This is a genomic window from Collinsella aerofaciens, assembly GCF_001405375.1.
Classification (GTDB): Bacteria; Actinomycetota; Coriobacteriia; order Coriobacteriales; family Coriobacteriaceae; genus Collinsella; species Collinsella aerofaciens_F.
On record NZ_CYYP01000009.1, the window covers coordinates 1 to 57671 of the forward strand.

The window sequence follows — 57671 nt, forward strand, 5'->3', positions numbered from 1 at the left end:
CGAGGCGGCATAGGATATCAACCGTATTCCAGATTCCAGGACGCCGGGCCGACTCACTTCGGATCGGGCGCTACACCAACTTTCTCGACATTACCACAACATGGAGGGCGAGGTGCCCATCGAGGTCGAGGATAAGTACGTTTCGGTAGCGCGCATCTTTGATACCGCCGATGAGATCCCCGAGAGCTATAAGGGCAACAAATACGTGCGCACTAAGCGCGATGAGATCACCTCGCTCATAAGCTATGCCGTGGGCTGCATGTTTGGCCGCTATTCGCTGGATGTGGACGGGCTGGTCCTGGCCGATCAGGGCGCCACAGTCGATGACTATCTGGCCAAGATGCCCAACTCTGATCATGTGACCTTTATGCCCGATAGCGATAACGTGCTGCCCATTACCGATGACGAGTACTTTGACGACGACATCGTGCGCTACTTTATCGACTTTGTGCGCACCGTGTATGGCGAGGAGGCGCTTGAGCAGAACCTGGCCTTTATTGCCGAGGCACTCGGCAGCAAGGGTACCTCGCGCGAGGTAATCCGCACCTACTTTTTGAAGGACTTCTTTAAGGACCACTGCCAGACCTACAAGAAGCGTCCCATCTACTGGCTGTTCGACAGTGGCAAAAAGAACGGCTTTAAGTGCCTTGTTTACATGCATCGCTATCAGCCCGACCTGCTGGCTCGCATTCGCACCGACTATGTGCATGGGCAGCAAGAACGCTACCGCGCCCAGATCGGCTATGCCAACGATGCCCTTGCCGATGCCGAGCGCGGCGAGCGCGTGCGTCTGGACAAGCGCGTCAAAAAGCTCAACGACCAGCTCAAAGAGACTATTGCCTTCGAGGAGAAGCTGCACCACTTGGCAGACCAGATGATTAAGATCGACCTGGATGACGGCGTCAAGGTCAACTACGCCAAGTTTCAGGATGTGCTGGCAAAGATTAAGTAACTGCAGATACGGTAAGGATATTCATGCCCAAGATCGATGTAGAAGAACAGCTCAAGCTGCGGTTTTTGCAGCCGTTGCCCTCATGCGTGCCGCGTCGTGTGGTGGTTTGGCACGATGCGGACGGCGAGTTTGCCCCTGAGTTTGAGCGATTGGCTGCCGTGGGTTTCGACGGTGCGGGGGCCGATGGCGGCGTTATGCCCGCTCACGGTGACTTTGAGCGCCCGGTTCGGTTTGTTGAGGCCTGCGAGGGCCGCATGTTTGCCGTCAAGAAACTCGTCAACCGCGATGACCTTGTGAGCGATATCTTGCTGTATCGCCGTTGCCCGCGCGGCAGGCTTGAGGGCGATTGGCTTGCCGATGTTGAGCTGTATGCTGACCGGTTTCAAGCTGATTATCTTTCGCTTTTGGCCGATCAACTGGGTATCGAGAATATCGATGCCGTGCGCGAGAGCCTGCGAGCGCACAAGGCGTTCTTTGTCGCCAAGTCCCGCTGCGCTAAGTTTGCCGCGTGTGTTCCGCATGCCTCGGGCGCATCCGATATCGAACTCGGCATCCTTACGGTGATTTTTGGCGGTAAAGAGCTTGGTGACGCGCGTCCCGCGTTTGTGCTGCGTGGCTGTATGACCATGCTGCTGCACGAGGGTCCCGAGGCGCTGGCCGAGTTGATGGACAAGTACTGCGTGCGCGATGTGCTCTCTGCCTTTATGCTTCGCTGCTATGGGTTTGAGGGGCCGCTGTATGAGCGCGACTCATTGCTTATGCTTTCATCCCATGCGCTCCTTACAGCGGCGTCTACCGCGCTTCCCGAGGGAGCGCTCAAGGGGCTCGAAAACTATATGGCTCCCGCCTACGGCCCCTATTGCCTTGAGGCGGTGCGTACGTGGGACCAGGCCGCCGATGCCCGGGCATCGAGCGAGGACCTATTTGAGATTTGTCGTTTAGTTGAGGATGCCCGCGGGCTCTTTGCACGGTTCGAGACCCTGCCGATCGATGCGCTGGCTTCGCTTGATGTGTTCCCGTGCGTCAACGAGGTTGTGCTCTCGCAGCTGTTCTGCTCGTTTGCGCAAGGTGCAGACCGTGTTGAGGATGCGCGTGCCTTTGCTGCGCGCCGTTGCGACCTAAGCTGGTACCGTCGTGTCGAGAGCTACTTTGACCTGCTTGTCACTGTGGCCGATATGTGCGCGTTTAGGCAGACGCACGCGGGTGGGTTCCATCTGGCGCAGTCCCAGCAGGTGTGGGATGCCTATACGTCCGAATGGTATGCCATGGACGCTGCCTATCGCCATATGTGCACCGCGTATCTGCGGGCACGCTCCGTCGAGTGCGATGCGCTCGAGGAACCTGCCCGCGCCGTGGCGGACTGGGCGGAGAATCTCTACAGCAACTGGTTCTTGGCGGATGCCAATGCCTGCTGGGCGGCTGCTGCGCAAGGGGAGTGGGCCGATTGCGGCTGCATCGATGGTCCCGCACGGCAGGATGAGTTTTACTGGCATGTGCTACCCGCCTTTGTGGGCTCTGCCAAAACAACGGTCGTTATCGTGAGCGATGCGCTGCGCTATGAGGTTGCCCGCGACGTTGCGGCGCTGCTCGAGCGCGAACGCGGCGGCAACGTCAAGGTATCTAGCATGCAGGCGGTCTTTCCCTCCATTACCGAGGTGGGCATGCCTGCGCTGCTGCCGCACCAGGTGCTTGAGCTTGCAGAGGATGGCGCGTTTGTGTTGGCTGACGACATGCCCACTGCGACGACTCCGCAGCGCGAGGCCGTGCTTGCCCACGTTGAGCCTACAGCCCGCGCTTTGCGCTCGAGTACATACCTCAACATGGCGGGAACCGAGCGCAAGGCGATGCTCAAGGGCTCAAGACTTGTCTACCTCTATCACAACAAGATTGATGCCACGGGCGAGAAGGCCGCTACGCAGGATGACGTCTTCGATGCCTGTACGGACACCGTAGAGGAGCTTGCCGCGTTGGCGCGCCGCGTGTGCACCGACGCCCCGGGCGCGCGTGTTGTTATAACGGCGGATCACGGCTTTATCTACGCGCGCCGGGAGCTCAGCGAGTGTCAGATGCTCGGCAAGCCAGATCTTCCCTTCCTTGACGCTCCCGTCATGCACGGCAAGCGTCATCTGGTGGTGCCCAACGAGGCCGTGGCCAAGCTTTCGGACGAGGTACGCGAGGTGTTTGTTAATGTTGACATGGGACGTTTGGGTGCCGGCTTTGAGGGGTTTGCCCCGCGCGAGAACGTGCACTTCAAGCGTCCCGGTGGTACTAACAACTACGTCCACGGCGGCATGAGCCTGCAGGAGCTTTGCGTTCCCGTTATTGGATTTTGGCGTGCGCGCTCGGGTTCCAAGGACTTTGTCGACACGCGCGCGGCGACGTTGCGCGTGCTAAGTGAGGGGCGCCGGGTGACCAACTCGCTCTTCTCGCTCAACTTGATCCAGGAAGAACCAGCCCAAGGCAAGGTCTTGCCGTGCGAATACGAGCTGGTGTTTACCGATGCAAGCGGCAACGAGGTGAGCGATACGGTCAAGGCGCATGCTAACAAGACTTCTGTTAATTCGCAGGAGCGCGTAGTGCATGCCAAGTTTGCGCTGCGCGCGGCGGATGGATTCTCGGCAAAGGGTCCGTACTATCTGGTCTGCCGCGAGCGCGAGACGGGCAAGATCGTTTGGCGCGAGACGTATACCATTGCCGTTTCGTTTGCCCCTGTTGCTGACTTTGGTTTTTAGGAGTGTGCCCTATGTTTGATAGCCATGACGACGGTCTGTGGGAAGTTCCCTCGATTGATGTGGATGTGCCTGCGGAGGGTGTGGTGCCTGCGGCGGCTGCGGCGCCTGTGGAGGCCCCGGCGGCTGAGGCTGTTGCGCCTGCCCCGGAGCCGGTTGCTGCCGCGCCCGTTGAGGCTGCGGTGCCCGCCGAGGACGAATCCTCGACCGATGGCTATGACCGGGCTACGGCCGAGGCCCCCGAGGACGACGGCTACGACATGGATGGCCTGGACGGCAAGCTGCTCGAGCACTTTGCTGGCAAGATCGTGCGCAAGGACCTGACGGCCCTTATGAAGCGCGGCGCCAACGTGCCCACCTTTGTGCTGGAGTACCTGCTGGGCATGTACTGCTCAACCGACGACGAGGATGCCGTGGCAGAGGGTTTGGACCGCATTCGCAGGATCCTCACCGATAACTACGTGCGTCCCGACGAGTCCGAGCGCATTAAGTCCAAGATTCGCGAGTTGGGCCGCTTTACCATCATCGATAAGGTGACGGCCAAGCTCGACGAGTACAAAGACATCTACGTGGCGTCGTTTGCCAACCTGACCATCGAGCCGTTTGTGATGCCTGCCGAGTACGTGCGCGACTATTCCAAGATTCTGCAGGGTGGCATTTGGTGCATCATGAGCATCGAGTATCGTCACCCCTTGGATGAGGAAGACGAGTTTGGCATGGAGGTCTTTGGCGACGATGCACCGCGCCGCTCCAAGGCCAAGCGCAAAAAGCGCGGACCCGAGGACTCTCCGTTTAGCGTGGCGTCGCTCACGCCCATCCAGATGCCCAATCTGGACCTGGATGCCATGATTGACGAGCGCCAGTATTTCTCGCGCGACGAGTGGCTCAACATGCTGCTGCGCTCCGCTGGCTATGAGCCCAGCGAACTTTCCGAGAAAGAGCGCCTGCACTTTATCGAGCGCATGGTGCCGCTCATCGAGCGCAACTACAACCTGTGCGAGCTGGGTCCCCGCGGCACCGGCAAGAGCCATATCTACAAAGAGGTCTCGCCATACGCCATCTTGCTCTCTGGCGGCCAGACCACCACGGCCAACCTGTTCGGCCGCATGAACTCCATGCGCGCCGACCGCGTGGGCTTGGTGGGCCACTGGGACTGCGTGACGTTTGACGAGGTTGCCGGCATGCGTTTTAAGGACACCAATGCCGTGCAGATCATGAAGGACTACATGGCGAGTGGCAGCTACGCGCGCGGCCGCGACCAGATCAACGCCGATGCCTCCATGGTCTTTGAGGGCAACATCAACGATACCGTGCAAAACGTCCTTAAGACCACGCACCTGTTTGATCCGTTCCCTCCGGAGTTTAACAACGATTCGGCCTTCTTTGACCGTATTCACTATTACCTGCCGGGCTGGGAGATTCCCAAGATGCGCTCGAGCCTGCTGACTGGGCATTACGGCCTGATCACCGACTGCCTGTCGGAATTTTGCAAAGAGATGCGCCGCAAGGACTTTACGCACCATATCGACAGGTATTTCCGCTTTAACAGCGACTTTAACAAGCGTGACGAGATCGCCGTGCGCAAGACCTTTAGCGGTCTGGCCAAGCTGCTGTTCCCCGACGAGGCCATGGATAAGGACGACGTGCGCTGGCTGCTGGACTACGCCATCGAGGGCCGTCGCCGCGTAAAGGAACAGCTCAAGATTATGGCGGGCGTCGAGTTTATCGACGTTAACCTGGGCTATATGGATGCCGACAACCCGCAGGACGTGCACGTGGTGCGCGTGCCCGAGCAGAGCGAGGACACGCTGATTCCCGACGGGCCGCTGCTGTCCGGCCACGTGTTTGGCGTGGGCAGGTCGCAGGGCGGCGAGGTTGCCGTGTACAAGCTGGAGAATAAGGCGGTTGCCGGCGAGTGCAAGTTTAAGCACGAGGGCGTGGCCTTTAACAAGCCGGTGCGCGATACGCTGGAGGCCGCGTTCGACAACTTTGTGAACCTGGCGAACCGCGTGGCGCCGGGCATGCACATTGGCTCCAAGGATTACCTGCTGTTCTACAACGACCTGCAGAGCAAGGGCCTGTCCGAGGAAGTTTCGCTCGCCGAGTTTGTGGGACTTTGCTCTGCGGCGTGCAACCGCCCGGTGATGCCTGCGCTGGCGATTCCGGGAATCTTGCGCATGTCGGGCTCTATGGACGAGATCCGCGGGCTCGAGGACATTATGCGCGTGGCCAAAAACGCCGGTGCCAAGCGCGTGATTTTGCCGCTGAGCGCTATCGCGGGCCTGCAGAGTGTTTCTTCTGAGATTATTTCGGGGTTGAGCCCGGTGTTCTACATGGATGGCGACCCGGTCGACGCCGCGAAGAAGGCGCTGGATTTGTAGTGGTGCGGGCGAGCGGGCTTGCGTGCGCGGGCCCGCGGGAGCGTTGGTCCGTAGTGCGTGAGGAGGCCTGCCGTGGCAGATGAGCGTTCTGTTGGTGAGTTGCTCGACGAGCTGTTTGGCTTTGAGTCGGTAGGCAAGCGTCAGACGGCGCTTGAGCAGTACGATCGCGGGGAGCTGGTACGCAAGGCGCGCTCCCGCGAGCTGTTGGGTGTGCTTAGGGGCGTCGAGGCTGCTGAGCACGCTGCGCGCGAGTCTGCCGTGCGGGCTGTTGACGGGTATGTTCGCCGTGCTGAGGGCGCCGCGCTTGCACGCGCTCGCAAGCAGGCGGGCATTGTTGGACCGCTACGGATGGAGCGCCGCTATGCTGCCTTTTTGCGCATGGAGGACAAGGCCGAACTGCAGACGCGTCTGGAGCAGACACTTGCGTTTATCGAGGTAAAGCTGCGAGCCAATACGGCGGACAGGGTTCGTGTGGCGTACGATGCCGCGGGGGCTATGGTGCTGCAGGACGTGGCGCGCCTGAGTGACGTGCGTGTTGTGGACGCCGTGCCCCTAGATGCCGATCTGTTGTGTACGCAGCTGGAGCAGTTGCGTTGTGCCGCCGATGCGACGGACCTTGCGGGCATGATCACAGCGACGTTTGAGTCCGAGTTGAGTGCGACGGGGTCGCAGCGCGCTGACGGGTTTACGGGCGATTTGGCTGGCGATGTTGCTAGTGACGTGGCGTTGGGGCGTGAACTTACCAACGTACGCGGCGCTGCGCAGCGAGCGCGCTTGGCGGCGCAGGCGTATCGGGCCGAGCGCGCCGCCCGCGTTGCGGGGAGCACGGTGGAGCCTTCGGGGCTGCCGGAGCCTGCTTGCGTTGCGTGCGAGACGGCGTGCGATGCCGGTTTGCTTTCCGAGCTGCTCGTTCAGGTTAAGAAGTCGTTTGAGACCTACCGTTGTGTTGTTGCCGACGGCGGGTTGTTCTGTGCGTTTGGCTCCGGCTCACCGCATGGGATTTGCCGGGGCTCGAGCTATTTAGACTATGATTCTCGGCTTGACGAAGACGTGCTGGTGGGCGAGTACGACGGCGCTACCAGGCATGATGTTCGGCGTGAGGTCGCGATTCCCGAGCTTGTGGATGAGGCTTCGACTGATGGCGGCGACTCGCTCGAGGTTGCCGTGGCACGCATGCGCGAGTTCAATGAGCGTCGCTACGATGGTGTGCTGGATGAGGACCCTGCGCGCCATGTGAATGCGTTTTGGTATGGACTCAAAAAGCTCAGTCAGTATTGCGAGGCCGCCGTGCGTGTGGACGAGCGTGCTTGGGATTGCTTTATCGATAAGGTGCAGTTCGCCTACGATGAGCCCGTGGGGCGTTTGGCTGCGCAGATGGACGACAAGCAGGTTGCGGCTTTTGTTGCTGCCGTGGAAGTGCTTGGCGCTGACGAGTAAGGGCCTGGTTTGGCGGGAGGTTTCACCATGAAAATCGAAGTCGATGTAGATCAGTTGCGCGAGAGCCTGCTCGACCGTGCGGGGAGTGCAGCCGGCGTGGGCTTTCCGGCCGCCATGCTCGACGTGATGGATATCGAGGACGAGTCGCCCCAAGAGCTCCTAGCCCGAGCCGAACGCGAAGGCCTCGACCTCCGCGACTTTGTCGACGATGACTAAGGTAACTAATATGGGATGGGGCGTCTGCACCCGCAGCTGCGCGAAAATGCACGATAAGCCGTCCCAATGGAGCCTAATGAGCTCGCGACCGTTCTATTTTGACTGCACGCTGGCTAAGTGAGTAGACTTTTTTGGAAATCCTGAGCACCCGACAAATTTGCTTCAACAAACCCGCAGGTTACAGACTTGTGCTTTGGTGACGTGGTCGGCGATTCGACAAAAGTCTACTCACTTAGTTTTGAGAGACGCCAATTGTCCGCAACGAGACCCCAGCCGAGGCGATTGATGCTCAAGAGTGGCCAATTCGGGACGGCTGCCCCGCCCCTCTTAGGGACAAGGCAGGGGTTGCGGTGACTTTGCTCACAAAAAATGCCGGGGGTAAGACCCCGGCTCTTGGAGGCCCCTCTTTTTGGAGGGTACCGATTTCTTTATAGCATGAGATCGGACGGCTTTCAAATGGCGCCATGTGGATGGGATGGCGCGCCTGATAAAGCCCTCAATGAATGGCATCCAACTAGCGTTCGTGATACAAAGAAGTCGGTCATCTCAAAAGAGAAGGCTTCCAAGTGCCGGGGACGTTTTCCCCGGCTTTTTTCATTTCGGTGTCAATTCAAATGTTTTTAACCTATCCCCTTAATAAGTTGCGGTGAAATAGGGACTGAAATGGCTGTTCAGAGGCTTATTCAATCCCTATTTCACCGCAACTTATGGGTGGGGATGGCTACGACGCTAGCGTGGCGATGACGGCTTCGTCGCCGGCGTTTATGAGGGTGTTGCCGTCGGGGATGATCGTTTGGCCGTCGCGCTTGAGCATCACGACGATAAAGGGGTGCTTGCCTTGCGGCACGTCGCGCAGACGCTGTCCAGCTAAGCGGCCGTGGGGTGTCACGGTGACCTCGCGCAGCGTAACCTCGGCACGCTCTTCAAATGTCGGGGCAGCCATCACCAACAGGTCGCCTTCCTCGATCACGGTATCGCCGTTGGGCAGCATCGGATGAGCGCCGTCGCGCAGCACCAGGACGACGAGCATGTTCGTAGCGCTGCCAATATCGGCAAGCGAGCGTCCGGCAAACGGATGTCCAGCTCCCACCTTGAGCTTGACGAACGACATGCCGTCCTCGTCGCGGTAGTCGTTAAAGGTGCGGCGCACGTCGCCTTCCGCGTCGATCATGTCGAGTTTCTTCGCCACTGCCGGCAGCAGCGAGCCCTGCACCACAATGCTCGACACGGCAATCACAAACACCAGGTCAAATAGGTCGTGGCCACCGGGAACGCCGGACACCACGGCAAAGAGGCTAAAGACGACCGAAGCCGCGCCACGCAGGCCCGCCCAGCTTACGAGCGCGACCTGGCGGGGGTTCGTCTTAAAGGGCGCCAGTAGCATGCCGACGGCGATGGGGCGGCTCACGAAGAGCATGAACGCCATGAGTGCCAGGCCCGGCAGCAGCATTTGCGGCAGGCGGGCGGGCGTCACGAGCAGGCCGAGCAAAAAGAAGATGGTCATCTCGGCCATCTCGGTGAGGGTGTCAAAGAAGTGCGCTAGCTCGACCTTGCCGGTGATGTCGCTCGCGCCTAGCACGATGCCGGCAAGGTACACGGCCAAAAAGCCGTTGCCGCCTAGGTAGCTCGGCAGCGCGTAGGCGACGATGGCCGCGGCGAACAAGAAGATGGTCTGCGCGCCCTCGGCTGTTGCATGCGCGCGCTCGATCAGACGGCCCGATGCCCAGCCGATGACAATGCCCAGGCCCACGCCTAGAATGATTTGCTTGGCTAGCAGCACGGGGATGTTAACGTCGCCGCCGGTCGCGAGTGTGGCGAGCACGGCGGTGAGCATGTAGGCGACGGGATCGTTGGAGCCCGATTCGACCTCGAGCAGCGAGTCGGTGCCGCCCCTCAGCGACAGGTTGTGCTCGCGCAGCACGCTAAAGACGCTGGCCGCGTCGGTGGATGCCACGACCGATCCCAGCAGCAGGCCACCGATCCAGTCGAAGCCTAGTACAAAGTGCGCGAACACGCCGGTGATGCCAGCGGTGATGACGACGCCGAGCGTGCTCAGCAGCACCGCGGGCACGGCGACAGGTTTGGCACGGTCGATGTTGGTGTTAAAGCCGCCGTAGAACATGATGAACAGCAGTGCCGTGCTGCAGACGGTTTCGGTGAGCGCGTAGTCGCTAAAGTCGATGTGCGCCGGACCGTTGACGCCCAGCAGCATGCCCAGCGCGATAAAGATGAGCAGGGTGGGGAAGGGGAGCTTTTTTCCGACGGGTTTGATGGTCAGGCACAGAATAATGACGAGGCCGATAAAGAGAAGAATCTGGTTCATGGATAGTGTCCGCTCCTGGGTGGTTGGCGTGGCACGGTCAGATGTCTGCAGTTATTTGTACCCAAAGGTGGTGGGCTTATGGGGGCGGATTGCGGGCGTGCGCGATATCGTCATAGACGGCTGCCGTCTTTGCCTCTGCTCGGAAACCCTTTCCAGCTTTATTGCAACGGAGTACAATGGGTAACGTTTAAGTTCAACTTGAAGTTTTAGTTGCGGCACCGGGCTTCGGCCGCAATGTAAAGAGAGGCGTTCCATGGCGATCTATGTGACATCCGATGCTCACGGGCACGTGCGTGCGCTTGACGAGGCCCTTTCCAAGATTTCGCTGACGTCCGAAGACACGCTGTATGTGCTGGGCGACATGATCGATCGCGGGCCCGATCCGGTTGGCGTTATTAAGCTCGTGCGCTCGCTGCCCAACGCTCGCGTGCTTAAGGGCAATCACGAGCAGATTATGCTCGATGCCATCATTGGCCAAGATCCGCTCGATGCCGAGACCTGGGATATCAACGGCGGTTGGACTACCCGTCAGCAGCTCAACGATATGGAATTTGAGGCGTACGAGGAACTCGTGCGTTGGATGGCGACGCTGCCGCTCTATGCGGTGGCCGAGACTGATGAGCGTCCGTATCTGCTGGTGCATGCCGGCATCCAGACCGAGGCGGCGCGGGCGTTTTTGCTTGAACATGGGGTTGATTGTGCTGATGGTGCGGGGGCGGTGGATGCCGATCGCGAACTGCTGAAGCAGATGCTTGCCGTGCAGTCGTCCGATGACTTGCTGTGGATTCGTCACGGCTACTGGGATGCGCCGACGGGGCTTCTCTCTGCCGAGGGCAAGGGCCCGGTCGTGGTGAGCGGCCACACGCCCACGGTGTCGCTCGGGCGTTATTGCGAGGTCGGCGGCCTGGCGGGGCTCGATGAGGAGTCGGGCCGTGGGCAGATTGTGCACCTGGGCGGCGAGGATACCGCCGGCGTTCCCGATCGCATCGACATCGACTGCGCCGCCGCCACGGGCTCCGAGTTTGGCCGTGTAGGGATCCTGCGCCTGGACGACGGAGCCGAGTTCTACGCGAACATTCTTCCTGGCGAATGATTACACAAGGGGTAGCTAATTTGGGACGGGGCTTTTTTGACTACTTTTGCCCTTCTGCCCATCAAATGATTTTTCTGGGACGGGGATTAAATAATCATTTGGCTGCCCGCTGGCTAAGTGAGTAGACTTTTTTGGAAATGCCGAGCACCCAACATATTTGCCTCAATAAAACCGCAGGTCACAGGCTTGTGCATTATTGGCGTGGTCAAGGATTCGGTAAAAGTCTACTCACTTAGTTTTGTGTGGTGCATATTGTCACAACGAGACCCTAGTCGAGGAGATTCCATCGCAAATTCCGGTACCGGGGGGCAGCTAATTAGGCGCCGTACGGGTTGCGGTCGCGCTCGATGCGCTGGCGGATGTGGGCGTACTCGATAATCAGTAGCACCAGGAGTAGGGCCATGATTGCTAGGTAGCTCACCACGGCGCCCATCAGACCCAGCAGCTTAATCAGAATCACCGGCAGCACCACGCTTACGGCGAAGCAGATTAGGTAGATCCTGGTGACGTCGCCGGCGTGGCGCAACACCGTGATGATGGCGTAGATAAAGTCGATTGCCGCGGTGACGCCGCCGGCGACAACCATTAGCAGCGCCAGCGTGCGGTAGCGCTCAAAGTTAAGGCCGTACATAAAGCTCATGATGGGGATGCCGGGGCCTGCCATAAATGCGGCGCACGCTCCGGTAATGACCACGATTAGTGCCATAACGGCAACAATAATCAGGTCAAAGCGACGACGCTTGCGCGGATTCGCCCAAATGCTCGATAGACGCAGGAGCTGCGGTTTATAGATAAATCCAATGCTCAACAAAATGGCCTGCGCCGGAAAGAACAGTGCATTAAAGTACAGCTGATACTTGTAGGCCAGCGCGCCCTCCATCACGAACTTGGGCATGCTCTCGATAAGGTTAAACAGGAACAGCGCACCAAAAAGCGGAGCGCACTGGATAAACAGGTGGCCAGCCTCGCGCAGGCTCATGCGGCGTGATTTTTCGGTCTCGAGCAGGGCGAGCGGGGCGGTGACCAGCACGAGCGAGGCAATGGCGGCGATGCCCATGGCCATGGCCGCGATGGGCATGCTGCGCGTAAGGAACAGTGCCACGCTAAAGACCGCGATGACGCCGGCGGAACGCAGCGTTTGGCTCATGCCGGCCAAATAAAGCTTGTCGGCCTGCTGCAGGCGGCCCTCGTACACGTCGGCGATGCCGTCGATCACCTTATAGAGGTAGACGCCCAGGCCGATCGTGGCCATCTGCGCATCGTAGCCGCGGGCGCTGCTGTATACCAGGCCGCATGCCAGCGCGAGCGCTCCGCAGAGCCAGCGGTTGAGCTGGTAGGAGCCGAAGGAGGTTTTTTCGTCGATGTCCGAGACCTGAAAGTTGCGCACGCCGTAGTTACACGCGATCATGATGAGCGTGCCGGTGACAAAGGCGATGGAGAACTTACCGGCTTCCTCGGCGCCCACAAGCTGCGTGGACACAATGGTGAGCAGCGGAAACGCCATACCCCATACGGCGGTGCCCAGGGTATTCCAAAGGTAGTCGCGACGGGTGGCGTGATCTTCGTACTCGGCTTCTTGCGTGGAGAAGCCGCCGCCGTAGACGGCTCCGAGCAGGCGGTTCCACCAGGCATTGACCATGCGGTGGATGGGGCCGGGCTGGCAATCGCGCTCGCGGCGACGGCGTGTGGCCTGGCTGCTGCCGGGGCCGCCGGCGTTACGCTGGCTCAGCTCTTGGATGCGCGCGAGCTCCTCGGCGGTGTGCGATGCGGGGAACAGGCCGTTCTCGATGCGTCCGCCCTGTCCGTGCGCCTCGCCCGATACGGCGGGGTCGGCGACGCCATTGCGGCGGGCGATGGCGCGGCGGATGCTATCGAGGGGCGAGATGCTCAAGGCGATTCCTTTCTCTTGCTGCGTTCTAGTATAGTCGCGGTGGTGTCCATTAATGTTTTTGAACAGGTTGTTCAATAATTTCGGCGGGTGGCTGTAATTTGTCGGTAAACGTGCGGTATCCTGTTGAAGTTTTGTGACCCCCCCCGATGCCGCTTGCGCGGTACCAAGGAGCTTCTACCTATGGACGTCGCCGCATTCTTACTGGCTCTTGTGCCGATTATTTGGCTGGTCGTGATGCTGCTGTGCTTTAAATGGCCAGCTTGGAAGGCCGCTATCGGATCGTTTGTCCTTTCGTGCTTGCTTGCCTTCGCATGGTGGCACCTGTCGGCAGCGCAGATCGCGACCGCCTCGCTCGAAGGTTTTTTTCTGGCTCTGTGGCCCATCGTCCTGGTGATCATCGCCGCGGTGTTCACGTATAACCTGTGCGTTCGTACGGGCGCCATGGACGTGATCGGCAGCATGATCACCTCCATCAGCAGCGACCGCCGTCTGCTGGCGCTGCTCGTGGCTTGGTGCTTCGGTGGCTTTATGGAGGGCATGGCCGGCTTCGGTACCGCTGTCGCCATTCCCGCCGGCATGCTCGCGGGCCTGGGCTTTGAGGCCGTGCCTGCCGTGCTCATCTGCCTGCTGGCCAACGGCGTGCCCACGCCCTACGGCTCCATCGGCATCCCCACGGTGTCCGTTGCCGACCTGGTGGGTTTGGATTCCCTTCACCTAGCGACCGTTCAGCTGGTGCAGCTCGCACCGTTCTTTGTGGTGATGCCGCTATTTATTGTGCTGGTTGCGGGCCGTGTTGCCGATGACCAGGGCAATGCCGCGAGTGTGGGCGAGCGTCTGCACGGTGTTGCCGGCGTGGCGTTGCTCTCCGGCGTGTCGTTTGTCGGCGCGGCTCTGGTCGTTGCCATGTTTGTGGGCCCCGAGCTGGCCGTGGTCGTAGGACCCATCGTTTCGCTCGCGCTGACAGCTGCGCTTGCCATGCGTGCCGAGAAGTCGGGGCATCTGGACGCACGCTTCCATATGAATATCGAGGCCGGCGAACAGCTCACCGTTAAATCGGCGCTTTCGGCCTGGTCGTGCTTCATTCTGATTTTTGTACTGCTGCTGGGTACGTCCAACCTGGTGCCCGCCGTGCATGCCGCGCTTGCGCCCTTTGCAAGCCACGTGCAGGTGTATTGCGGCGAGAACCCCGGTACGCTTACGTTTTCGTGGATTAACACGCCGGGTGTTTGGATCTTCCTGGCCGCGTTTGTCGGCGGTGCCATTCAGGGTGCTTCGCCACGCATGATGGGCGAGGTGCTGGCCGCGACTGTGAAGCAGATGATGCCGACGGTGATCACGATGCTTTCGGTGCTGGGCTGTGCCAAGGTGATGGGCTATGCGGGCATGATCTCTTCGATCAGCGCGTTCTGCATCGCCGTCGCCGGTGGGCTGTACCCGATTCTGGCTCCGTGGATCGGCGCAGTCGGTGCGTTTGTGACCGGCTCGGGCACGTCCTCGGGCATGCTGTTTGGCCCCATTCAGAGCCAGGCTGCCACTGCGCTGGGTGTGAGCGACTACTGGATGGTCGCGTTGAACGCCCTGGGCGTCGCCGCCGGTAAGATGATCTCGCCGCAGACCCTCGCCATTGGTCTTGCCGCCGTGCTCGTGCGCGGTAAGGATGCCGAACTCCTGGGCGCCGTCCTGCCCTACGCCGCCGGCATGCTGGTCCTGATGAGCGCCATAGCCATGCTCGGCCAAGGCCTGCCGCTGTAGTCGGCACTTAGGGACGTTCCTTATGTGCCGGCACTTTGGGAACGTCCCTAAGTGCCGGCATCCGGGGACATTCCTTGAATGTTGCCTGTTCAAGAGTGTCTCCAATGACTAGGCGTTTAAAAACGTCCCCAATGACTAGGCCGCTTGCCTGCGATTTTTGACCGTTGGGCGGGCTTGCCACCCTTGCCGCAAAAACGTTTTTGCATATCGGGTACAACGGGCTTTACGTGAGTAAAGTGCGCGCCGCGTCCATGTGTCGCGTTTTTAAAGGAGGCCCCATGCCTGGTGTTACCCCTGCAGAAGTTTTGTCCAACTTTGGTATTACGCTGGTCGAAGATCCCGCCGAGAATCAGCCCCGCCTGCTGGTCGATCTACCCGCCGCGGAGCTCGTCGAGCACGCCATCCGCCGCGAAGAAGGCCGCATGGCATCCAACGGCGCGCTGGTGATTGAGACGGGGGAGCGCACCGGCCGTTCACCCAACGATCGCTTTATCGTTGACACCCCCGATGTTCACGACAAGATTGCCTGGGGCGCGGTCAACCGCCCGCTGTCCGTCGAGAGCTATGAGGCCATCAAGGCCGGCATCGTCGACTATCTCAACGAGCGCGACGTGTTCGTCACCCGCGGCATGGCAGGCGCCGACCGCAACCACACGCGTCGACTGCTCGTTGCCTGCGAGCGTGCCAGCCAGGCGCTCTTTATTAAGCAGATGCTCGCCCGACCGCTTGCCCGTGAAATCGCGCGCACCGGCGAGCCCGACTTCTGCGTGCTCGCAGCGCCCGGTTACCAGTGCGACCCCGCCATCAAGGGCCTCAACTCCAGCGCCGCGGTGGTCATCAACTTCCAGGAACGCGTGATTCTGGTCGCCGGCACCGGCTACTCCGGCGAGATTAAAAAGTCGATCTTTAGCGTCATGAACTATCTGCTGCCCGTCGAGGACGACGTGCTGCCCATGCACTGCTCGGCCAGCATGGATCCCGTCACGCACGAGACCGCCGTGTTCTTTGGCCTGTCCGGCACCGGCAAGACCACGCTTTCGGCCAATCCCACGCGCCTGCTGATCGGCGACGACGAGCACGGTTGGTCCGACATGGGTATTTTCAACATTGAGGGTGGCTGCTACGCAAAATGCGAGGGCCTGGACGCCTTCCACGAGCCCGAGATCTTCAACGCCGTCCGTTTTGGCGCCATTTGCGAAAACGTGGTGCTCGACGATAACCGCAAGCCCAACTATGGCGACATCTCGATCACGCACAACACGCGCGTGGCCTATCCCGTGGAGCACATTCCTAACGCGTGGACTAAGGGCATGGGCACCACTCCAAGTGTCGTGCTGTTCCTGACTTGCGACGCTTTTGGCGTGCTGCCGCCCATCTCACGCCTGACGGCCGATGCCGCCATGTACCACTTTGTGACGGGCTTTACGGCTAAGATTCCCGGCACCGAGGTCGGCGTCACCGAGCCCACGCCCACGTTCTCTTCGCTGTTCGGCGAGCCGTTTATGCCGCTCGACCCCATGGTTTACGCCAAGATGCTTGGCGAGCGCATTGCCGACGGCCGCACGCGCGTGTACCTGGTCAACACCGGCTGGATCGGCGGCGGCTACGGCGTGGGCCATCGCATCGAGCTTGCCTACACGCGCTCGCTGGTCGCGCGCGCCCTCGACGGCACCATCGAGGACAGCGAGTTCGTGCACGACGACATCTTTAACGTCGACATTCCCACGACGTGCCACGGCGTGCCCGATGGCATCCTGGTGCCGCGCCAATACTGGCAGAGCACCGCGCGCTATGACGAGGCCGCGCACAACCTGGCGGTGATGTTCGAGGAGAACTTCGAGAAGAAGTACTCGCACCTGCCCGAGTCCGTCAAAGCCGCCGGCCCGCACGCTCAAGTACACGCCGACGCCCGTCATCGCGGCCGCGGGCTGCTGGGACTTCGCCACTAGCTTCGCCGTGAGTCCATATCCACCACAAAGGGGACAGGCACCTTTATGGTGGTTTTGCTCGCGTGGATGACTCGGGTTACAATACGCCTGACATATCGTCCCCTTCTCCGGATGGGGACAGCGCAAGCGTTCTTGTGACGGCACCGTAGGACTTTGAAGGTGGCCGTTGTAAGGGCGCTTTTTGTTTAGGCGCCCTCACTCGGGCGCGCACAATGAAGGGAGAGCGTATGAAGAGCTTTATTGCCGAGGATTCATTCTGGGAGCTGTTTCCGCAGGCAGCGGTCGGTGTTGTGGTCGTGGAGGGCATGAAGCCCACGGCTCAGATTCCTCAAGAGGACGTGGATGCGATTGCGGCGTTGCTCGACCGCGCCAATATCGATGCGGAGCGTCATCTGACCAGCGACACTATCAGCGAGAACGCACCGGTCAAGGCATGGCGCGAGGCCTATCGTCTGTTCAAGACCAAGAAAGGCGCGCGCTGCTCGATCGAGAACTTGCTCAAACGCGTGCTTAAAGGCAAGCCGGTGGGCCACATTACACCCGCGGTGGACATCTACAACACGGTGTCGCTGACCTACGCGCTGCCCGTGGGAGGCGAGGATCTGCATGCGATCGAGGGAGACCTTCGCTTGAAGGTGACCGACGGTGGCGATGCGTTCTTGCCGCTTGGCGAGGAGGCGGACGATCCGACGCTGCCCGGCGAGCTCGCCTACATCGACGATGCGGGCGCTGTGTGCCGCTGCTGGAACTGGCGCGACGGCGTTCGCACGGCGCTGTCCGATAATTCGGCCGATGCGTTCCTGGCGATTGAGTGCGTGGAGTCCGAGCGGATGGGGGATTGCCAGGCTGCGATCGATCGCTTAGCCGAGCTGCTTGAGCGCTATCTGGGAGCGACGGTTGTCATTAAGACGCTTGTGACCCGCGACAATCCTTGCGAGGAGCTGTAGCGGCGCCTAGAACCTATTGATGCCCCAAACCACCACAAAGGTGCCTGTCCCCTTTGTGGTGGTTTTTATGTTGATGGGTTAACAAATGGGGTATTTGGGTACGGGTGTCGCCTTATGCGACTAAGATGTTTACCCGTAAGCATTATGCAAGCGAAAGGCGGTCGTCTCCCATGCAGCAGAACGACGAGACACGTTTCGAGGACTTTGTCGGACTGATCAGCGGGCTCTACAAGGAGATTCAGCGCATTAAGACATCCGAGGGCGCAAGGCTGGGCCTCAAGGGCTCCGACGTTATGTGCCTTTACTATCTTGAGCGCAGCAAGGACGGCCTGACTGGCGCTGACCTGGCTCGCATGGCAGGCGTGACCCGCGCCGCCGTCTCGCGTACGCTCGCGCATCTGGAGGAGGGCGGCTACGTCGAGGTCGACGATTCGGGCGATGCCGCCGTTAAGTATCGTGCTCCGGTGCGCCTGACCGCTCTGGGCGGCGAGAGCATGAGCGAAGCGGACCGCATCATTCGCGAGGTGCTCGATACCACCGGTAAGGCTATGGGTGTGGAGCAGCGCGAGCAGATGTATGCGTCGCTGCGCACGATTCTCAACACCCTGCGCGAGCTGTAGGGTCGCCAAGGCTTTTGCTTCCAATTAACAACTGCATAGTCCTGTTTGAGCGCGTATACCGTGCCGGGGCCTTGCTGTCAAAATTCCCTGCGCGGGACCTGCGCAAGAAAGGATTCGCTATGTCCGTCCGCATTATTACCGATTCCGCAAGCGATATGTCGTCGGTCGAGCACCCAGCACTTGCCGTTTTGCCGCTGTCCGTCACCTTTGGCACCGATGTGTACATGGATGGCATCGACATCGATCACCAGCGCTTTTACGAGATGCTCGTGGAGCGCGATGAGCTGCCCAAGACCGGCCAGGTCAACCCGTACGCGTTTTCGCAGGCGATTGCCAAGGTTCGTGAAGCCGGCGATGAGGCTGTGATTATTACCGTGGGCGCTAAGCTATCAGGCACCAATCAGAGTGCCCGTACCGCACTTGCCGAGGCGCCGGGCGGCGACGTGTACGTGGTGGATAGCAATAACGTCACTCTGGGCGAGCGTGTCCTGGTCGAGTATGCCCTGCGCCTGGTGAACGAGGGCCGTAGTGCGGCCCAGATCGCGGCGGCCGTCGAGGCCGTCCGTGACCGCGTGGTCGTCATCGGCCTGCTCGAGACGCTGGAGTACCTGGTGCGCGGCGGTCGTCTGTCTGCTGCGGCCGGCGCCGTGGGCACGCTGCTCAACGTAAAGCCTGTGGTGGCTGTCGAGGACGGTCTGATCGTGCAGCTGGGCAAGGCGCGCGGTTCCAAGAACGGCCGCAACCTGCTGAACCAAAAGGTCGAAAAGGCGGGCGGCATCGACTTTTCCATGCCGCTGGCGCTCGGCTATACGGGTCTTTCGGATGCGGTGCTCAAGAAGTATATCGAGGACAGCGCGGCACTTTGGGCTGGCCACACCGAGGGCGAGTTGCCCGTTCACACCATCGGCGCCACCATCGGTACCCACGTAGGCCCTGGCGCCGTAGCCGTAGCCTTCTTCCAGCCCGCCAACTAACTGACCTGCCATAAACCACCACAAAGGTGCCTGTCCCCTTTGCGGTGGTTTATGCTTTTCCGGGTGGAAGGGAGCGAGCAATGGCGTCTGAGGGCTTTTTTGAACGGGTGTACGAGGTGGTCGAGCAGATCCCCGAGGGGATGGTCGCCACGTATGGTCAGGTGGCGCTGCTTGCCGGTCGACCACGAAGTGCGCGGTATGTGGGGTATGCCCTGCATAGCAATCCGCGCCCCGGCGAGATTTCCTGTCACCGCGTGGTGTTTGCCGACGGGCGCATATGCGAGGGTTTTGCTTTTGGCGGTCCCGATGCTCAACGTGAGCTTTTGATAGGGGAGGGTGTGGCGTTTAAGGACGACATGCACGTCGACCTGGCCGTCTGTCGTTGGCCTGCCGGACTCTAACAGCTCTGCCGTGGCCAGAACCACCACAAAGGTGCCTGTCCCCTTTGTGGTGGTTTTCTGTTGCAGGTTTACCGGGGCTAACTTATGGAGAAGCTATGGCGGCGAATATTGATGCTGCAAAGTAAACCACGGTGAACTATATTGTATTCAGCAACGGAGCAGGCAATAGGCGATGAAAAAGCCTGCCCTGTTGAGTTTGATTCGCATTCCTCCCCTCTGTGCGATTCAACGGTGTACTTCGGGAACGGGNNGGGCCCGTTCCTGTTTATCGGGGGAGTGCAATGGGCGGAGCCGAAGCAGTCCGGCTCCGAAAAAGGTGGACGTCGTAGCGCCCGCCCTAAAGCAATCGAAAGCTCAAGCCAGCAAATCGGTCTAGTACACCATGCCCATGGCGTCCTGAACCTCTGCCAGGGTCTGATCGGCGATCTCGTTGGCGCGACGATTACCTTCGTGCAGCACGTCCTTCACGTAATCCAGATCGTTCTCGTAGCGCTGGCGACGCTCGCGGATCGGTGCGAAGTACTCGTTGACGGCCTCGGTCACGTACTTCTTGAGCTGGCCGGAGCCGCCCATGCCAATCTCCTCGGCAATCTCGACCTCGGAACGGCCGGTGCAGATGGCGGCCGTCGAAAGCAGGCCGGACACGCCGGGGCGGTTCTCGGGATCGAACGTGATCATGCGCTCGGAGTCGGTCTGGCTCTTCTTGATGCGCTTGGCCGTCTCCTCGGCGGTCATCGAGATGTTGATGGCGTTGCCGTAGCTCTTGCTCATCTTGCGACCGTCCAGGCCGGGCAGCAGCGGGGTCTCGGACAGCAGCGCGTCGACCTCGGGGAACACCTTGCCGTAGCGGTTGTTAAAGCGGCGGGCGATGGTGCGGGTGAGCTCGATGTGCGGCAGCTGGTCGCGGCCGACGGGCACCACATTGCCCTTGCAGAACAGGATGTCGCAGGCCTGGTGCACCGGGTAGGTGAGCAGAAGGCCGGTGAGCTCGTGCCCCGAGGCCTCCATCTCGGCCTTGACCGTGGGGTTGCGCGCCAGCTCGGCCTCGGACACCAGCGACAGGAACGGCAGCATGAGCTGGTTGGCGGCGGGCACGGCGGAGTGCGCGTAGATCATGGTCTTGTCGGGGTCGATGCCGCAGGCAAGGTAGTCCATGACCATGTTGTACACGTTGTCCTGGATGTGCTCGGTGGTGTCGCGGTCGGTGATGACCTGGTAGTCGGCGATGAGTACGTTGGTCCTGGCGCCCATGTTCTGCAGCTCCACGCGGCCCTTGAGGGTGCCAAAGTAGTGACCCAGGTGCAGACGGCCGGTGGGGCGGTCGCCGGTAAGCATGGTGAACTTCTCGGGCGTCTTGGCCAGGCCCTCGCGAATGGCGTTGCTCTTTTGCAGCGCGACTTCGTAGCTGTTCTCGTTTGGCATGATTGCTCCTAACGTTCGTTCGCAGGTTTTGATGATAGCGTGTTTATTGAGAGGGGTGGGCGTGAGTGGGTGAGGGACTGCCAGGGGCCGGCTTTCAAGTCCGCCGCGGCGTTCGCGCGAACGGCTGCCAACGCCTTGGCACATCCTCGGCAGCTTGCCCTAGAGCTTGTGGTGGCGCTCTTCTTTGCGCTCCTCGGCTGCCTGCTTCTCCTGCTTAAAAGCGGGGTCGTCGGGGGTGACCAGCTCATCTTCGTGCGTGCGCTTGTTGTAATGGTGGAGCAGCACGGGCTCAAATAGATGTAGATGCTTGGCGAAGGCCGCCGAGCCAATGGCGAGCACGGTAAAGATGAGCACGCGCATGGGCACCTCGACCTGGTTAATCGCGGCGGCGCCGGCCGAAAGCATGATGCACCAGGCATAGATGAGCAGCACGGCCTGTTTTTGGTTGTAGCCTTCTTGGATCAGGCGGTGGTGGATGTGGCCCTTGTCGGCCTGCCCGATGCTAATGTGGGCGCGCTTGCGGCGCACAATGGCGCTAAACGTGTCGATGATGGGCACGCCGGCAACGATGAGCGGGATGATAAGCGAGGTGAGTGCGGCGGTGCGGCTCACGTTGAGCAGCGAGATGGAGCCCAGCGCAAAGCCCAGAAGCAGCGACCCCGAGTCGCCCAAGAAGATGCTTGCGGGGTTGAAGTTGTAGCGCAAAAAGGCCAGACAGGCGCCAAAGAGCGCAATGGAGAGCGCGGCGGCGTCGATGCGGCCCGAGAGAACAGCCATCGAAAACATGGTGAACGATGCGATGCCGCAGATGCCCGTGGCCAAGCCGTCGAGGCCGTCGATGAGGTTAATGATGTTGGTGAATGCCACCAGATAGATCACGGTGATGGGGTAGGCGAGCCATCCGAGCATGATCTCGCCGGGGGCAAACGGGTTGACGATGACGCCGATTTTTAGGCCGCCGATACAGGCGATAAGCGCGGCGAGGACTTGTCCGGCCAGCTTTTGCTTGGGCGTGAGCTGGAAGACGTCGTCGATAGCGCCGGTCGCAAAGATGACGGTAAAGGAGAGCGCCAGCATGGGATAGCTAATGTGAAGGCGCGGGTGCGGCACCAGGACGGGTGGCCAGCCTAGGTACCAGGTGCCTAGGATTTGCACAGTGCACGCGACGACCAGGCCCAAAAACACCGCCGTTCCGCCCAAACGCGGGATGGGCTTGGTGTTGATGCGGCGCTTAGAAGGATAGTCGACGGCGTCGAGCTTGATTGCCAGGCGCTTGACCAGGGGTACCGTGAGGAAGGTCGTGATAAAGGCCGCCGCTGCCACGCATAGGTACGGTATGTAGCTCGGGGATGAAGCCATGAATCTAAAAACCGCCAAGCGTCGAAGGAAAAGGTCAGAAGAACGCCATGCGCAAAGGGCATAGCCGAACCATGATACTCGACCAAGGGGGGTGCATGGAATTGCACGCAGCGATAATCACGCGCTTACCAGATATTGGGATGTTGTCGATGGCTTGTCGGGATGCCGGCGTGGATCCATATGGACTGTAATGGCAATTTTCGGCAAAAGAAAACCACCCCCCACGTTACGAAAATGAACCCACCTAAAACAGGTGGGTGCCCTCATCGACTGTTCCAGCGTCCTTAACAACGAAGGATACCTGTACTAGGTACGACTGTGTGGGCTCCCTAAATAAACGCGACGGTTCACCCAGTTGCTCCGCGGGGGGCGGAATACCTACATCATAAAGCCGCACTTTATCGATTCCAGTCTTGACATTACAAAAATCGTGTCGGACGATTACGGCGCCTTGGGCTCGAGCCGTCTGTGCGGTTGGTCCCTTTGCGTTTGAGCTGCTGAATCGTTGTTTTGGAGCATGTTTTTATGCCGACGTCGTTGACCGAACTATTTTCGCCTGCCTGCCATTTGTGTCCGCGCCGTTGCGGTGCGGCGCGCGATGAGGGCGCGCGCGGCGTATGCGGTGCTAACGGCACGCTCAAGGTGGCCCGCGCGGCGCTCCATATGTGGGAGGAGCCGCCTATCTCGGGCGAGGCCGGTTCGGGCACGATCTTCTTTAGCGGCTGCTCGCTCAAATGTATCTACTGCCAGAACCACGAGATCTCGACCGGCAATTTTGGGCTTGAGATTTCGCCTGAGCGCCTGGTCGAGATTATGCTGGAACTGCAGGACCAAGGTGCCAACAACATCAATTTGGTGACGGCGACGCACTATGCGCACCTGTTGCCCGCTGCGATTGCCGCGGCACGGATGCGCGGGCTGGTCATCCCGATCGTCTACAACACGAGTGGTTACGAGCGTGCGAGTGCCGTGGCGGCGCTGGGCGACCTGGTCGATGTGTGGCTCACCGACTTTAAATATGCCGATGCCGGGCTTGCGCAGTCGCTTTCTCATATTAAGGACTACCCGCGCGTGGCCGTGTCGGGTCTGGCCCAGATGGCGCACGAGGTCGAGCGCCGCGGGGGAGAGCTGGTGGATGAGGGCGGGCTTATGAAGCGTGGCATGATCGTGCGTCACCTGGTGCTTCCGGGGCATGCAGACGATTCGTGTCGCGTGCTGGACCTGGTGTGGCAGACGGTGGGCGACGTGCCGATCTCGGTTATGAACCAGTACACGCCCAATGCGCTCATGCGCGAGCAGGGCGGCGACCTGGCACGCGCCGTGTCGCGTGAGGAGTACGAGCAGGTGCTCGACCATGCCGACGACCTGGGTTTTACGACGATGTTCTGGCAAGAGGGCGGCGCGGTAGACGAGAGCTTCACCCCGGCCTTCGACACCACCGGTGTTCTTACCAGCGCAAAGTAGTGCGTTCGTCGATGATTTTTCTGGGACGGGGATAAAAAATCATCGAGAGGATCGCCTGTTCGAAAAGTTGCCAAAATAGCCGCGCCCCAAAAAGACTGGTTATTGGGCGTTGACAGTTGGCGAGCCGTAGGTAAAATATCAACTTGTCCTGGGGACGTAGCTCAGTTGGGAGAGCGCTGCCGTCGCATGGCAGAGGCCGAGGGTTCGACTCCCTTCGTCTCCACCCTTGGATTTGATAAGCCGCTGACATTGTGTCGGCGGCTTTTTTTAAAAGAAAGGGCTATACCATGGCCGAGCTTGAGTCCCAACCACTGTCTGCCGAGGAGCGCGCCGAGTTGGAGGAGCTCCGCGCCGAGAAGGCTCGTCGCGAGGCCCAGGAAGAGGCCCGTCGCGAGCGCGAGGAGCTGGCTGCCCTGCGTGCCGAGCGTGCGAAGGCCGAGGAGGTCGCCTCGAACGCCGCATCCGAGCGCAAGCCCGCGCCCGCACACAAGCCCGCTGTAGCGAAGCCTTCACCTGCCGCGCCCAAACCTCAGCCTAAAAAGGCCGCTCGTCCCAAGTCCGTCGAGCCCAAGCCGAGCCGTGACGAGATGACCTTTGCCCAGCGCATGGTTACCTCCAAGGAACCTACGGGCGAGAACGAGATTCCTGGCATGGCGCCGGCTCAAAAAATCATCATTGTCCTTGCCCTCATCGCGTTTGTCATCTTTATGGGCTACACGATCCTGACCAGCATGGGCCTGCTCTAACCGATTTGCATCGGGCGTCATGTCCGCATGCTCTGTTCTCGTCTAACCCTCAAATTCTGTACCACACATCCGAAAGGTCGCCCCATGGCTTTGACCGACATCTCGCATCCCACCGACATTGCAATGCTCACCGATCTGTACGAGCTCACTATGGCCCAGGGCCTGTGGGAGAGCAGCAAGGCCAATGAGCAGGGTTGTTTTACCGCGTTTTACCGCGACCATCCCTTTGGCAGCGCCTATGCCGTCATGTGCGGCACCGCCGAGCTGCCCGAGCTGGTCGAGAACCTGCGCTTTACGCCCGAGGATATCGACTACCTCGCATCGCTTGAGGCCCCGGCCGGCGGCGCGATGTTCAAGCCTGGATTCCTCGACTACCTGCGCGATTTTCGCGCGCATGTAAACATCGACGCCGTGCCCGAGGGCGAGCTCGTCTTTCCGCGTGAGCCCATGGTGCGCGTCACCGGCCCCGCGCTGGAGTGCCAGCTGCTCGAGACGGCGCTGCTCAACATCGTCGGGTTCCAGACGCTTGTCGCCACCAAGACGGCGCGCGTGGTGCTCGCCGCCGACGGTCGCCCTGTGGCGGAGTTTGGCCTGCGCCGCGCCCAGGGTCCCGATGGCGGCCTGGCCGTTGCGCGCGCGAGCTACGTTGCCGGCTGCTCCTCTACGTCCAATGTGCTCGCCGGCCGCCGCTACGGTATTCCCGTCTTTGGCACGCATGCGCACAGCTGGGTGATGAGCTTCGATTCCGAGCTCGAGGCCTTCCGCGCCTTTGCCAAGTCGAGCCCCAAGAACTGCACGCTGCTCATCGACACCTACGATGTGCGCGAGGGCTGCGAGCATGCCATTACGGTTGCCAAGGAGATGGAGGCGGCGGGCGAGCGCCTGTCGGCTATTCGCATTGACTCGGGCGACCTCGCCAAGCTCTCCAAGTATGTCCGCGGTCGTTTCGATGCCGAGGGCCTGCCCTATGTGGGGATCTCGGTTTCTAACGATCTGGATGAGTACACGATTCAGTCGCTGCTCGACCAGGGCGCGCCCATCGATAGCTTTGGCGTGGGCACCAAGCTTGCGACCTGCTACGACCAGCCGGCGCTGGGCGGCGTGTACAAGCTTTCCGCCCGCCGTGCGAGCGAGGCCGACCCGTGGACGCCGGTGGTCAAGCTCTCCGAGCAGCCCTACAAGCGCACGATCCCGGGCGTGCAGCGCGTGCGCCGTTATTACGACGGCTTTGGCGGCCCGGTCTGCGACATGATCTACGACGAGGACCATCTGGTGGGGGAGGGCGCCGCGCGCGGCAATACCCTCGTGGCCGTGAATGATGCCGCCCTGGTGACCGACGTGTCGGAGCTTGAGTATCGCGAGCTGCTGGTGCCGATCGTGCGCGATGGCAGTGCAGTGGCTCCGCGTGAGAGCATCCAGGACGCGCGCGAGCGCTGTGTTTGGGCGCTCGATCATCTGGACGCAGCTTTCAAGCGCTTCCTGTACCCGCAGACCTATGTGGTGGGCATGGAGCAGGGCCTGGCTCAGGTGCGCGACGAGCTCGTGCGCAAGAACATGGCTGCGGCCTCGGCTTTCCCCTGGGCTCACTAATTCCTTGGGCGGTAGGGGCGAGTCACGCTCCCTTGGCCGCCAGCTCGGCCGTTCGCTGAACAGTTGATTGGTTTGACGTATGACGACTTCTTATAAAACGATGGTGGTAAAGATCGGTTCGTCCACGGTGGTGGGTGCCGATGGCAAGGTCAACCGCGCCTTTATCGGCGGACTTGCCGATCAGGCCGCAGCGCTGCGCAAGCTCGGCTGGCGTCTGGTCGTGGTGAGCTCGGGCGCTATTGCCTGTGGCTATCCCGTGCTGGGCTTCGACCGCAAGCCGGTCGGCGACCTGCCGAGCTTACAGGCTTGCGCCTCGGCCGGTCAGTGCATCATCTCGTCGGCCTACGACGAGGAGTTCCATGCGCGCGACCTGCTCACCTCGCTCGTGCTGCTCACGCGCCACGACACGGCCCGTCGCACGTCCTACCTGCATGCGCGCGACGCCCTGCTGCGCCTCGTGGAGCTTGGCGTGGTGCCGATCGTCAACGAGAACGATACCGTTACCGTCGATGAGATCAAGTTTGGTGACAACGACACACTGGCGGCGCTTGTGAGCTGCCTGGTTTCTGCCGATCTGTGCGTGACGCTCTCGGACATCGATGGTCTCTATACCGCCAATCCGCACGAGGACCCGACGGCCGAGTTTGTTCCTGTCGTGCATAAGATCGATGCCAAGATTATTGCCTCGGCGGGCGATTCTTCCACATCGGTGGGCACGGGCGGCATGATTACCAAGATTCGCGCGAGCCGTATCCTGATGACGGCGGGCATTCAGAGCGTGATTTGCTCGGGCGAGGAACCCGATGCGCTCGTGCGCCTCGCCCGCGGCGAGAGCGTGGGCACGCTGTTCGATCCGCCGGCGGAGCGTCTGGACATCGCACCCCGCAAGCTGTGGATCGCACTGGGCGACAAGGCGCACGGCTCGGTGACGGTCGATGATGGTGCCGCGAAGGCGCTGGTTAGCCGTGGCTCTTCCTTGCTTGCGGTGGGTATTCGCGAGGTCGATGGCCAGTTTGCCGAGGGCGATGTGCTCGATGTGTGCGATCCGAGCGGTATGGTCGTCGCTCGCGGTATCGCTGAGGCCGATTCGGACGTGCTGGAGCTTGCTGCCGGTCGCCGCCAGGACCAGATCGCCAGCAACCGCCTGCTGGCAGACCTGGCCGAGAAGCCGGCGATACACAGGGATAACCTAATCGTCTTCGCCTAACCAATTGACGCTGCAAACGCCCCTAAGCGGCAATCTGACGTTCAATCGTCGGGTATGACCAAAAGGTCAATGCCCTCCTCTTTCACGTCACCTTGCTCGCTTAGGGGCGTTTTCGCTTTCCGTCCTCTACCTGCGGCATTGTCGTTGCCGGCACTTGGGGACGTTCCTTTTGTGCCGGCAGGTGGGGACACTCCTTTGTTAGAAGATTCGGCGCAGGTCTCCGCGGTTGAGGGCTTCGTCGAAGAGGTGCTTGAACACCACGCTGCCGTGCAGGCCGTCGTGCTCGAACTCGTTGGTCACCCAGGCATGCGAGTTGCCCACGCGGCTGAGCGTATCGAGCTGCAGGCCCGAATCCACGTACATGTCGTCGAAATACACCGCGGCCTGGAGCGGCACCTCGTTGCAGGCCAGGCGCTGCGGGTCGTAGATCTTGTCCCAGCTGGTGTCTTCCATCAGCAGGTCCATGGCGGGCTTGAAGGGCTTGAGCTCGGGCATCTGCTCGAACATCCACGGGAACATGGCCTCGCCGGTAAACATGAGCGGGCGCGCGAGGGTGTCGAACTCGGCGCGGTGAGCCTTCTCTTCAGCCGCGGCCCAGCCAATGGGCATAGTGTCACCGTCGGCGTATATGAACTCCTGCAGCGTCCAGTACAGCGGATTCGTGCGCGTGTTGGTGCGCTCGAAGGCGCGCATCAAAAAGCTGTCAGATACCGAGGCGCCGCAGGTCAGCGTGCCGTCGCCGTCAACAAAAGCGTGATCGATAATCCAATGCATACGCTCAAAGCTCGGCTTCATGCCAAAGTCGCTGCCCATGAGCTGTAGGCGCTCGACCGTCATCGGCGAGCCGTCGGGCAGCACGGGCTTCTGAGCCTCGAGCGCATCGGCCAGGGCTGCCACGCGTTCGACGTCAGCGGGGTAGCGGTCATAATACTGCTGCGTCTTGGCGGCCATGCGCGGGAAGGTATGCGCGTAGACCTCGCTTGCGCTCGCCGGCACGTGGGGGATTCCGCCGCAGGTAAAGCTCGCCGCCACGCCCTCGGGGAAGAGCGACAGATAGCTCAGCGTCAAAAAGCCGCCGTAGCTCTGGCCGAGTGCGACCCACGGCTTGCCGCCAAAGCCCACCAGTCGCAGGTATTCAAAATCGCGCACGATGGAGCTGGCGAGGTGGCGCTTGAGGAAGTCCGCCTGCGAGCGTGCTGTATCGGCGCCGGCGGCCGTTGCGCGATCACCCAGTGCCTTGATCGTGCGTCCGTCCACGCAGCTGCTGCGTCCGGTGCCGCGCTGGTCGGGAAGGACCACGCGGAAATGCTTGACGGCCTCCTCGATCCAGCCGTCGCTTGTGGGCGACAGCGGACGCGGGCTCTCGCCGCCGGGGCCGCCCTGCAAAAACAGGAGCAGCGGCAGATCGTCGTTGATGCGGTCGGGCGCGCAAACCACGCGGTAGAAGAGCTTGATGCTCTCGGGCGCGCCGGCGATTGGTGCCGGCATAGCGCCGCGGCGCATGGTGCTGCCGACGGCCAGGAGCATCGGCTCCAGGCCGCGCCAGTCAAGGGGGACGTCGATGCTGTGGTCCTCGACGTAAAGGCCGGGGACGTGGTACGAAGTGATGAGGGCCATGTGAGTCTTCCGTTCGTTGCGGTGTTTCGGGTTGACCAATTCTACCGCCGCGGGCGAGGCCATGTGCAAATCGGCTACCATGGTTGCAAACTTCTAGGAGAAAGGGCCGCCCATGTCGGTCGATATAGCCACGTATGTCCACGATCTTGCCGTTGCCGCCAAGGCAGCGTCGGCCTCACTTGCCACGGCGAGCGATGAGCAGCGCCAGGAGGCCGTGCGCGCCATGGCCGCAGCACTGCGCAACGGTGTCGACTCCATCGTCGCCGCCAACGAGCTCGACATGTCCGCCGCGCGCGATGCGGGTACCTCGGCCGGACTGCTCGATCGCCTGCTGCTGACGCCCGAGCGCGTTGAGGGCATGGCCGCCGGCCTGGAAAAGCTCGCCGAGCTGCCCGATCCCGTGGGCCGCGTGCTCGACCACCGCGTGCTTGCAAGCGGCGTGGACCTGACCCGTGTGAGTGTTCCGCTGGGCCTGGTCGCTATGGTCTACGAGGCGCGCCCCAACGTGACGGCCGACGCCGCAGGCATCTGCATCCGTACCGGCAACGCCTGTATTCTGCGCGGCGGCTCGCTGGCCTATCACTCGTGTGCCATGATCGCCGAGCTGCTGGCCGATGCGCTCGAGGCCAAGGGCTTCCCGCGCGAGGCCGTGTCGATGATCGAGTCCACCGACCGCGAGGCCACTGGCGAGCTCATGAAGCTCCGCGGCATTGTCGACGTACTCATTCCGCGCGGCGGTGCAGGCCTGATCCAGCGCTGCGTGCGCGAGTCGCTTGTGCCGGTGATTGAGACGGGCACGGGCAACTGCCACATCTACGTGCATGAATCCGCCGACTTTGATAAGGCGCTCAACATTATCGTTAATGCCAAGACCCAGCGCGTAGGCGTGTGCAATGCCGCCGAGTCGCTGCTGGTCGACCATGCTGTGGCCGATGCGTTTTTGCCTGCGGTCGTTGCCGTGCTGCACGATCACGGCGTGCTCATTCACGGCGACGAGGCCACGTGCGCCGCGTGCGCCGACGCCGGCTTTGTGGAGGGCGATGACTACGTCGCCGCGACTGAGGAGGACTGGGGTCGCGAGTACCTGGCGCTCGAGATGAGCGTGAAGGTCGTGGCAAACGAGGACCAGGCCATCGCACACATCAATCGCTACGGCACGATGCACTCCGAGGCCATCGTTGCCGAGGACACGGACGCTTGCGAGCGCTTCCTGGATGCGGTCGATGCCTCGGCCGTGTACGCCAACGCCAGCACGCGCTTCACTGACGGCGGCGAGTTTGGCCTGGGCGCCGAGATTGGCATCTCGACCCAAAAGCTCCACGCCCGTGGCCCCTTTGCCGCCGAGGCCCTCACTACCTACAAATACAAGCTCCGAGGCACCGGCCAGGTCCGCCCCTAACGCCCACGCAAAGAAAAACCACCACAAAGGTGCCTGTCCCCTTTGTGGTGGTTATAGGTGGCGTGGGCGGTTAGGCCTGGAAGGTATCGCGGTCGGGGGCGAAGGACTGCATAGCCGCGATGGTGCGGTCAAAGAGCTCGGGGAGCTCCCAGCCCAACATCTCGGCGCCCTGCGAAATCACGTCGCGCGAGCAGCCGGCGGCAAAGCGCTTGTCCTTGAACTTCTTCTTGAGCGACTTGGTCGTAAAGTCCATAACGCTCTTGCTCGGGCGCATGATGACTGCAGCGCCGATCAGGCCGGTGAGCTCATCGCAGGCAAACAGGATCTTTTCCATCTGCAGCTCGGGCTTGGGCAGCGAGGTGTTGAAGTCGGACGTGTGCGTCTGGATGGCGTGAATGAGCTCGGGAGACGCACCTTCGCCCTCAAGAATCTCGGCAGCATAGATGGTGTGGTTCATGGGGTCGTCCTCATGCTCCTCCCAATCCAGGTCGTGCAGCAGACCGACGATGCCCCAAAACTCCTCGTTCTCGGGGTCGAACTCGCGCGCAAAGTAGCGCATAGTGCCCTCGACCGTCTCGCCATGGGTGATGTGGAACGGGTCCTTGTTGTGCTCGTTGAGCAGTTCGAACGCGCGGTCGCGGGTGATTCCGGCGGTAAGCGGCTCTGCCATAAGAGACTCCTTGTGCTCGTGGGTATCGATAAGAATGAATACTACTAGAACAAGAAAACCACCACAAAGGTGCCTGTCCCCTTTGTGGTGGTTTTGGCGCGGTTGGGTTAGTTGAGGGCGGCTTGGGCTAGGCGGGCTTCAGCGTCCTCCTCGGTGACGCCCAAGGCCACGGCGAACTCCTCGATGGAGCGGCGCTTGGCTTCCTTGAGTACTCGCATGTAGTAGGAGCTGGGCTTTTTATCAGCTTCCTCGGCCTGGCGAATGCGGTGCATCATGGTCTTTGCCACGCGGACCGTCTCGGGCGCGCCCAGCTTGAGCTGCTGCTTAAAGTGCGTCTCCTCAAGTGAGCTGTTGCGCTCGGTAAAGGTGTCGCACTCCAGCTCGTCATAGTGGCTCAGCAGGTGCTCGGCATCTTGCTGCGAGATAGCGGCGTGCAAACGGTCGGCCTGCGCCACGGGGTACATGAGGATCGTCTGCGCATGTCCCTGCTTGGTCTCGAGCAGCAGCATGGGCTGCGGTGTGTCGTCCCTAAAACCGACGACGGTGCAGACTCCCTGGCCCGGATGAATGACGTGTTGACCGATTGAGAACATGCTACCTCCAACTTATACGAATTTACGTATGACTAGAATAACATGCTGACGTGCGCAAACCCTTACTTTATGCAGGAAAAGCACACAACTCCGATAGGTAAGAGTATTCGATAACAGACGCAGCTCATTCACACCTTTATGCATTTTCAACGCTTGCATAATCTGCAGGCAGACTGGCATCTTTGAGTGACTCCATACAAGCTGTAGTCAATTTTGTGCATATGCAATATCGATTGGCTTTACCCTGCGACAGTGCCCGTCGCTTGTGATAGAGTGCTACAAACTCTGGCTTTTGCCCTACGAGTGACCAAGAGCTCGGGGGCTTTAACACAAGGAGGATCTATGCCCGAGAAGATTGAAGAGCTGGTACGCGCTGCGCTTGCTGCGGCCCAGGAGGCCGGCGACCTTTCCGCATTTGAACTTGACGATTGCGCTATCGAGCGACCGGCTGACACTTCTCATGGCGAGTGGACCTCCACCATGGCCCTGAAGTCCGCCAAGCTGGCCCACTGCGCCCCGCGCAAGATCGCCGAGGCCATCGTTGCCCATATGCCCGAGGACCCCGCGATTGAGAAGGTCGAGATCGCAGGCCCCGGCTTCATCAACTTTTACCTTTCCGTCGCTGTCAAGAATGCCATCTTTGGCGAGGCCCGCGAGAAGGGCATGGACTTCGCTAAGTCCAACGTCGGTGGCGGCTTGAAGACCCAGGTCGAGTTCGTCTCCGCCAACCCCGTCGGCCCCATGCACATCGGCCATGGCCGCTGGGCCGCGCTGGGTGACTCCCTCTGCCGCGTTATGGATCACGCCGGTTACGACATCCAGCGTGAGTTCTACATCAATGACCACGGCTCTCAGATGAACACCTTCGGCAACTCCATCAGCACGCGCTATATGCAGCTTGCCGACATCATCGCCAAGCAGGGCGTGGATATCGACGAGGCTCACAAGCTGCTGATCGCTGACCGCGACGCCTTCGTTGCCGATGAGAACGACGAGCATCCCGAGACCCATCCGTACCAGGACAACTTTGCCGAGACCCTGGGCAAGGACTCCTACGGCGGCGACTACATCATCGATGAGGCCGCCGAGTTCTGGCGCACCGATGGCGATAAGTGGGTCAACGCCGATCCGCAGGAGCGCATGGAGAGCTTCCGCGAGCGCGGCTACGTAAAGATGGTCGACAACATGCGCGACCTTTGCCACGCCGTTAACTGCGACTTCGATCGTTGGTTCTCCGAGCGCTCCCTGTACGTGAAGGACACCGAGGGCGAGACCGCCGGCACCTCCGCCGTCGACCGCGCTTTTGAGAAGCTCGACAAGATGGGCTACCTCTACACCAAGGACGGCGCCCTGTGGTTCCGCTCCACCGACCTGGGCGATGACAAGGATCGCGTGCTGATCAAGTCCGACGGCGAGTACACCTACTTCGCCTCCGACGTTGCCTATCACTGGGATAAGTTCCAGCGCGTCGACCACGTCATCGACATCTGGGGCGCCGACCACCACGGCTACATCGAGCGCGTCCGCTGCGTCTGCGACGCTCTGGGTTACCCCGGCAAGTTTGAGGTTCTGCTGGGCCAGCTCGTCAACCTGCTGCGCAATGGCAAGCCCGTCCGTATGTCCAAGCGTAAGGGCACCATGGTGACCCTTCAGGAGCTCGTCGACGAGGTCGGCTCCGATGCCGCTCGCTACACGCTCATCTCCAAGAGCTCTAACCAGATGGTCGACTTCGACATCGAGGCCGTTAAGAAGCGCGACAACTCCAACCCGGTGTACTACGTGCAGTACGCTCACGCCCGCGTGTGCTCCATCCTACGCCGTGCCGCCGACGTTACGCCCGAGCAGGCTGACGAGATGGGCATGAAGGCCGTCGCCGCCAAGGCCATCGGTGAGAACGTCGATTACTCGCTGCTGACCGACCCGACCGAGCTCGCCCTTTCGCGTAAGCTCAACGAGCTCACCGACCTCATCGCCAGCTGCGCTCGCGACCGCGCCCCGTTCCGTCTGACGCACTTTGCCGAGGAACTCGCCGGCGACTTCCACAGCTTCTACGCTGCCTGCCAGGTTCTGCCGAGCGAGGGCCGTCCCGTCGACCCCGAGCTTTCGCGCGCCCGTCTGGCCGCTTGCGATGCCGTTCGCGTGACGCTCGCCCTGGTGCTCACCCTCGTTGGCGTTTCCGCGCCCGAGCAGATGTAATCATCGAGTCATTTGACCGTACAGACTTGGTTTAACTAAGCCTTGAAAGCCCGATCTCCCACGGAGGTCGGGCTTTTTTGCAAACGCCGACGTATTGACGAATTTGGAACTGCTGGAAATACGAAACTATGTCGATTTACTACGATGAATTGAGGTATTCCAACCACGCCGGCTTTTCGCTAAAAAGTGCAAGGCATCTACCTGCGGTTTTAGTTCAACAAGTTTCGGAGTGGTCGCGGTTGAGCGATTCATCGTAGTAAACCGCCATAGTTTTGGCGGAGGCAGTCAGATTTGTGGGTGTTAAACCAAAGAGTGTCCCTTTTGACTAGTCGTTTAAGAACGTCCCCAATGACTAAGTTGCAGGTGGTTGCGGTTGTGTTACACTAACGCTGCGTATATGACGCAAATATCTCGATACAGATCAATGATGTCCGTCGGTATTTGACGGAGCTAGACTGTTTAGCCGCCCTGAAGGTTTATGCAGGGAGCATGTGATCACAGGGCTTGAAAAGAAAGTTGAGCAAACACTGTGTCTGATCAACAGCAAGAAAACGAAATAACGACGACGCAGGCCGCTCCCGCTGCACCGGTTGCGTCGGACCAGGTCGCGGCGCCCGCGCAAGCCTCGGCTCCTGAGACGCCCAAGGCTGCTTCGACGCCTACGCCTGCAACGGCTGAGAAGGCCGTGCCTGCAACTGGTGAGGAGGCTGCTCCGGCAAAGCCCAAGCGCACGCGCCGCGCGGCCAAGCCTGCCGCTGACGGCGAGGAGGTCACCAAGCCCAAGCGCCGTACCACGTGCACGACGCGCGCCAAGCGCACCGTTGCAGCTGACTCCTCGGCGCCGATTTCCGATGAGGTCGCGCAGGCACGTGCGTTGGCGCAGATTAGCGAGGCTCAGGTGGTGCGCGCCCGCCGTCGTGCTGCCGAGCGCGAGGCTGCGGCTCTGACCGAGCTCGCAGCTCCGTCTGTGCCCGAGACGCCTGCCGCCGGCCAGCCGACCGAGAAGCCGGTACCGCGCACACGCCGTCGCACGGCTGCTAAGGCCGAGCAGGTTGCTGAACAGGTAACCCCCGAGCTCACTGAGGCTTCGGTCCGTTCCGCGGCAGGGGAGGGCACATCGCCTGTTGAGCCCGCTGCGCCTGTCGAGGCCAGCGAAGTCCCCGTTGTCGATCCGGCTTTGCGCCCGCACCGTCGCGGTCGCAAGCCCAAGGCCTTCGTCGAGGCCGAGAAGGCCGCAGCCGCAGCCGTCGCCGCTCGGGATGCTGCGGCGATCGCCGAGTCTGCAACCGCTGCCGATGCACCCGTCCAGGATGCTGCGACTTCCGAGGCCGTTTCTGCCGATGCCGAGCCTGCCGACGTCCGTCCCGGTCGCAGCCGTCGTACTGCTGCTAAGCGCACGTCCAAGGCCAAGGCTGCCAAGAAGGGTGCGTCCGAGGATTCCGCCGAGATGACCGCCGATGCATCGATTGATGCCGCCGAGCCCCAGGACGTCGAACAGTCTGCGTCCGAGAAGCCCAAGCGCGGTCGTAAGAAGTCCGCTAAGGCCAAGGCGTCCGAGCAGCAGGCCGAGGCCGAGCTGCAGGGCGATTCCAAGGCCGAGGCCAGCGATGATACTGCGGCTAACGCCGATGCCGCCGCAACCGATGGCGCCGCGCCCGCCGAGGCCGAAGACGGCACTCGCCCCAACCGTCGCCAGCACAAGCGCAACGACGAGCGCAATGAGCGCAAGGACGACCGCAACAACGACCGCCGCAACCGCCAGCGCGATCGCAAACAGCGCAACAAGGAGCGCAACGCCGCCCCCACCGAGCCCACGCTTTCGCGTGAGGAACTCGCGGCCATGAAGGTCGCCGAGCTGCGCGAGAAGGCCAAGGAGTTCGAGATCGAGACGACCGGCAAGAAGAAAGCCGAGCTCGTCGAGGAGATCTACGTCACCGCCGCGAAGGCCGAGGGCTTCCGCGACATCAAGGGCATCCTGCAGATTCGTCCGGACAGCTCCGGTATCATCCATGCCCATGGCTACATGAAGTCCAACGACGACGCCTTCGTGCCCGCCTACCTCATCCGCTCCGCGCGCCTGCGCACGGGCGACGTCATCGAGGGCTCGCTGCGTCCTTCGCGCGGCGGCGACAAGCGCGCCGGCCTCGCCAAAATCACGACCGTCAACGGTCTGGACCCCGAGCAGATTCGCAACCGCCCCAAGTTTGGTGACCTCACCCCGGTCTATCCCAACGAGCCGCTGCGCATGGAGCACGGCAAGGACTCCATTACCGGTCGCGCCATCGACATCGTGTCGCCGATCGGCAAGGGTCAGCGTGGCCTGATCGTGTCCCCGCCCAAGGCCGGCAAGACCACGATCCTCAAGAAGATCTGCCAGTCTATCTCGATTAACAACCCCGAGGTGCACCTCATCTGCCTGCTCGTCGACGAGCGCCCCGAGGAGGTCACCGATATGCAGCGCTCCATTAAGGGCGAGGTCGTGGCCTCGACCTTCGATATGCCCGCCGACAACCACACCCGCGTGGCCGAGCTCGTCATCGAGCGCGCCAAGCGCATCGTGGAGCTGGGCGGCGATGTCGTGGTGGTGCTCGACTCCATCACGCGTCTTGCCCGCGCCTACAACTTGGCGGCGCCCGCCTCGGGCCGTATCCTTTCGGGCGGCGTCGATTCGGCGGCGCTGTATCCGCCCAAGCGCTTCCTGGGCGCAGCCCGTAATATCGAGAACGGTGGCTCGCTCACCATCCTGGCCTCTGCCCTCATCGACACCGGTTCCAAGATGGACGAGGTCATCTTCGAGGAGTTCAAGGGCACTGGCAACATGGAACTTAAGCTCGACCGCGACCTGGCCGACCGTCGCATCTTCCCGGCTATCGACCCTGTTGCCTCCGGTACGCGTAATGAGGACCTGTTGGTCGACGAGCAGATGCGTCCGTTTGTTTTTGGCCTGCGTCGCATTCTTGCCGGCATGAACAACACCGAGCGCGCAGCCGCATCGTTTATCAAGGGTCTTAAGGGCACCAACACCAACCAAGAGTTCCTGGTGCGTTCGGCCAAAAAGCACAGCGACTACGAGCAGACGTTCTAGGTTGTCATCCACGCGCAGCGATAGTCATCAATTCGATAAAGGGTCGGGGCTTTGAGCCTCGGCCCTTTTTCATATCGTCGCTCCGCACTTATTTTTAACCATAAGACCGACGAGCAGCAGGTTTCCCGTTTCAATCCGACATCGTCGCTTGCAATCGACGGGGCGGTTTCGCATAATAGCTTTTAAGCTTCGCGACGGAAAACGCAGATGAAACGAACCATATACCGTTGCTTTGGGGCATAGCCCCGCTTCATCTTCTCTCGCGCAGCCAACTGAATGATGCGATTTGGGTGCTGGAAGATGGGGAGAGCTCATGGCTTCTTCTGATGCAACACAACGAGCAGTCCTTGCCGGACTTTCGTGCGGGATCGGCCTTGCCGCTCCCGTGGTTATGTATGCCGCGACGCTGCCGTTTTCGTCGGTGAACGAGACGGTCGTGGCAGGTGCGGTTCCCTTCGCCGTGGGCGCGGTGGCGGGCGTGGGTATCTATGCCGCCTCGCTGGGTATCTCCGAGTACCGTGCGCAGCGTGAAGAGCGTCTGTTCCAGCCCGATGCCATGGGCGGTGCCGCCAATCTCAATCAGCATCAAAGCGAGTTCAAGACCGCCTCGATTCCAGCCCAGCAGCAGGATGCGACTCCTTACGCTGCGGCTTCTGCTTCTCAGGCTCAGGCGGAGCAGCCTACCTCGGCATTCCTTTCCGGCCTGACTGGTGCGTTCCAGCGCCGTCATGCCGATGATGGTGTCCCTACCATCGCTCGAGCCGCAGATGCTATGGACGAGGACGAGGCTTGGTCCATGATCGACAGTATGCTCGACGACGATTCGCCGGTGAGCTGCGACCCTGCACACTCGCGCGACGTCTATCAAGTCGCCATCGACGAGCTCACCAACGGCGGGCAGACCGGCTCTTTCAATCGCGACGACATCGCCGCCGCGGCGCGTGCCGTGTCTGGCTCCCAGGCCGCCCCTGCGGGCAGCACGGCGGCTTTCGTGGCACTCGTTGCCAACGCGGCAGCCAATAACGCTTACAGCGCTACCTCGGCGGATGCGAACGCTTCTGCCGACAATTCGTACATTGATGAAGCCATGACCGCGGACGAGGAGGCCGTTGCCGCCCGCCGTGCCGCCGAGAGCTCGCTTTGGGGCGCTCCTGCCCAGCAGCAGGCGGCTGAGGCTGCGCCGTACAATGCAAACCTCGCCAGCATGCCTATCATCTCCGGTGCCGCGGACATCGATCTCGATGACCTCGATGAGCCTGCAGCCATCACCGCATCGATTGATGCCCAAGATCGCATCGCCACCGGCGACCTTCCGGACGCCTCGCTCGAGGTTGATGTCCCCATGGCTGATTACTCGGGCCACGAGGACATGTGGGCCGCCGCCACCGCGATTCTGGATGAGATTGACGAGCCTGCTCCTGTTGCAGCCCCCGCCCCCGTCGCTGCCCCTCAACCTGCTGCCCCCGCCTATGTCGGCCGTCACAGCACTGTGTTCCCCGAGGATACTGCCCGTATCTCGCGCGAGAGCATCGAGCGGGCCGAGGCTATTGCCGCCGGCATTATGGAAAACCGTCGTCACGAGCGCGTTAATCAGATCCTCGAGGAAGAGATCGAGCGCCTGCAGTCCTCTACCGCCAAGCGTACGGGCCGTGCCTACCTGAGCGTTATCGAGGGCGGTACCGCTAGCTTCGCGCCGCTCCGCGCGGAGGCATAACTTCTGCATGGTTAAAATCAATCGAAAATGGGCGGTCGTTACCTGCCTGATGGCGCTCTTGATCTGGGGCAATTCGTTGGTTCCCGGCTCGGGGTCGGGCTCGCTGAGCCTAACGGTCATGGAAGCTATCCGCGGTTTCCTGCACGGCGTGGGACTTCCATATGAATGGGTGACCAACTTTGTTGTTCGCAAGTGCGCGCATTTTACCGAGTATATGGTGCTCGGCATCCTGGCAACGCACGCCTTTGATTTTGAGGGCCGGCGCACCTTTGACGTGCTGCTGCCCACGGCGGTGTTCCTGCTGCTGATTCCCTCGATCGACGAGACGATTCAGCTCTTTGTGCCGGGACGCGCCGGCATGATCACCGATGTGATGATCGACTGCTGTGGAGCGGCAACGGGCGTTGTGCTCCGATATCTCTTACGGTCGCTGATGTGCGCCAAAAAGGCCGCCTAGGACGTATTGTTTGGTCCTAGGCGGCCTTTTTTATTTGAGGGCTTATATGAGGCGTGGTGGCGTCGTTCCGTAGGTCGGATTTGCCGGGCGCGCCACGCCCTGTGGGTGCGTCTGCTACTGAAGCGCCTGTGCGCCCAGGGCCAGGCAGCCCATAATGCCCTGCTTGCCCTCGAGGCTGTTGTTGACAATGTAGGTGTCGATATCGTTGACCTCGGGCGTGACGATGTAGCTGTTGAGCATCTCGGCGCACTTTTTGCGGGCGAGCGGCACGATAGGGGTGTGATCGGCAACGCCACCGCCGATGATGATCTTCTGCGGGGCATAGCACAGCGTGTAGGTCATGAGTGCCTGTGCCAGATAGCCCGCGAGCAGATCCATGGCCTCCGGGTCATCGGCCATGTCTCCGGCACTCTTGCCATTCCAGCGCTTTTTAACGCCGGGGCCTGCGATGAGGCCCTCGAGGCAGTTGTCGTGGAAGGGGCAGGCGCTATGCTCGCCGATGGTGTCGCGCGGGTCGCGCGTGACCAGGATATGGCCGGCCTCGGGATGCATCATGCCGTGTACGAGCTTGCCGCCCGATAGCACGCCGGCGCCCACGCCGGTGCCGATGGTCAGGTAGATCACGTCTGTGAGGCCCTGGGCGCAACCAAAGGTGACCTCGCCCAGGCAGGCGACGTTGACGTCGGTGTCGTAGCCGCAGGGAATATTGAGCTCGTTTTGGATAGTGCCCAGCAGGTCAAAGTAGCGCCATGCCGTTTTGGGCGTCTCCAGGATCTTGCCGTATTGGGGCGAGGCGGGGTTGACTGCGGTAGGGCCAAAGGCGCCAATGCCCAGCGCGGCGATGCCCTTGTCGGCAAACCACGCGTTGACGGCCTCGACGGTCTCCTGCGGGGTCGTGGTCGCGATCTGCTCACGCTCCAGGACCGTGCCGTCTGCATAGCCCGTGGCGCAGACCATCTTGGTGCCGCCGGCCTCGAGCGCTCCGATAAGCTGCTGCTCTGCCATAATATTCCTCTCTCTGGGACGAGTTGCTCCGTGACTAAAGTATAGAGCTCAAACCATTTAAGAAAGCGCTATAGAAAGAAGCCTCGCAACGCGGCGGGCGGTGCGAGGCTTCTTTGGTTGCTTTAGTTGCCGGGCCGTCCTTACCCGCGCGGCTTGATTTTATCACGTAGAGACTTGAGGTTCTCCAGTGCCGCGTTAAGCGTCTCGTCTCGCTTGGCAAAGTGGAAACGAATCAGATGGTTGACGGGCTCGCGGAAGAAGCTCGAGCCGGGCACTGCGCCCACGCCCACCTTTGAGGCCAGGTCCTCGCAGAACTCGAGGTCGCTGTCGTAGCCAAACTCAGAGATATCCATCATCACGTAGTAGGCACCCTGCGGTACGTTGTGCTTAAGTCCGATACTATCGAGCCCTTGGCAGAACAGGTCGCGTTTGGCGGTATAGAGGTCAAGGACCTCATCGTAATAGCTGCCGTCGAAGTTGAGGGCGGTGACGACGGCTTCCTGCAGGGGAGCGGCGGCACCCACGGTGAGGAAGTCGTGGACCTTCTTGATGCGCTCGGTGATCTGGGCCGGGGCAATGGTGTAGCCAAGACGCCAGCCGGTGATGGAGTACGTCTTAGACAGCGAACTGCAGCTGATGGTTCGCTCGAACATGCCGGGCAGCGTGGCCATATAGACGTGCTCGTGGGGCGCGTAGACGATGTGCTCGTATACCTCGTCGGTAATGCAGTAGGCGTCGTACTTTTTGCAGAGGTCGGCGATAAAGGTGAGCTCCTCGCGCGTAAAGACCTTGCCACAGGGGTTGGACGGGTTGCACAGGACGATCGCCTTGGGATCGTTGTCGCGGAAGGCCGCCTCAAGCACCTCACGGTCAAAGTCGAACGCAGGCGGGTTAAGCGGCACGTAGATGGGCTCGGCACCCGAAAGGATCGTGTCGGCGCCGTAGTTCTCATAGAACGGCGAGAAGATGACGACCTTGTCGCCGGGGTTCGTGACCGTCATCATGGCGGCCATCATGGCCTCGGTGGAGCCGCAGGTGACTACGATATTCTCGTTGGGGTTCACCGGCATGCCCATAAAGTGCTCCTGTTTGGCGGCGAGCGCCTCGCGCATGGCCTGGGAGCCCCAGGTAATGGAGTACTGGTGGTAGAGCGGCTTGGGGTCGGCGGCGATGGTGCTCAGGCTGTTGAGCAGCTGCGCCGGAGGATCGAAGTCGGGGAAGCCCTGCGAGAGATTGACGGCATCGTACTTATTGGAGATGCGTGTCATGCGGCGGATGACCGAATCGGTAAATGTTGCCGTGCGGTTGGAGAGTTCTTTCATGCCGGTCCTTTCGAGGATTTGCAGTGGGGCAAGTTTACTCCTATGGAACCGGTGGGAATTGCTCGAAACGCGCTCGAAAAACTCTTTTCAAAATTCTTGAAAATTGGGGCTTGCATCGCGTGGCGTTCCTTGCAATAATAGTCGAGCGCGAAGCGCACAGGACACGGTGGGTGTAGCTCAGTTGGCTAGAGCGACGGGTTGTGGTCCCGTAGGTCGAGGGTTCGAGTCCCTTTACCCACCCCAGTTCTTGCTTCGTGTTGATATCGGGTCGTTAGCTCAGTTGGTAGAGCAGGGGACTCTTAATCCCAAGGTCCAGGGTTCGAACCCCTGACGGCCCACCACACGATATCTCCTCTAAAGTCCGCCATAACGGACTTTAGCTTTGGGTCGTTAGCTCAGTTGGTAGAGCAGGGGACTCTTAATCCCAAGGTCCAGGGTTCGACCCCCTGACGGCCCACCCAAAGCATGTTAAAGCGACTGGCTTAGGCTGGTCGCTTTTTTGTTAACCTCGCATGGGGTCGAACCCGTCGGGGCGCGGAGCTGAGGAAATGCGTAAGCATTTGCCAGCGCAGCGCGCAAGGCGCCTTGGCGCCGCAGCGGTCGCCTGCGCAGCAGGCTGACCCCCTGACGGCCCACCAAAGCAAGTTTAGACGGTCAACGAGAGCTGGCCGTCTTTTTTTGTTGACCTCGCATGGGGTCGAACCCGAAAAGGCGCGGCCGCTTTCACAGATCGAGCCTACCCTGGGGATCGGTAAAACCGTCAGTACCCTCCTTGAGTTTCTTCTCGTCTGCCTTCACACGACGCTCGAGCTTTTTTGTATCCTCGGCAGGCGGTAGGTTCTCGGGGACAATTCCGCGGTCGATGAGGCTGCCACGCACGCTTGTGTTGTTCTCGACGTGCTCTTGCTTGATCTGGTCCAGACCGTACAGGTCGTGTTCCTCGGCGTTGAAGGCCGTCATCGAGTTCGTAAGGTCCTTTGCTTTGATGAGGACATCGGCTAACCTGTCCGCCAATGCCGCGCTCTTGGGTATGCCGAGCTGCTGCTTCATTTGCGCCGTGCTTCTGCCGCCGAATAACGCTTCATCGCCCTTCGACTTGATGATCGCGAATCCTTTGGAGTCAACGCCGCGTTTGAACGTAATACCCGAGAGCTGTTTCTCTGAATCGGATAGCGAGTGGCGCGCCTGCAAGCGCTGAATCTCTGCGAAGCGCTGCTCTATGAGCTCTTGGCGGCGCGTCTGGACGGCAAAGTATGCCTGCGCGAGCGCGATCTCCGGCTTGTTTGGATCTCCGTTTTGGGCGATTAAATAGCATGCGTAGCGCGTAAGTTTGTAGTCTTTAACCGCGCGAGCGGCGACACCGGCAGTTACCATTTTCGTGGTGTCACGAAAATGGGAATCAACTGGAGTTTTGTTTGTTTCGCACGAGACTTTTGCCCTCTTAACAACTTCGGCGAAGTTCTCCCATCGAGTGTACCCCATGGGTTCCATTAAATCGCGTGCGAGCCAATATTCAACGCCGTCTTCCACATTGGCGTAGCTATCAAGTTCGACACGCCACTTCTCGATATCTCTACTGTCCATATCTCCTCCTCGCTGGTCTATTGTCTATGCGGGCTTTGCCCACTCTGTATTCAGAATAAGGATACGCTGCCGTGCGGACACGAATGGGCCCGTGCTGCTTCGAGCTCACGGGGCCCATGGATATCGATTGGTTGTGTTCTGCTTTAGATAGGTGTCCGGTTTAATCCGCTCGATAGTGCGACCCGAGACTTTCAGTTCGCTTGCGCATGGCTTTGACCATTTCCTGTGCTAGTCGAATCTGCGACTGTAGGCGGGCGAGGGCTGCGATCTCGCTGTCATCGGTATGCGGCTTGCTCAGCGCCATGACCTTGTCTTGCAGGCTTTCAAGCTGTTGCAGGGCCTCGGATAGGCCTGTTTCGGTCCTGTTGATCATGCAAAAGGTGCTCATCGTGTGCCTAAGGCTGTGTGTCAGGCGTTCGGCATCTGTTGTGGCAATGCCGTACTGGGGGAGGGTGATATCCGCCTTCAGGGCCGCCTCAGGCTCTTTCTGCGCTGCGAGGGCTGCCGATGCGCCCGCGATACGTCCGAATACGATGCCGTTGGCGCTTGACAAGCCACCAATGCGGTCGGCGCCGTGCATGCCGCCTGTCGCCTCGCCGCAAGCGTAGAGGCCCTCAACGCCCGTGTGCGCGGTCTTATCGATCTTGATGCCGCCGTTAGCGGCGTGGGCATACATCGCAACGCGCATCTCGTCAGTCGGGGCGATGCCGTGCTCGTCTTGCAGCCAGGTGGCAAAGGTCTGCACAAACTCTGGGACATCCTCGCGGGGGAAGTCGTAGTGGAGTGCCAGGCCTTCGACACCTGCCTGTTCGATGACGAGATCGATAGCGCGGGAGGCCAAGCGTGACGTGAAGGGACCATATCCAGAGCGCTGCTCGAGCAGGTCGTCCAGCTTGTCGTCGGCAATATCTGCCGGCTGGTCTACATGTACGTAGCGCCAGGTCTTCTCGTTAAAGACAAGGTTGCGCTTGGGCTCGATGAAGCCGGGCATCATCTGCATGAACTCTATATTAGTAAGCGATGCGCCGTGCGCCAGTGCGATGGCCTGTGATGAGCTGAGCACGTCGGCGGAAGTGAGGCTTCGCTCGAACAGGCCACCCGTGCCACCGGCTGCGATGATCGTGGCTTTGGTAGCAAAGGGCAAGATTCGATCTTCGGTGAGGTTGTAGAGCACGGTTCCGGTGATTCTGCCGTTCGTGTCCTCAACAAGGTCGATAAGCTCATGGCGGGGGAGCAGGCGAATGCCGAGCGACTCGATCCGGGCTGTCAGAGCGTCCTCAAGGGGCTTGCGGGTGAGGCCGCGCCACATGCGCGTTTTGTGGTCAAAGCAGGGGATAAACTGCTTTTGCTGAGCGCTCTCAGCGTTTTGCGGACGCTTGAGCTCAACGCCCAGGTCTTGCTCGAGCCATTCAATTGCCTGGGGAATGCCGTGGACAAACGTCTGGACAAGCTCGGGGTCGGCAACACCGCCGCCGACGGTCTGGATGGTGTCGATGAGGTCTTGTTCGTCGTCTTCGTTAACGGGTCCGATAAGCCCTAGGCCCCAGGTTCCAGGGAAGAAGCTCGATCCACTCATGGTCTTGCCGGCGCTTGCCACAGCGACGGTTGCGCCCGTGCGTGCCGCTTCGATGGCGGCACAAAGGCCCGCAATGCCAGATCCAATTACCAGTACATCAGTCGATTCCATCGGATTCCTTTCTCGTCCGGCGCATTGTCGCACGGGTGATCGGCAATGGGGCCGCAAAGACTCGGCAAATCGGTAAAGGGCAAATATGGCAGGTGGGCGTCATGGACGCTCTGACGCTCCATCTCTTCACATCTCGTATTTCGCCCCAGCTGATATATCGGCATTAGATACCCTGCGCCAGCGCAAACAAAAAGAGCCGCTACCTCGAAAGGTAGCGGCTCCAAAGCTCAACTATCTGAGCATCGCGCGGGCGCGATTAGGCCTTGAGGGCCTCTTCGACGGCGACAGCGCAGGCGACGGTGGCACCGACCATGGGGTTGTTGCCCATGCCGATGAGACCCATCATGTCGACGTGCGCAGGCACGGAGGAAGAACCGGCGAACTGGGCGTCGGAGTGCATGCGGCCCATGGTGTCGGTCATGCCGTAAGAGGCAGGGCCGGCGCCCATGTTGTCCGGGTGCAGGGTACGGCCAGTGCCGCCACCAGAAGCGACGGAGAAGTACTTCTTGCCAGCCTCGAGGCGCTCCTTCTTGTAGGTGCCAGCGACGGGGTGCTGGAAGCGCGTGGGGTTGGTGGAGTTACCGGTGATCGAGATGTCGACGTTCTCGTGCCACATGATGGCAACGCCCTCGCGGACGTCGTCGGCGCCGTAGCAGTTGACGGCGGCGCGGGGACCATCGGAGTAGGGGATGGTCTCGACGACCTTGAGCTCGCCCGTGAAGTAGTCGAACTGGGTCTTCACGTAGGTGAAGCCGTTGATGCGGGCGATGATCTGAGCGGCGTCCTTGCCCAGACCGTTGAGAATAACGCGCAGCGGCTTCTTGCGAGCCTTGTTGGCGTTCAGAGCCAGGCCGATAGCGCCCTCAGCGGCAGCGAAGGACTCGTGGCCGGCCAGGAAGGCGAAGCACTCGGTGTCGTCGGAGAGCAGCATAGCGCCCAGGTTGCCGTGGCCCAGACCGACCTTGCGGTCCTCGGCGACGGAGCCGGGAACGGTGAAGGCCTGGATGCCCTCGCCGATGATGGCAGCAGCCTCAGAAGCGGTCTTGGCGCCACGCTTGACAGCAAGAGCGCAGCCGAGGGTGTAGGCCCACTCGGCGTTCTGGAAGGCGATGGACTGGGTGTTGTTGACGATCTCACGCGGGTTGAAGCCCTTGTCGGTGCAGATCTGCAGAGCTTCCTCGAGGGAGGCGATGCCGTTGTCGGCGAGGCACTTGTTGATCTTGTCAGCGCGGCGCTCGTAACCTTCGAACGTAACAGTCATAGTTATTTCCCTCCCTTTCTACTCGTGAACCGGGAACACGCTGGCGACGGAGTGAGTCTCCTCGTCGGTGCGCGGGTCGATGTACTTGGCAGCGTTCTCCCACTGACCATAGTGGCCCATAGCGCCAGCGATGGCCTCCTCGGGGGTCTTGCCGGCCTTGACGGCGTCGGTGAACTTGCCGAGGTTCAGGAACTCGAATGCGATGATCTCGTTCTTGTCGTTGAGAGCCATGCGGGTGACGTAGCCCTGAGCGAGCTCGAGGTAACGAGCGCCCTTGGCCTTGGTGCCGAACATGGTGCCGACCTGAGAGCGAAGGCCCTTGCCGAGGTCGTCGAGGGAGGCGCCCACGGGCAGGCCGCCCTCGGAGAACGCGGTCTGGCTGCGGCCGTAAACGATCTGCAGGAAGATCTCGCGCATAGCAACGTTGATGGCGTCGCAGACAAGGTCGGTGTTGAGGGCCTCGAGGATGGTCTTACCGGGAAGGATCTCGGAAGCCATGGCGGCAGAGTGGGTCATGCCCGAGCAGCCGATGGTCTCAACGAGGGCCTCCTCGATGATGCCGTCCTTGACGTTCAGCGTGAGCTTGCAGGCGCCCTGCTGAGGTGCGCACCAACCCACACCGTGCGTAAGACCGGAGATGTCGGAAATCTCCTTAGCCTGGACCCACTTGCCCTCCTCGGGGATGGGTGCGGGGCCGTGGTATGCACCCTTGGCAACGGGGCACATGTTCTCCACTTCCTGTGAGTACTGCATGCCTCTCCTCTCTATCGTGTTGGCGTCCCGTCTGGGGGTCGTGGCTGGCGATTGCCGGGCGACCCTTCGAAAGGGACATGACATGCAGCCCCTATAATACCGCGAAATGCACGGAATATTCGGCGAACGGCTCAGTTTTCGTAGCGAGAAGTCCTGAAGTTTTAATTGAAACGGTTTAACTCTATGTTCTGTGGTCATGAGCTTCCGTAGAGGGGGTCCGTCTTGGGCAGGCTTTTGGTCCGCTCTTGTAAGCGTTGCAGTGGTTGACCTGTTGCAACGGTGCCGTTCGCCGCCTGTTTGCTGCCTTTGGCCGCGCGAGTGTATTGTTTTGCGTGAATGTTTTGATGGCACGCTTCAATCGTGCTGTATTGGATGGCAAGCAGATCCCGGCGAAGGGAGCGCCATGCAGCGCGTTTGGAGAACGGTTACCGGCTTTTACCATGTCTGTGCCCGCGGTACGGGCAAGCGGCTCATCTTTGAGGGCGATGACGACCGGTGGGAGTTTTTGGAGCTGATGCGCGAGTGCTGCCGCGAGGAGGGTGTGACGGTTATCGCCTGGTGCCTTATGGGCAATCACGTGCATTTGGTGCTTGCAGATTACGAGGACAGGATGAGCGCGGCGATGCACCGGCTGCTTTTGACGTACGCGCGGCGGTTCAATAAGCGCATGGGGCGCACAGGCCATCTGTTCCAGAACCGTTTTGACCGGCGTTCGCTCGATACCGATTGGCAGGTGATGGAGGCTATTCGCTCTGTACACGCCGATCCGCAGGAGGTGGGCGTTAGCCTAATCGAGCGTTATCCCTGGAGCAGCTTTGCGGAACATCTGCGCTCTTACGACTGTGATGCGGCCGATGCCGCGAGGGGATTTTCTGATCCTTCTTGCGTGCTTGAACTTTTTGGTTCTGCCGAGGGCTTTATTGCCTATTCGCTTTCGACGCCCGACGGTAGCGAGCCAGCGCTGTGCGATATGAAAGAGACAGAGTGGGAACGCCACGCCTTTGCCGACAAGATGGCGAAGAGCCTCGGGGTTCCGCTCAATGATCTCAAGACCGTTGAGCCCTCGCGGCGAGACAGAATCATTTTCGCTCTGCACGATGGCGGCTACACGGTGCGCGAGATCGAACGGTATACGGGAATCAGCAAGAGTACCGTATCTCGTATCGTGCGTTCTTATGCGCGGGTGAAGGCACAGGTTGAGCTCTCGGAATAGAAAATGGCCGAACCACTCTTGTCAAGCGATTCGGCCAACAAAAATCTTAAGATTTGGGACAAGTACTACTGATTATTTTGCCCCTCGAGCATGCCGTCGAGGGTGCGCCAGGCGAGCTCGGCGCATTTGACGCGGGCGGGCATGTGCGAGATGTCCTGGAGCTGGGCGGCTTCGTCCAGGTCTTCCAGGTCTTCCTCGGAGAGCTGCTCGCCGCGGATCATGGCGAGGAAGAGCTCTGCCAGGCGGTGAGCTTCCTCGACGGTCTCGCCGGTGATGAGGTCGGCCATGATGTCGGCGCTGGCCTGGCTGATGGCGCAGCCGTGGCCGGTAAAGGAGGCCTCCTCGATCACGCCGTTCTCGACGCGCAGCTGCAAGGTGAGCTCGTCGCCGCAGCTGGGGTTGATGCCGTCGTGCTCGTGCGTGGGAGCATCCATCTCGTATTTATAGTCGGGGTGCGAGTTGTGCTCCATAAATGTGGTGGAGGTGTACAGATTACCCATTGAACGTGCTCCAAACGTGATGCAGGCCGGCGATGAACTTGTCGATGTCGGCCTTGTCGTTGTAGAAGGCCACGCTGGCGCGGCAGCAGGCAAGGTTCTCGACGCCTAGCCAGGTAAGCAGCGGCTGCGCGCAGTGGTGACCGGCGCGGATGCAGACGCCGTCCATGTCCATGATGCTCGCGACGTCGTGCGGGTGGATGCCCTTGACGTTAAAGCTCACAACGCCGTGGTGGTTGTCCCAATAGATGGAGCCGATGATCTGGACAAAGTCGAGCTGCATGAGCTCACCCATCAGGTAGTGGACGAGTGCCTGCTCGCGGGCCTGGATGTTCTCGTAACCCACCGTGTTGACCAGGTAGTCGAGTGCCGCACCCGTGGCGAAGATGCCGGCGGCGTCCTGCGTGCCGGCCTCGAATTTCTCGGGAACGGGCGCCCAGACGGCGTCCTGCTCGGTGACCGAGTCGATCATCTCGCCGCCGGTGAGCATGGGCGGCATGGCGTTGAGCAGGTCCATTTTGCCCCACAGCACGCCGATGCCCATGGGGCCCATGGCCTTGTGCGCGCTAAAGGCAAAGAAGTCGGCGCCCAGATCGGCCACATCGACCGGCATGTGCGGCAGCGACTGCGCGCCGTCGACGACCAGATAGCCGCCGTACTTGTGCACGAGCTTGCCGAGATTCTTGACCGGGTTCTCGACGCCCAGCACGTTAGACACCTGACCCACGGCCAAGATTTTGGTCTTGGGGCCCACCTTGGACAGAACCTCCTCGGTGGTGAGTTGACCGGTCTTGGTGGGGTAGAGGTAGACGAGCTTGGCGCCGGTTTCGCGGCAGACCTGCTGCCACGGGATTAGGTTGGAGTGGTGCTCCATGATGGTGATGACGACCTCGTCACCGGGCTCGAGCACCGTGGGTGCAAAGCTCTTGGCGACCAGGTTGAGCGACTCGCTCGTGTTGCGGGTGAAGACGACCTCGTTGGCCTGGGCGGCGCCGATGAGGTCGGCGATCTGTTGGCGGACCTTCGCGATGGCGTCGGTGGCCTCGACGGACAGCGAGTACAGGCCGCGCAGGGGGTTGGCGTTCATGCGCTGATAGAAGTCGCGTTCGGCGTCGAGCACACAGGCAGGGCGCTGCGCGGTGGCGGCGCTATCGAGGAAGGCGATCTCGGGGTGCTGCTGGAACAGCGGGAACTGGCCCTTGTAGGGGTTGGTCTCGATGTCCACAGTGGGCCAGCCGCGCGAAGCCTCGTCGCTGGCGTCGAGCTCCATGGGCTCGGGGGCGGTGCAGGTATCGCATTTAACGTGCTCGGTGTCGATCATGCGAGCTCCTCTTCAAAGTTATCGATCAGGTTGTTGCCCAGGCGGACGACGGCGGCGCGGGTGCGCTCGTCGGTGGCGGAAAGTGCGGCGTCCTCCAGCTTGGCGCGGACGAACAGGTCCTCGACGGCGTTTTGGTCAAGGCCGCGGCAGGCGAGGTAGAACAGTTGCTCGTCGCGGACGTGGCCGATGGTGGCTCCGTGGTTGCCGGCGACGTCGTCCTCGTCGCAGAGAATGACGGGAACGGTCTTGTTGTCGACGCCCTTGTTGGCCAAAAGCACCGTCTCGCGCTCGGTGCCGGTTGCACCCTTGCAACCGTGCACGAGGTCGATGGTGCCGCGGTAGACCTTCTTGGACGTGCCGGTCAGCACGCCGTTGGCGTCGATCTCGCACTCGGTCTTGCGACCGCGGTGGCGCAGCTCGTAGTTAAAGTCGCGCACCTGCTCTCGGGCGCCCAGGTAGTCAGTATCGATGGTGACCTTGGCGGTATCGCCCAGCAGGTCGCCGGCAAGGCCGGTGGCGCTGGCGCCGGCACCCAGGACGGTGTGCTGCACGTTGACGCGCGCGCCCTCGTCCAGGAACAGGCCGGTGTCGTCGAGCGCGATCCAGCTATCGTCGAGCGTCTGCGTGCAGGTCACGTTGACGGTGGCGTACTCGTGGGCGCACACGCGTAGCACGGATCCCACGACGCCTTGGCCGGCAACGGGAGAGTCCAGGGCAATAAGCAGATCGAGCGTTGACTGAGGACGGGCGACGACGTCGATGGCGGCGATGGCCGCGGCTGCATTGACACCGCTCACGCGCACGGTAACCGTGGCGTGCTTGTATGCGGGTACATCGATGACGATGCGCTTGGTAGCGTGCTCGGCCAAGTAGGCGTAGGCAGGCTCACCCATGCCGGTTTCGAAGGCCTCAGCAGGGGAGAGCTCTTCCTCGAGCTTAATGGCGCCGGCCTGGTAGACGGAGGTTGCGGGCACGTCGAGCTCGGTCTCGGGCGTGATGCGGGCGCGGTCGGCGGCATCGCCGGGCGCGGAGGCGCGGCGCTCGGGGAAGCGCTCGGCCATGGCGTCCATGGCGGCGTCGAACGCGTCTGCCACGCCAGCAAACTGCTCGTCCAAGCCCTCAACCTTAACGGTCTCGGCGGGAGCGGCGGCAAGCTCGTCAGAGAGCTCGAGCTTGGTCTGATTCATCTTCAGCCAGCCCCAAGTGGCAGCCGGCATCGCGTTGACCTGCTCGAGCGTGGTAGCAACGGTGTTGGTTTCCTGTTTCATTATCCGATCGCTCCTTCCATCTCGAGCTTGATCAGGTTGTTCATCTCGACGGCGTACTCCAGCGGCAGCTCCTTGGAGACCGGGTTGGCAAAGCCGTTGACGATCATGGTACGGGCTTCTTCCTCCGAGATACCGCGGCTCATCAGGTAGAACACCTTGTCGTCGCCGATACGTCCGATGGTGGCCTCGTGGCCGATGTCGACGTTCTTGGCGCGGATGTCCATGGCCGGAATAGTGTCGGAGCGGCTTTGGTCGTCGAGCATCAGCGACTGGCAGCTCACGGTTGCCTTGGAGCCCTCGGCCTTGGGTGTCGCCACGATAGAGCTGCGGAAGGTCTGGATGCCGCCGCTCTTGGAGATGCCCTTGGTTTCGACGGTTGCCGAGGTCTCGGGCGCGTTGAGCACGACCTTGCAGCCGGTGTCGAGGTTCTGCCCGGCGCCGGCAAAGGTGATGCCAGTAAAGTTCGAGCGGGCGCGACGGCCGTTGAGCACGCTCATGGGGTAGAGGTAGCCCACGTGGCTGCCGAAGGAGCCGCTGATCCACTCGATGTCGCCGTCCTCGTCCACGCGCGCACGCTTGGTGTTGAGGTTGTACATGTTCTTGGACCAGTTCTCGATGGTCGAGTAGCGCAGGTGCGCACGCTTGCCCACAAAGAGCTCGACGGCGCCGGCGTGGAGGTTGGCCACGTTGTACTTGGGCGCAGAGCAACCCTCAATGAAGTGCAGGTCGGCATCGTCCTCGACGATGATGAGAGTGTGCTCAAACTGGCCGGCGCCCTTGGCGTTAAGGCGGAAGTAGCTCTGCAGCGGGAAGTCCAACTTGGTGCCCTTGGGCACGTAGACAAACGAGCCGCCCGACCACACGGCGCCGTGCAGGGCCGCAAACTTGTGGTCGGTGGGCGGGATGAGCGTCATAAACTTCTCGTGGATGAGCGGCTCCCACTGCGGGTCATGCAGGGCTTCCTCTATACCGGAGTAGACGATGCCCATCTTGGACGCCGTGTCCTGCATGTTGTGGTAGACCAGCTCGGAGTCGTACTGCGCGCCGACACCCGCTAGGTAGCTGCGCTCGGCCTCGGGGATACCCAGGCGCTCAAAGGTGTTCTTGATGTCGTCGGGCACCGACTCCCAGTCGTGCTTTTGGTCGGTGTTGGGCTTGACGTAGGTGACGATGTTGTCCATGTCCAGGCCCTCGATGGAGGGACCCCACGTCGGGTCGGGGAAGCGGTTGAAGATCTCGAGGGACTTGAGGCGCAGGTCGAGCATCCACTGCGGCTCGTCCTTCTTTGCGCTGATCTCGCGCACGATGTCGGGCGTGATGCCGGCGTCGAGGCGCTCGAATCCCTCCTCGCCATAGGTGAAGTCGTAGAGGCTGCGGTCGATGTCCGCGACCTCGGTGCGGTTCTTGGTCATTGCGTCGCCCCTTTACGCCTGCTGCTCGGCAGCGGCGGCCTCGGCCTGGGCGCGCTGCTCGGCGGCCTCGCGCTCGAAGGTCTCAAAACCATTCTTGTCGATCCAGGGGATGAGCGAGGCATCGTCCTCGCGCACGATGTGGCCCTTGACCATAACGTGGACGCGGTCGACATCCAGGTGCTCCAAGATGCGCGTGTTGTGCGTGATGATGAGCATGGAGCCGTCGCAGCTCTTGCGGTACGCGTCCATGCCGTGGCTGACGGTGGACAGGGCGTCGACGTCCAGGCCTGAGTCGGTCTCGTCCAGGATGGCGAGTTTGGGCTGCAGCAGCAGAAGCTGGAGCATCTCGACCTTCTTCTTCTCGCCGCCCGAGAAGCCTACGCCCAACTCGCGGTTGAGGTAGGCGGTATCCATGTTGAGCTCGGCCGCGAGCTCCTTGACGCGACGGCGGAATTCCTTGCCCTTCATCTCCAGGCCGGGGCGGCCGGCGATGCTGGCGCGCAAAAAGCTCGACAGCGGCACGCCCGGAATCTCGACCGGGGCCTGGAAGCTCAGGAACAGGCCGGCGCGCGAGCGCTTGTCGGTGGTGAGCTCGGTGATGTCCTGGCCGTCAAAGACGATGCGGCCGTCGTTGACCGTGTAAACGGGGTCGCCCATGACCAGGTGGCCGAGGGTGGACTTGCCGGCGCCGTTGGGACCCATCAACACGTGGGTCTCGCCGGCGGCGACGTTGAGGTTGACGTTGTGGAGGATGGTCTTCTCGTCCACGGAGGCGGTCAGACCTTCGATGGAAAGCAGCGGATTTGCGCTCATGCTGTCCCTCTCTGTATATGGTGTACTCATAGGTGTACTAAACCCTAGGAATCTTCTCGGAATAAAGTTACTATGGGTTCGGCGTTAGTCAAGGAAAAACCCGACTAATCCACTCGACTTTTCAAATTCTGGGACAAAATAACCTGTTGTGTTTGTCCCACTTACTTTAAATTTGGGACAAACAAACCCGGTTATGTTGTCCCAGATGCGATGGGAGGGTAGGTATGCTCATTTCTTCCAAGGGCCGCTATGCCCTCCGGTTAATGATCTATATCGCGGCGCTGGGCGACGCCGAGGGCAAGATTGCCTTGCGCGAGGTTGCCGACCGCGAGCATATCTCGCAAAAGTATCTGGAGCAGCTGGTTCGTCCGCTTATGAAGGCGGGCCTGCTTAAGAGCGTGCGCGGCAAGGGCGGCGGCTACATGATGGCCAAGGACCCGGTCGAGGTGCGTGCCGGCGACATCCTGCGCGCTGTCGAGGGCAGCACGGCGCCCGTGGCGTGCGACGGCATCGACAACAGCTGCGCCCGCAGTGACCTGTGTTCCACCGTCAAGTTCTGGCGCGGCCTGGACGATGTGATCGAAAAGTACGTCGACGGCGTGACGTTGGCCGACCTGGCCGCCGTCCCCGAAATCAACTTTGACATTAAGCTGTAGGGGTGCAAATGGCATCTCTCGACAAGGTGTACAAGCAAATCGAAGTTTTTGCTCGGGAATGTGACGCCGAGAAGGTCGTGTTGTTTGGTTCTCGTGCTCGAGGCGACAACTTGCCCAAGAGCGATATTGACATCGCCGTAGCAGGTTGCCGGGATTTCGGCCGTTTCTCATATTTGATCGAGGAACATCTTGATACTCTTTTAGATGTAGATGTCGTCAATCTCGACGAGTCCCTATCGCAGCAATTGCTCGATGAGATTGCCAAGGATGGTGTGATTCTGTATGAAAAAATATGAGAACTTTGTTAGCGCCTTGGCGAATCTTGAGGATGCGCCCAATCAGGATCTCAACAATGATTTTGTTCAGAGTGGATTGATTAATAAGTTCAATCTTCAATTTGAACTGAGCTGGAAGCTCCTTAAGCGTCTGCTCGAGTATGAGGGCGCCACGCTTGCCGCGTCGGGGTCTCCTCGTGCCATCTTGAAGGAGTCCTACCGATTCTACGACTTTATTGATGAGGCAGCCTGGCTGGATATGCTCAGAGACCGCAATACGAACGTCCATATCTACGACAACAAGCTCGCTCAAGATTTGATTCAGCGCATCTTGAACGTCTATATTCCCGCTTTCTGTCAGTTGAGGGACGGGCTGATGGAGCGATACGGCGAGCTTCTGATGGCGCCCGACGACCAGTTTGTTTAATTACTTAAGATTTCGCGGAGGGTTGTTGCCGTTTACCGAGGGGTTGTTGTGCAACAACGGGCGAGCTGCAATACTTATTTCTATCTTTGCAAACTGCACTTTAACTATACCAATGCAGGGAGGATCTTATGCAGCCCAAGCATTCTGCTATTGTCGCGGGCCTGACGCTGGCGCTTTCGTTTGGCGCCGTTACCGCGCCCGCGCCCGCCGCTGCCGAGGAGCCCACGCCGGGCGTTGCCTCGGATGCCACCGATATCGATAAGGGCCTTTACACCCAGCAGTCCTTCTCGGGCGTGCTGAGGTCGGTCCAGGGCGTTTCGTTTGTCAACGTGACTCCCGAGATGAAGTACTTCACCAAATATGAGAGCCATGGCAACTATAACCAGGGCTTTTCGTATGGCGACGGTTATAACGCGCTGGGCTATTACCAGTTCGACCGCCGTTGGTCGCTCATCCCGTTTATGAAGCAGGCCTACAACTACAACCCTGAAAAATACAGCATGCTCAAGGATGCGATTGATCGCGGCAGCGAGATTTCCAACACGAGCAATGCCATGTACGAGAACGGCCAGCTCACCGAGTTGGGCCGTATCGCTCAGGATGCCTTCCAAGGTGCGTACAACACCGATCCTGTTGAGTTCTCAGCACTTCAAGATGCCTATGCGTACAACTCGTACTATGCGGTGACCGAGGCGTGGCTCAAGAGCGGCCTTGGTATTGATATTTCGGGCCGTGCCGATTGCGTCAAGGGCATGGTGTGGAGCATTACCAACATGTGCGGCACCGGTGGCTGCAGGGACTTCTTCCGCTGGGCGAATCTTTCTAATGATATGACTGACCGTGAGTTTGTGACGGCGCTCTCCAATAGCGTGGTCAACAATGTCGCCACCAAGTATTCGAGCCAGCCCCAGTATCATGAGGGCTGGAAGAACCGTTATAAGAATGAGCTGAAGGACTGCTTGGCTTATATCGCCGAGGACGAGGCCGCTGCCGCTGCGACGCCCGTGCAGCCCGAGCCTACACCGGCGCCCTCGCCGACACCTGATTCGAATGACGACTCGAGTGACGATGCCAACGATGACAGGATGGATGCGCCCTCGACCGATGCTGACGGTAATGGCTCTGCTGGTGGCACTACCAACGACGGCTCTACCTCGAACGGCTCCAATTCGAACGGCTCTGCTGCGGGCGATTCGTCTTCAAGCTCTGCCGGCAATACGGACAGCGACGCTTCTGGTTCGACCGACGCTGACACCTCTAACTCATCCACCGGCTCGAGCGATTCGTCCGTTGACACCGGCTCTAACAACGGCTCTGGCTCTGACGCAACCCCTGATTCCGATGCTTCCAAGGACGACTCGAATAAGGCGCCGGACGCTCCCGTTGCTTCGCCGGACAAGAAGCCTTCTTTCTCCGAGCAGCTTGGTTCTACGCTGGGTTCTTCGCTGATGGCTGGCGTCAATAACGGCTCGGCCCAGAACAAGGACAACTCTGATCAGGCTTCCACGGAAAAGACCGAAGCCGCAAAGGGCGACTCCAAGGATAAGGCTTCCGAGAAGGTTGAATCCGATAAGGGTTCTAGCTCTGATGAGAAGGACGACAAGTCCGCTCAGAAGAAGGACGAGGACAAGAAGTCTGAATCTGAGGAGAAGGACAAGAACAAGGACAAGACCGAGGACGGAAAGCAGCAGGGCGAGGACAGCAGTAAAGGCAACACCGACAACCAGAACCAAGAGCAAAATGACTCCAAGACGGTGACCACTACAACCACCACTACAACGACTAAGACTTCGGGCGGTAACATGCCCAAGACGGGCGACCTTATCGTTATGGCGAGCCTTGCCAGCGCGAGCTTGGCCACGCTGGGCGCTACGTCTATCGTAAGTGGTAAGCATAAGCTCGATCAGCAGAAGAAGGCTTCTGGGGAGGACGACTCGGGGGAGTAGGCTCTCAGTTGCCAGATAACTAAATAGTCGGGACGGGGTCCGGTGCGAATGTATCGGGCCCCGTTTTGTTGTGCAACGATTAATTGTGCCCCCTCACACCTCTTGTTACTACCGTTGCCCGATATGTTTGCGCGGCGACATCGGTACATGCGATGCGGTCATTACAATTGGCATCGTGCTGCGATTTAGGGGGAACGTTTTGGTGTCTGAACAGGCAAATAATGGTTGTGCTGACGGCTTTGGCGTGCGTTTGATCGGCTGTGCCGACGATGCGGCTTTGCCCATTGGCATGCACGACTATGCGGAGGCTCTTGGTTGCTGCACGCTGGTCGACAAGACCATGTTTATTGCCGATGTGTTGGACTGCGACGCGTCCGTTGTGGTGTGCTGTCGACCCGAGGGTTTTGGCAAGAGCATGAACCTGTCGATGCTCAGGGCTTTTCTGGAGCGTCCAGCGGTCGGTCGCGCTGGTCAGCTTTTGTTTGCCGATGCTCAGATTTGGGATGCGGACGGCGGGCGCTATCGGGATGAGTACGCTTGCTATCCGGTGATATCGCTGGACTTTTCTGGCGCTGCGAGGCGTGGCACCGATGTTGCCGACGTCGTGCGCGATGCTCTTTCGGACGAGTGCGCTCGCCTGCTGGCGCTTTTGGAGGCTCCGGATTTAGCTCGAGACAAGGTACGTCACATCGAACGCGTTGCGCGTGGCGCGGCGAGCGAGGATGAGGTTGACTCGGTGCTCGGTGTGCTCATTGAGCTGCTGGAGATGGCCTGCGATGGGCAGGTTGTATTGCTCGTTGATGGGTACGATGCGGCGTGGTCTCGCCGTGCGAGCGCGAGGGACGTTTCCGTAGCCGGTCCGGCGGAGCTGCTCGATCGCGTGCTGTTCGACGCCATTGCCACTGCGCGCGATTCGTTGCGGCTGGCGTGTCTGATGGGGGAGTATCCCGGCCCTGCCGTAGCGGCGCTTTCTTTGCACTGCTGCTCGTATTGTCTGACGACGCCGCTGTCGGCGTGGTGTGACCGATGGTTCGGTTTTTCGGATGC

General features: G+C 60.7%; 45 protein-coding genes and 4 tRNA genes (1 of these 49 running past the window's edge). 31 read left to right on the plus strand and 18 right to left on the minus strand.

Annotation, left to right across the window (positions count from 1 at the left end; genetic code table 11):
- The first annotated feature begins 112 nt into the window (after positions 1-112).
- From ARB25_RS05670 to ARB25_RS05690, 5 genes are all read left to right on the plus strand, one after another.
- On the plus strand, positions 113-952 hold the full coding sequence (locus tag ARB25_RS05670; protein WP_253276060.1) for a BREX-1 system adenine-specific DNA-methyltransferase PglX: 840 nt from the start codon (positions 113-115) through the stop codon (positions 950-952).
- Between the two features lie 23 nt (positions 953-975).
- The gene (gene pglZ / locus ARB25_RS05675; protein WP_055286502.1) at positions 976-3684 is read left to right on the plus strand and encodes a BREX-1 system phosphatase PglZ type A; all 2709 of its coding nucleotides are present in this window, start codon (positions 976-978) and stop codon (positions 3682-3684) included.
- Positions 3685-3695: 11 nt separating this feature from the next.
- A complete protein-coding gene (gene brxL, locus ARB25_RS05680) occupies positions 3696-6062 on the plus strand; it encodes a protease Lon-related BREX system protein BrxL (RefSeq protein WP_172676329.1) in 2367 nt (788 codons plus the stop codon).
- Positions 6063-6134: 72 nt separating this feature from the next.
- A complete protein-coding gene (locus ARB25_RS05685; RefSeq protein ID WP_055286504.1) occupies positions 6135-7499 on the plus strand; it encodes a hypothetical protein in 1365 nt (454 codons plus the stop codon).
- Positions 7500-7526: 27 nt separating this feature from the next.
- The gene (locus tag ARB25_RS05690) at positions 7527-7715 is read left to right on the plus strand and encodes a hypothetical protein (RefSeq protein WP_055286506.1); all 189 of its coding nucleotides are present in this window, start codon (positions 7527-7529) and stop codon (positions 7713-7715) included.
- 721 nt (positions 7716-8436) lie between these two features.
- Here ARB25_RS05690 and ARB25_RS05695 read toward each other — a convergent pair.
- Entirely contained in the window at positions 8437-10038 is a 1602-nt protein-coding gene (locus tag ARB25_RS05695) for a potassium/proton antiporter (RefSeq protein WP_055286507.1), read from the minus strand.
- Between the two features lie 253 nt (positions 10039-10291).
- Here ARB25_RS05695 and ARB25_RS05700 point away from each other — a divergent pair, with 253 nt between their 5' ends.
- A complete protein-coding gene (locus ARB25_RS05700; protein WP_055286509.1) occupies positions 10292-11131 on the plus strand; it encodes a metallophosphoesterase family protein in 840 nt (279 codons plus the stop codon).
- Between the two features lie 316 nt (positions 11132-11447).
- Here the strand turns inward: ARB25_RS05700 and ARB25_RS05705 are convergent, their stop codons facing one another.
- Positions 11448-13022 carry a lipopolysaccharide biosynthesis protein gene (locus ARB25_RS05705; protein ID WP_366223327.1) on the minus strand — a complete coding sequence of 525 codons (1575 nt, stop codon included), beginning with the start codon at positions 13020-13022 and terminating at the stop codon, positions 11448-11450.
- Between the two features lie 180 nt (positions 13023-13202).
- On the opposite strand from ARB25_RS05705, the gene ARB25_RS05710 reads away from it, so the two are divergent.
- From ARB25_RS05710 to ARB25_RS05735, 6 genes are all read left to right on the plus strand, one after another.
- Complete coding sequence (locus ARB25_RS05710; RefSeq protein ID WP_055286511.1) at positions 13203-14774, plus strand: L-lactate permease; 1572 nt, start codon at positions 13203-13205, stop codon at positions 14772-14774.
- 278 nt (positions 14775-15052) lie between these two features.
- Entirely contained in the window at positions 15053-16723 is a 1671-nt protein-coding gene (pckA, locus tag ARB25_RS05715) for a phosphoenolpyruvate carboxykinase (ATP) (RefSeq protein ID WP_172676330.1), read from the plus strand.
- Between the two features lie 227 nt (positions 16724-16950).
- Complete coding sequence (locus tag ARB25_RS05720; RefSeq protein WP_055286513.1) at positions 16951-17670, plus strand: B3/B4 domain-containing protein; 720 nt, start codon at positions 16951-16953, stop codon at positions 17668-17670.
- 170 nt (positions 17671-17840) lie between these two features.
- Positions 17841-18290, plus strand: coding sequence for a MarR family winged helix-turn-helix transcriptional regulator (locus ARB25_RS05725; protein WP_035137250.1), 450 nt, complete (start codon positions 17841-17843; stop codon positions 18288-18290).
- Positions 18291-18409: 119 nt separating this feature from the next.
- On the plus strand, positions 18410-19264 hold the full coding sequence (locus ARB25_RS05730) for a DegV family protein (RefSeq protein WP_055286515.1): 855 nt from the start codon (positions 18410-18412) through the stop codon (positions 19262-19264).
- Between the two features lie 80 nt (positions 19265-19344).
- Complete coding sequence (locus tag ARB25_RS05735) at positions 19345-19665, plus strand: MGMT family protein (protein ID WP_055286517.1); 321 nt, start codon at positions 19345-19347, stop codon at positions 19663-19665.
- A 372-nt stretch (positions 19666-20037) separates the two neighbouring features.
- Here ARB25_RS05735 and trpS read toward each other — a convergent pair whose 3' ends face one another.
- Positions 20038-21087, minus strand: coding sequence for a tryptophan--tRNA ligase (gene trpS / locus ARB25_RS05740; RefSeq protein WP_055286519.1), 1050 nt, complete (start codon positions 21085-21087; stop codon positions 20038-20040).
- A 159-nt stretch (positions 21088-21246) separates the two neighbouring features.
- On the minus strand, positions 21247-22446 hold the full coding sequence (locus ARB25_RS05745; protein WP_055286520.1) for an MraY family glycosyltransferase: 1200 nt from the start codon (positions 22444-22446) through the stop codon (positions 21247-21249).
- 525 nt (positions 22447-22971) lie between these two features.
- On the opposite strand from ARB25_RS05745, the gene ARB25_RS05750 reads away from it, so the two are divergent.
- The 5 genes from ARB25_RS05750 (at position 22972) to proB (ending at position 27453) form a co-directional block, all read left to right on the plus strand.
- Complete coding sequence (locus ARB25_RS05750) at positions 22972-23910, plus strand: radical SAM protein (RefSeq protein WP_055286521.1); 939 nt, start codon at positions 22972-22974, stop codon at positions 23908-23910.
- A gap of 150 nt (positions 23911-24060) precedes the next feature.
- Positions 24061-24133 (plus strand) — tRNA-Ala (locus tag ARB25_RS05755).
- Positions 24134-24197: 64 nt separating this feature from the next.
- The gene (locus ARB25_RS05760; protein ID WP_055286523.1) at positions 24198-24656 is read left to right on the plus strand and encodes a hypothetical protein; all 459 of its coding nucleotides are present in this window, start codon (positions 24198-24200) and stop codon (positions 24654-24656) included.
- Between the two features lie 84 nt (positions 24657-24740).
- A complete protein-coding gene (locus tag ARB25_RS05765) occupies positions 24741-26246 on the plus strand; it encodes a nicotinate phosphoribosyltransferase (protein WP_055286525.1) in 1506 nt (501 codons plus the stop codon).
- A 79-nt stretch (positions 26247-26325) separates the two neighbouring features.
- On the plus strand, positions 26326-27453 hold the full coding sequence (gene proB / locus ARB25_RS05770) for a glutamate 5-kinase (RefSeq protein WP_055286527.1): 1128 nt from the start codon (positions 26326-26328) through the stop codon (positions 27451-27453).
- 198 nt (positions 27454-27651) lie between these two features.
- Here proB and ARB25_RS05775 read toward each other — a convergent pair whose 3' ends face one another.
- Positions 27652-29070 (minus strand): alpha/beta fold hydrolase, encoded by a 1419-nt coding sequence (locus tag ARB25_RS05775; RefSeq protein WP_055286529.1) that lies wholly within the window; start codon positions 29068-29070, stop codon positions 27652-27654.
- A 112-nt stretch (positions 29071-29182) separates the two neighbouring features.
- Between ARB25_RS05775 and ARB25_RS05780 the strand changes: the two genes are divergently transcribed.
- Complete coding sequence (locus ARB25_RS05780) at positions 29183-30469, plus strand: glutamate-5-semialdehyde dehydrogenase (protein WP_055286531.1); 1287 nt, start codon at positions 29183-29185, stop codon at positions 30467-30469.
- A gap of 70 nt (positions 30470-30539) precedes the next feature.
- On the opposite strand, the gene ARB25_RS05785 is transcribed toward ARB25_RS05780, so the two are convergent.
- Entirely contained in the window at positions 30540-31139 is a 600-nt protein-coding gene (locus ARB25_RS05785; RefSeq protein ID WP_055286533.1) for an HD domain-containing protein, read from the minus strand.
- Positions 31140-31246: 107 nt separating this feature from the next.
- Positions 31247-31732: a CarD family transcriptional regulator gene (locus ARB25_RS05790; protein ID WP_022094807.1), complete on the minus strand. Its 486-nt coding sequence runs from the start codon at positions 31730-31732 to the stop codon at positions 31247-31249.
- A 342-nt stretch (positions 31733-32074) separates the two neighbouring features.
- Here ARB25_RS05790 and argS point away from each other — a divergent pair, with 342 nt between their 5' ends.
- From argS to ARB25_RS05810, 4 genes are all read left to right on the plus strand, one after another.
- On the plus strand, positions 32075-33928 hold the full coding sequence (gene argS, locus ARB25_RS05795) for an arginine--tRNA ligase (RefSeq protein ID WP_055286535.1): 1854 nt from the start codon (positions 32075-32077) through the stop codon (positions 33926-33928).
- 529 nt (positions 33929-34457) lie between these two features.
- Complete coding sequence (rho, locus tag ARB25_RS09765) at positions 34458-37013, plus strand: transcription termination factor Rho (protein ID WP_253276061.1); 2556 nt, start codon at positions 34458-34460, stop codon at positions 37011-37013.
- Between the two features lie 313 nt (positions 37014-37326).
- Positions 37327-38727, plus strand: coding sequence for a hypothetical protein (locus ARB25_RS05805; protein ID WP_055286536.1), 1401 nt, complete (start codon positions 37327-37329; stop codon positions 38725-38727).
- 7 nt (positions 38728-38734) lie between these two features.
- Positions 38735-39184 (plus strand): VanZ family protein, encoded by a 450-nt coding sequence (locus ARB25_RS05810; protein WP_006235485.1) that lies wholly within the window; start codon positions 38735-38737, stop codon positions 39182-39184.
- Positions 39185-39298: 114 nt separating this feature from the next.
- On the opposite strand, the gene ARB25_RS05815 is transcribed toward ARB25_RS05810, so the two are convergent.
- Together ARB25_RS05815 and ARB25_RS05820 are read right to left on the minus strand one after the other, a co-directional pair.
- Positions 39299-40189 carry an ROK family protein gene (locus tag ARB25_RS05815; protein ID WP_055286538.1) on the minus strand — a complete coding sequence of 297 codons (891 nt, stop codon included), beginning with the start codon at positions 40187-40189 and terminating at the stop codon, positions 39299-39301.
- A gap of 140 nt (positions 40190-40329) precedes the next feature.
- Positions 40330-41511 carry a pyridoxal phosphate-dependent aminotransferase gene (locus ARB25_RS05820; RefSeq protein WP_055286540.1) on the minus strand — a complete coding sequence of 394 codons (1182 nt, stop codon included), beginning with the start codon at positions 41509-41511 and terminating at the stop codon, positions 40330-40332.
- Between the two features lie 166 nt (positions 41512-41677).
- On the opposite strand from ARB25_RS05820, the gene ARB25_RS05825 reads away from it, so the two are divergent.
- The 3 genes from ARB25_RS05825 (at position 41678) to ARB25_RS05835 (ending at position 41968) form a co-directional block, all read left to right on the plus strand.
- Positions 41678-41754, plus strand: a tRNA-His gene (locus ARB25_RS05825).
- 22 nt (positions 41755-41776) lie between these two features.
- Positions 41777-41852 (plus strand) — tRNA-Lys (locus ARB25_RS05830).
- A gap of 43 nt (positions 41853-41895) precedes the next feature.
- Positions 41896-41968, plus strand: a tRNA-Lys gene (locus ARB25_RS05835).
- A 266-nt stretch (positions 41969-42234) separates the two neighbouring features.
- Here ARB25_RS05835 and dinD read toward each other — a convergent pair.
- The 4 genes from dinD to ARB25_RS05855 form a co-directional block, all read right to left on the minus strand.
- The gene (gene dinD, locus ARB25_RS05840; RefSeq protein ID WP_055286542.1) at positions 42235-43095 is read right to left on the minus strand and encodes a DNA damage-inducible protein D; all 861 of its coding nucleotides are present in this window, start codon (positions 43093-43095) and stop codon (positions 42235-42237) included.
- Between the two features lie 160 nt (positions 43096-43255).
- The gene (locus ARB25_RS05845; RefSeq protein ID WP_055286544.1) at positions 43256-44782 is read right to left on the minus strand and encodes an FAD-dependent oxidoreductase; all 1527 of its coding nucleotides are present in this window, start codon (positions 44780-44782) and stop codon (positions 43256-43258) included.
- 256 nt (positions 44783-45038) lie between these two features.
- Entirely contained in the window at positions 45039-46043 is a 1005-nt protein-coding gene (locus ARB25_RS05850; RefSeq protein WP_022094815.1) for a GGGtGRT protein, read from the minus strand.
- Positions 46044-46061: 18 nt separating this feature from the next.
- A complete protein-coding gene (locus ARB25_RS05855; RefSeq protein ID WP_006235554.1) occupies positions 46062-46796 on the minus strand; it encodes an iron-sulfur cluster assembly scaffold protein in 735 nt (244 codons plus the stop codon).
- 403 nt (positions 46797-47199) lie between these two features.
- On the opposite strand from ARB25_RS05855, the gene ARB25_RS05860 reads away from it, so the two are divergent.
- Entirely contained in the window at positions 47200-48009 is an 810-nt protein-coding gene (locus ARB25_RS05860; RefSeq protein WP_055286546.1) for a transposase, read from the plus strand.
- A 65-nt stretch (positions 48010-48074) separates the two neighbouring features.
- Here the strand turns inward: ARB25_RS05860 and sufU are convergent, their stop codons facing one another.
- The 5 genes from sufU to sufC are packed head-to-tail and all read right to left on the minus strand — an operon-like array spanning position 48075 to position 53320.
- Positions 48075-48509 (minus strand): Fe-S cluster assembly sulfur transfer protein SufU, encoded by a 435-nt coding sequence (gene sufU / locus ARB25_RS05865; RefSeq protein WP_055286548.1) that lies wholly within the window; start codon positions 48507-48509, stop codon positions 48075-48077.
- Positions 48502-49827: an aminotransferase class V-fold PLP-dependent enzyme gene (locus ARB25_RS05870; RefSeq protein ID WP_216595117.1), complete on the minus strand. Its 1326-nt coding sequence runs from the start codon at positions 49825-49827 to the stop codon at positions 48502-48504. Before ARB25_RS05870 ends, sufU begins: the two co-directional genes overlap by 8 nt.
- On the minus strand, positions 49824-51095 hold the full coding sequence (locus ARB25_RS05875; RefSeq protein WP_055286549.1) for a SufB/SufD family protein: 1272 nt from the start codon (positions 51093-51095) through the stop codon (positions 49824-49826). Before ARB25_RS05875 ends, ARB25_RS05870 begins: the two co-directional genes overlap by 4 nt.
- Positions 51095-52507, minus strand: coding sequence for a Fe-S cluster assembly protein SufB (sufB, locus tag ARB25_RS05880; protein WP_055286551.1), 1413 nt, complete (start codon positions 52505-52507; stop codon positions 51095-51097). The genes ARB25_RS05875 and sufB overlap by 1 nt, the downstream gene beginning before the upstream one ends.
- A gap of 12 nt (positions 52508-52519) precedes the next feature.
- Positions 52520-53320: a Fe-S cluster assembly ATPase SufC gene (gene sufC, locus ARB25_RS05885; RefSeq protein WP_006235561.1), complete on the minus strand. Its 801-nt coding sequence runs from the start codon at positions 53318-53320 to the stop codon at positions 52520-52522.
- 224 nt (positions 53321-53544) lie between these two features.
- Here sufC and ARB25_RS05890 point away from each other — a divergent pair, with 224 nt between their 5' ends.
- From ARB25_RS05890 to ARB25_RS05910, 5 genes are all read left to right on the plus strand, one after another.
- Positions 53545-53976 carry an RrF2 family transcriptional regulator gene (locus tag ARB25_RS05890; protein ID WP_055286554.1) on the plus strand — a complete coding sequence of 144 codons (432 nt, stop codon included), beginning with the start codon at positions 53545-53547 and terminating at the stop codon, positions 53974-53976.
- An 8-nt stretch (positions 53977-53984) separates the two neighbouring features.
- Positions 53985-54272 (plus strand): nucleotidyltransferase family protein, encoded by a 288-nt coding sequence (locus ARB25_RS05895; RefSeq protein ID WP_055286556.1) that lies wholly within the window; start codon positions 53985-53987, stop codon positions 54270-54272.
- On the plus strand, positions 54259-54678 hold the full coding sequence (locus ARB25_RS05900; protein ID WP_055286557.1) for an HI0074 family nucleotidyltransferase substrate-binding subunit: 420 nt from the start codon (positions 54259-54261) through the stop codon (positions 54676-54678). Before ARB25_RS05895 ends, ARB25_RS05900 begins: the two co-directional genes overlap by 14 nt.
- 128 nt (positions 54679-54806) lie before the next feature.
- A complete protein-coding gene (locus ARB25_RS05905) occupies positions 54807-56624 on the plus strand; it encodes a VgrG-related protein (RefSeq protein ID WP_055286559.1) in 1818 nt (605 codons plus the stop codon).
- Positions 56625-56826: 202 nt separating this feature from the next.
- Positions 56827-57671, plus strand: the 5' portion of a protein-coding gene (locus ARB25_RS05910; RefSeq protein WP_156327691.1) for an AAA family ATPase. 952 nt of this gene lie beyond the right edge of the window; only the first 845 of its 1797 coding nucleotides appear in the window; its start codon is at positions 56827-56829; its stop codon lies off the right edge, out of view.

Coding starts and splice junctions, on each gene's coding strand:
- dinD (WP_055286542.1), bottom strand. CDS start 43,095: ATGGACAGTAGAGATATCGAGAAGTGGCGTGTCGAACTTGATAGCTAC.
- ARB25_RS05815 (WP_055286538.1), bottom strand. CDS start 40,189: ATGGCAGAGCAGCAGCTTATCGGAGCGCTCGAGGCCGGCGGCACCAAG.
- ARB25_RS05900 (WP_055286557.1), top strand. CDS start 54,259: ATGAAAAAATATGAGAACTTTGTTAGCGCCTTGGCGAATCTTGAGGAT.
- ARB25_RS05785 (WP_055286533.1), bottom strand. CDS start 31,139: ATGGCAGAGCCGCTTACCGCCGGAATCACCCGCGACCGCGCGTTCGAA.
- ARB25_RS05890 (WP_055286554.1), top strand. CDS start 53,545: ATGCTCATTTCTTCCAAGGGCCGCTATGCCCTCCGGTTAATGATCTAT.
- argS (WP_055286535.1), top strand. CDS start 32,075: ATGCCCGAGAAGATTGAAGAGCTGGTACGCGCTGCGCTTGCTGCGGCC.
- ARB25_RS05875 (WP_055286549.1), bottom strand. CDS start 51,095: ATGAAACAGGAAACCAACACCGTTGCTACCACGCTCGAGCAGGTCAAC.
- ARB25_RS05735 (WP_055286517.1), top strand. CDS start 19,345: ATGGCGTCTGAGGGCTTTTTTGAACGGGTGTACGAGGTGGTCGAGCAG.
- ARB25_RS05805 (WP_055286536.1), top strand. CDS start 37,327: ATGGCTTCTTCTGATGCAACACAACGAGCAGTCCTTGCCGGACTTTCG.
- ARB25_RS05730 (WP_055286515.1), top strand. CDS start 18,410: ATGTCCGTCCGCATTATTACCGATTCCGCAAGCGATATGTCGTCGGTC.
- ARB25_RS05720 (WP_055286513.1), top strand. CDS start 16,951: ATGAAGAGCTTTATTGCCGAGGATTCATTCTGGGAGCTGTTTCCGCAG.
- pckA (WP_172676330.1), top strand. CDS start 15,053: ATGCCTGGTGTTACCCCTGCAGAAGTTTTGTCCAACTTTGGTATTACG.
- ARB25_RS05850 (WP_022094815.1), bottom strand. CDS start 46,043: ATGACTGTTACGTTCGAAGGTTACGAGCGCCGCGCTGACAAGATCAAC.
- ARB25_RS05765 (WP_055286525.1), top strand. CDS start 24,741: ATGGCTTTGACCGACATCTCGCATCCCACCGACATTGCAATGCTCACC.
- ARB25_RS05690 (WP_055286506.1), top strand. CDS start 7,527: ATGAAAATCGAAGTCGATGTAGATCAGTTGCGCGAGAGCCTGCTCGAC.
- ARB25_RS05760 (WP_055286523.1), top strand. CDS start 24,198: ATGGCCGAGCTTGAGTCCCAACCACTGTCTGCCGAGGAGCGCGCCGAG.
- ARB25_RS05695 (WP_055286507.1), bottom strand. CDS start 10,038: ATGAACCAGATTCTTCTCTTTATCGGCCTCGTCATTATTCTGTGCCTG.
- ARB25_RS05750 (WP_055286521.1), top strand. CDS start 22,972: ATGCCGACGTCGTTGACCGAACTATTTTCGCCTGCCTGCCATTTGTGT.
- ARB25_RS05780 (WP_055286531.1), top strand. CDS start 29,183: ATGTCGGTCGATATAGCCACGTATGTCCACGATCTTGCCGTTGCCGCC.
- ARB25_RS05700 (WP_055286509.1), top strand. CDS start 10,292: ATGGCGATCTATGTGACATCCGATGCTCACGGGCACGTGCGTGCGCTT.
- sufC (WP_006235561.1), bottom strand. CDS start 53,320: ATGAGCGCAAATCCGCTGCTTTCCATCGAAGGTCTGACCGCCTCCGTG.
- sufU (WP_055286548.1), bottom strand. CDS start 48,509: ATGGGTAATCTGTACACCTCCACCACATTTATGGAGCACAACTCGCAC.
- ARB25_RS05855 (WP_006235554.1), bottom strand. CDS start 46,796: ATGCAGTACTCACAGGAAGTGGAGAACATGTGCCCCGTTGCCAAGGGT.
- trpS (WP_055286519.1), bottom strand. CDS start 21,087: ATGCCAAACGAGAACAGCTACGAAGTCGCGCTGCAAAAGAGCAACGCC.
- ARB25_RS05745 (WP_055286520.1), bottom strand. CDS start 22,446: ATGGCTTCATCCCCGAGCTACATACCGTACCTATGCGTGGCAGCGGCG.
- ARB25_RS05810 (WP_006235485.1), top strand. CDS start 38,735: ATGGTTAAAATCAATCGAAAATGGGCGGTCGTTACCTGCCTGATGGCG.
- sufB (WP_055286551.1), bottom strand. CDS start 52,507: ATGACCAAGAACCGCACCGAGGTCGCGGACATCGACCGCAGCCTCTAC.
- ARB25_RS05710 (WP_055286511.1), top strand. CDS start 13,203: ATGGACGTCGCCGCATTCTTACTGGCTCTTGTGCCGATTATTTGGCTG.
- ARB25_RS05860 (WP_055286546.1), top strand. CDS start 47,200: ATGCAGCGCGTTTGGAGAACGGTTACCGGCTTTTACCATGTCTGTGCC.
- brxL (WP_172676329.1), top strand. CDS start 3,696: ATGTTTGATAGCCATGACGACGGTCTGTGGGAAGTTCCCTCGATTGAT.
- ARB25_RS05870 (WP_216595117.1), bottom strand. CDS start 49,827: ATGATCGACACCGAGCACGTTAAATGCGATACCTGCACCGCCCCCGAG.
- pglZ (WP_055286502.1), top strand. CDS start 976: ATGCCCAAGATCGATGTAGAAGAACAGCTCAAGCTGCGGTTTTTGCAG.
- ARB25_RS05820 (WP_055286540.1), bottom strand. CDS start 41,511: ATGAAAGAACTCTCCAACCGCACGGCAACATTTACCGATTCGGTCATC.
- ARB25_RS05775 (WP_055286529.1), bottom strand. CDS start 29,070: ATGGCCCTCATCACTTCGTACCACGTCCCCGGCCTTTACGTCGAGGAC.
- ARB25_RS05725 (WP_035137250.1), top strand. CDS start 17,841: ATGCAGCAGAACGACGAGACACGTTTCGAGGACTTTGTCGGACTGATC.
- proB (WP_055286527.1), top strand. CDS start 26,326: ATGACGACTTCTTATAAAACGATGGTGGTAAAGATCGGTTCGTCCACG.
- ARB25_RS05790 (WP_022094807.1), bottom strand. CDS start 31,732: ATGTTCTCAATCGGTCAACACGTCATTCATCCGGGCCAGGGAGTCTGC.
- ARB25_RS05845 (WP_055286544.1), bottom strand. CDS start 44,782: ATGGAATCGACTGATGTACTGGTAATTGGATCTGGCATTGCGGGCCTT.
- ARB25_RS05895 (WP_055286556.1), top strand. CDS start 53,985: ATGGCATCTCTCGACAAGGTGTACAAGCAAATCGAAGTTTTTGCTCGG.
- ARB25_RS05905 (WP_055286559.1), top strand. CDS start 54,807: ATGCAGCCCAAGCATTCTGCTATTGTCGCGGGCCTGACGCTGGCGCTT.